The sequence below is a fragment of the Dermabacter sp. p3-SID358 genome, assembly GCF_025147465.1.
Lineage (GTDB): Bacteria > Actinomycetota > Actinomycetes > Actinomycetales > Dermabacteraceae > Dermabacter.
This window is the reverse complement of record NZ_JALXOZ010000001.1, coordinates 57672-114450: the sequence shown is the minus strand read 5'-3', so window position 1 is coordinate 114450 and position 56779 is coordinate 57672. Positions and strand designations below refer to the sequence as shown.

General features: G+C 62.4%; 56 protein-coding genes, 3 tRNA genes and 1 other RNA gene (2 of these 60 only partly in view). 30 read left to right on the top strand and 30 right to left on the bottom strand.

The window, feature by feature from the left end; all coding sequences use genetic code 11:
- The 3 genes from M3B90_RS00580 to sucB form a co-directional block, all read left to right on the top strand.
- Window positions 1–532: the end of a leucyl aminopeptidase gene (locus M3B90_RS00580; protein ID WP_259888108.1), read on the top strand. 938 nt of this gene lie to the left of the window's left edge; 532 of the gene's 1470 nt are visible here — the last part of the coding sequence; its start codon lies off the left edge, out of view; its stop codon occupies window positions 530–532.
- 234 nt (window positions 533–766) lie between these two features.
- Window positions 767–2176, top strand: coding sequence for a dihydrolipoyl dehydrogenase (gene lpdA / locus M3B90_RS00575; RefSeq protein WP_259888107.1), 1410 nt, complete (start codon window positions 767–769; stop codon window positions 2174–2176).
- Window positions 2177–2194: 18 nt separating this feature from the next.
- Entirely contained in the window at window positions 2195–3880 is a 1686-nt protein-coding gene (gene sucB / locus M3B90_RS00570; RefSeq protein ID WP_259888106.1) for a 2-oxoglutarate dehydrogenase, E2 component, dihydrolipoamide succinyltransferase, read from the top strand.
- A 66-nt stretch (window positions 3881–3946) separates the two neighbouring features.
- Here sucB and M3B90_RS00565 read toward each other — a convergent pair whose 3' ends face one another.
- Complete coding sequence (locus M3B90_RS00565) at window positions 3947–5176, bottom strand: aminoglycoside phosphotransferase family protein (protein WP_259888105.1); 1230 nt, start codon at window positions 5174–5176, stop codon at window positions 3947–3949.
- Window positions 5177–5307: 131 nt separating this feature from the next.
- Between M3B90_RS00565 and lipB the strand changes: the two genes are divergently transcribed.
- The 3 genes from lipB to M3B90_RS00550 all read left to right on the top strand — a co-directional run bounded on the left by lipB (window position 5308) and on the right by M3B90_RS00550 (window position 7935).
- Window positions 5308–5997 carry a lipoyl(octanoyl) transferase LipB gene (lipB, locus tag M3B90_RS00560; RefSeq protein WP_259888104.1) on the top strand — a complete coding sequence of 230 codons (690 nt, stop codon included), beginning with the start codon at window positions 5308–5310 and terminating at the stop codon, window positions 5995–5997.
- A 95-nt stretch (window positions 5998–6092) separates the two neighbouring features.
- Window positions 6093–7154, top strand: coding sequence for a lipoyl synthase (lipA, locus tag M3B90_RS00555; protein ID WP_259888103.1), 1062 nt, complete (start codon window positions 6093–6095; stop codon window positions 7152–7154).
- A gap of 67 nt (window positions 7155–7221) precedes the next feature.
- Window positions 7222–7935, top strand: a complete 714-nt coding sequence (locus M3B90_RS00550) for a DUF4191 domain-containing protein (protein ID WP_259888102.1) — start codon at window positions 7222–7224, stop codon at window positions 7933–7935.
- A gap of 57 nt (window positions 7936–7992) precedes the next feature.
- Here the strand turns inward: M3B90_RS00550 and M3B90_RS00545 are convergent, their stop codons facing one another.
- A complete protein-coding gene (locus M3B90_RS00545; RefSeq protein WP_259888101.1) occupies window positions 7993–8421 on the bottom strand; it encodes an RDD family protein in 429 nt (142 codons plus the stop codon).
- Window positions 8422–8534: 113 nt separating this feature from the next.
- Here M3B90_RS00545 and glnA point away from each other — a divergent pair, with 113 nt between their 5' ends.
- Complete coding sequence (gene glnA, locus M3B90_RS00540) at window positions 8535–9959, top strand: type I glutamate--ammonia ligase (protein ID WP_259888100.1); 1425 nt, start codon at window positions 8535–8537, stop codon at window positions 9957–9959.
- Window positions 9960–9985: 26 nt separating this feature from the next.
- On the opposite strand, the gene M3B90_RS00535 is transcribed toward glnA, so the two are convergent.
- Genes M3B90_RS00535 through M3B90_RS00525 form a run of 3 tightly spaced genes read right to left on the bottom strand, consistent with a single transcriptional unit; the run spans window position 9986 to window position 15210 of the window.
- On the bottom strand, window positions 9986–10885 hold the full coding sequence (locus M3B90_RS00535) for a hypothetical protein (RefSeq protein ID WP_259888099.1): 900 nt from the start codon (window positions 10883–10885) through the stop codon (window positions 9986–9988).
- A 12-nt stretch (window positions 10886–10897) separates the two neighbouring features.
- Entirely contained in the window at window positions 10898–13870 is a 2973-nt protein-coding gene (locus M3B90_RS00530; protein ID WP_259888098.1) for a bifunctional [glutamine synthetase] adenylyltransferase/[glutamine synthetase]-adenylyl-L-tyrosine phosphorylase, read from the bottom strand.
- A gap of 8 nt (window positions 13871–13878) precedes the next feature.
- On the bottom strand, window positions 13879–15210 hold the full coding sequence (locus M3B90_RS00525) for a glutamine synthetase family protein (protein ID WP_259888097.1): 1332 nt from the start codon (window positions 15208–15210) through the stop codon (window positions 13879–13881).
- Between the two features lie 103 nt (window positions 15211–15313).
- Between M3B90_RS00525 and panB the strand changes: the two genes are divergently transcribed.
- Entirely contained in the window at window positions 15314–16126 is an 813-nt protein-coding gene (panB, locus tag M3B90_RS00520) for a 3-methyl-2-oxobutanoate hydroxymethyltransferase (protein WP_259888096.1), read from the top strand.
- 23 nt (window positions 16127–16149) lie between these two features.
- Here panB and M3B90_RS00515 read toward each other — a convergent pair whose 3' ends face one another.
- Window positions 16150–16359 (bottom strand): SPOR domain-containing protein, encoded by a 210-nt coding sequence (locus M3B90_RS00515; RefSeq protein ID WP_259888095.1) that lies wholly within the window; start codon window positions 16357–16359, stop codon window positions 16150–16152.
- 52 nt (window positions 16360–16411) lie between these two features.
- On the opposite strand from M3B90_RS00515, the gene map reads away from it, so the two are divergent.
- Window positions 16412–17317, top strand: a complete 906-nt coding sequence (gene map, locus M3B90_RS00510) for a type I methionyl aminopeptidase (protein WP_259888094.1) — start codon at window positions 16412–16414, stop codon at window positions 17315–17317.
- 40 nt (window positions 17318–17357) lie between these two features.
- Window positions 17358–18209 (top strand): polyphosphate--glucose phosphotransferase, encoded by an 852-nt coding sequence (gene ppgK, locus M3B90_RS00505; protein ID WP_259888093.1) that lies wholly within the window; start codon window positions 17358–17360, stop codon window positions 18207–18209.
- Between the two features lie 21 nt (window positions 18210–18230).
- On the opposite strand, the gene rnpB is transcribed toward ppgK, so the two are convergent.
- An RNA gene (rnpB, locus tag M3B90_RS00500) (RNase P RNA component class A) lies at window positions 18231–18566 on the bottom strand.
- A gap of 49 nt (window positions 18567–18615) precedes the next feature.
- On the opposite strand from rnpB, the gene M3B90_RS00495 reads away from it, so the two are divergent.
- A complete protein-coding gene (locus M3B90_RS00495) occupies window positions 18616–19386 on the top strand; it encodes a YaaA family protein (protein ID WP_259888092.1) in 771 nt (256 codons plus the stop codon).
- Between the two features lie 3 nt (window positions 19387–19389).
- Here M3B90_RS00495 and M3B90_RS00490 read toward each other — a convergent pair whose 3' ends face one another.
- From M3B90_RS00490 to M3B90_RS00470, 5 genes are all read right to left on the bottom strand, one after another.
- The gene (locus M3B90_RS00490) at window positions 19390–20436 is read right to left on the bottom strand and encodes a S66 peptidase family protein (protein WP_259888091.1); all 1047 of its coding nucleotides are present in this window, start codon (window positions 20434–20436) and stop codon (window positions 19390–19392) included.
- Entirely contained in the window at window positions 20433–21260 is an 828-nt protein-coding gene (locus tag M3B90_RS00485; protein WP_259888090.1) for a Nif3-like dinuclear metal center hexameric protein, read from the bottom strand. The genes M3B90_RS00490 and M3B90_RS00485 overlap by 4 nt, the downstream gene beginning before the upstream one ends.
- Before the next feature lie 32 nt (window positions 21261–21292).
- On the bottom strand, window positions 21293–21757 hold the full coding sequence (sufU, locus tag M3B90_RS00480) for a Fe-S cluster assembly sulfur transfer protein SufU (RefSeq protein ID WP_259888089.1): 465 nt from the start codon (window positions 21755–21757) through the stop codon (window positions 21293–21295).
- Complete coding sequence (locus M3B90_RS00475; protein WP_259888088.1) at window positions 21754–23046, bottom strand: aminotransferase class V-fold PLP-dependent enzyme; 1293 nt, start codon at window positions 23044–23046, stop codon at window positions 21754–21756. The genes sufU and M3B90_RS00475 overlap by 4 nt, the downstream gene beginning before the upstream one ends.
- A gap of 573 nt (window positions 23047–23619) precedes the next feature.
- Window positions 23620–24141, bottom strand: a complete 522-nt coding sequence (locus M3B90_RS00470) for a TetR/AcrR family transcriptional regulator (protein ID WP_065248736.1) — start codon at window positions 24139–24141, stop codon at window positions 23620–23622.
- A gap of 134 nt (window positions 24142–24275) precedes the next feature.
- Here M3B90_RS00470 and M3B90_RS00465 point away from each other — a divergent pair, with 134 nt between their 5' ends.
- Both M3B90_RS00465 and M3B90_RS00460 read left to right on the top strand, forming a co-directional pair.
- Window positions 24276–25367 carry a GNAT family N-acetyltransferase gene (locus M3B90_RS00465; protein WP_259888087.1) on the top strand — a complete coding sequence of 364 codons (1092 nt, stop codon included), beginning with the start codon at window positions 24276–24278 and terminating at the stop codon, window positions 25365–25367.
- A gap of 38 nt (window positions 25368–25405) precedes the next feature.
- Window positions 25406–25699: a fumarate hydratase C-terminal domain-containing protein gene (locus M3B90_RS00460; RefSeq protein WP_396122422.1), complete on the top strand. Its 294-nt coding sequence runs from the start codon at window positions 25406–25408 to the stop codon at window positions 25697–25699.
- A gap of 11 nt (window positions 25700–25710) precedes the next feature.
- Here the strand turns inward: M3B90_RS00460 and M3B90_RS00455 are convergent, their stop codons facing one another.
- Entirely contained in the window at window positions 25711–26601 is an 891-nt protein-coding gene (locus tag M3B90_RS00455; protein WP_259888086.1) for an NADP-dependent oxidoreductase, read from the bottom strand.
- A gap of 103 nt (window positions 26602–26704) precedes the next feature.
- Here M3B90_RS00455 and M3B90_RS00450 point away from each other — a divergent pair, with 103 nt between their 5' ends.
- A complete protein-coding gene (locus M3B90_RS00450) occupies window positions 26705–27109 on the top strand; it encodes a helix-turn-helix domain-containing protein (protein WP_259888085.1) in 405 nt (134 codons plus the stop codon).
- Between the two features lie 271 nt (window positions 27110–27380).
- A complete protein-coding gene (locus tag M3B90_RS00445; RefSeq protein ID WP_259888084.1) occupies window positions 27381–27911 on the top strand; it encodes a GNAT family N-acetyltransferase in 531 nt (176 codons plus the stop codon).
- Window positions 27912–27998: 87 nt separating this feature from the next.
- Here the strand turns inward: M3B90_RS00445 and M3B90_RS00440 are convergent.
- Both M3B90_RS00440 and M3B90_RS00435 read right to left on the bottom strand, forming a co-directional pair.
- Window positions 27999–28072, bottom strand: a tRNA-Val gene (locus M3B90_RS00440).
- 76 nt (window positions 28073–28148) lie between these two features.
- Window positions 28149–28559: a DUF3052 domain-containing protein gene (locus M3B90_RS00435; protein ID WP_074296849.1), complete on the bottom strand. Its 411-nt coding sequence runs from the start codon at window positions 28557–28559 to the stop codon at window positions 28149–28151.
- 231 nt (window positions 28560–28790) lie between these two features.
- Between M3B90_RS00435 and aceE the strand changes: the two genes are divergently transcribed.
- The 6 genes from aceE (at window position 28791) to M3B90_RS00405 (ending at window position 35683) form a co-directional block, all read left to right on the top strand.
- Complete coding sequence (gene aceE / locus M3B90_RS00430; RefSeq protein ID WP_259888083.1) at window positions 28791–31559, top strand: pyruvate dehydrogenase (acetyl-transferring), homodimeric type; 2769 nt, start codon at window positions 28791–28793, stop codon at window positions 31557–31559.
- 5 nt (window positions 31560–31564) lie between these two features.
- Entirely contained in the window at window positions 31565–31948 is a 384-nt protein-coding gene (locus M3B90_RS00425) for a GntR family transcriptional regulator (RefSeq protein WP_259888082.1), read from the top strand.
- A 20-nt stretch (window positions 31949–31968) separates the two neighbouring features.
- Window positions 31969–32910 (top strand): ACP S-malonyltransferase, encoded by a 942-nt coding sequence (locus M3B90_RS00420; RefSeq protein ID WP_259888081.1) that lies wholly within the window; start codon window positions 31969–31971, stop codon window positions 32908–32910.
- A gap of 5 nt (window positions 32911–32915) precedes the next feature.
- Entirely contained in the window at window positions 32916–33917 is a 1002-nt protein-coding gene (locus M3B90_RS00415) for a beta-ketoacyl-ACP synthase III (RefSeq protein ID WP_259888080.1), read from the top strand.
- A gap of 191 nt (window positions 33918–34108) precedes the next feature.
- Window positions 34109–34357, top strand: coding sequence for an acyl carrier protein (locus M3B90_RS00410; protein WP_055087801.1), 249 nt, complete (start codon window positions 34109–34111; stop codon window positions 34355–34357).
- Window positions 34358–34444: 87 nt separating this feature from the next.
- Window positions 34445–35683: a beta-ketoacyl synthase gene (locus M3B90_RS00405; RefSeq protein ID WP_259888079.1), complete on the top strand. Its 1239-nt coding sequence runs from the start codon at window positions 34445–34447 to the stop codon at window positions 35681–35683.
- Window positions 35684–35762: 79 nt separating this feature from the next.
- On the opposite strand, the gene M3B90_RS00400 is transcribed toward M3B90_RS00405, so the two are convergent.
- Window positions 35763–35836, bottom strand: a tRNA-Ile gene (locus M3B90_RS00400).
- Between the two features lie 151 nt (window positions 35837–35987).
- Between M3B90_RS00400 and M3B90_RS00395 the strand changes: the two genes are divergently transcribed.
- From M3B90_RS00395 to M3B90_RS00380, 4 genes are all read left to right on the top strand, one after another.
- Window positions 35988–36060, top strand: a tRNA-Asn gene (locus M3B90_RS00395).
- 82 nt (window positions 36061–36142) lie between these two features.
- A complete protein-coding gene (locus M3B90_RS00390; protein ID WP_259888078.1) occupies window positions 36143–36631 on the top strand; it encodes an OsmC family protein in 489 nt (162 codons plus the stop codon).
- Window positions 36631–37116, top strand: a complete 486-nt coding sequence (locus tag M3B90_RS00385) for a peptide deformylase (RefSeq protein ID WP_065247748.1) — start codon at window positions 36631–36633, stop codon at window positions 37114–37116. Before M3B90_RS00390 ends, M3B90_RS00385 begins: the two co-directional genes overlap by 1 nt.
- An 85-nt stretch (window positions 37117–37201) precedes the next feature.
- Window positions 37202–37693: a DUF3145 family protein gene (locus M3B90_RS00380; protein WP_065247747.1), complete on the top strand. Its 492-nt coding sequence runs from the start codon at window positions 37202–37204 to the stop codon at window positions 37691–37693.
- 31 nt (window positions 37694–37724) lie between these two features.
- On the opposite strand, the gene dnaG is transcribed toward M3B90_RS00380, so the two are convergent.
- The 4 genes from dnaG to M3B90_RS00360 are packed head-to-tail and all read right to left on the bottom strand — an operon-like array spanning window position 37725 to window position 43626.
- Window positions 37725–39731 carry a DNA primase gene (gene dnaG, locus M3B90_RS00375; protein ID WP_259888077.1) on the bottom strand — a complete coding sequence of 669 codons (2007 nt, stop codon included), beginning with the start codon at window positions 39729–39731 and terminating at the stop codon, window positions 37725–37727.
- An 18-nt stretch (window positions 39732–39749) separates the two neighbouring features.
- Entirely contained in the window at window positions 39750–41060 is a 1311-nt protein-coding gene (locus tag M3B90_RS00370; RefSeq protein ID WP_259888076.1) for a deoxyguanosinetriphosphate triphosphohydrolase, read from the bottom strand.
- 3 nt (window positions 41061–41063) lie between these two features.
- On the bottom strand, window positions 41064–42221 hold the full coding sequence (gene dusB, locus M3B90_RS00365; RefSeq protein ID WP_259888075.1) for a tRNA dihydrouridine synthase DusB: 1158 nt from the start codon (window positions 42219–42221) through the stop codon (window positions 41064–41066).
- A 16-nt stretch (window positions 42222–42237) separates the two neighbouring features.
- A complete protein-coding gene (locus M3B90_RS00360; protein ID WP_259888074.1) occupies window positions 42238–43626 on the bottom strand; it encodes a glycine--tRNA ligase in 1389 nt (462 codons plus the stop codon).
- Between the two features lie 142 nt (window positions 43627–43768).
- Between M3B90_RS00360 and M3B90_RS00355 the strand changes: the two genes are divergently transcribed.
- From M3B90_RS00355 to M3B90_RS00335, 5 genes are read left to right on the top strand one after another with little or no spacing between them, the layout of a single operon-like run.
- Entirely contained in the window at window positions 43769–44854 is a 1086-nt protein-coding gene (locus tag M3B90_RS00355; RefSeq protein ID WP_259888073.1) for a metal ABC transporter substrate-binding protein, read from the top strand.
- Window positions 44851–45633: a metal ABC transporter ATP-binding protein gene (locus tag M3B90_RS00350; protein ID WP_259888072.1), complete on the top strand. Its 783-nt coding sequence runs from the start codon at window positions 44851–44853 to the stop codon at window positions 45631–45633. The genes M3B90_RS00355 and M3B90_RS00350 overlap by 4 nt, the downstream gene beginning before the upstream one ends.
- Window positions 45630–46499, top strand: coding sequence for a metal ABC transporter permease (locus M3B90_RS00345; RefSeq protein WP_259888071.1), 870 nt, complete (start codon window positions 45630–45632; stop codon window positions 46497–46499). The genes M3B90_RS00350 and M3B90_RS00345 overlap by 4 nt, the downstream gene beginning before the upstream one ends.
- 5 nt (window positions 46500–46504) lie before the next feature.
- A complete protein-coding gene (locus M3B90_RS00340) occupies window positions 46505–46912 on the top strand; it encodes a Fur family transcriptional regulator (protein ID WP_311199919.1) in 408 nt (135 codons plus the stop codon).
- Between the two features lie 15 nt (window positions 46913–46927).
- The gene (locus M3B90_RS00335; protein WP_259888069.1) at window positions 46928–47494 is read left to right on the top strand and encodes a DedA family protein; all 567 of its coding nucleotides are present in this window, start codon (window positions 46928–46930) and stop codon (window positions 47492–47494) included.
- Window positions 47495–47500: 6 nt separating this feature from the next.
- Here M3B90_RS00335 and M3B90_RS00330 read toward each other — a convergent pair whose 3' ends face one another.
- The 10 genes from M3B90_RS00330 to dnaJ form a co-directional block, all read right to left on the bottom strand.
- Window positions 47501–48301, bottom strand: coding sequence for an isoprenyl transferase (locus M3B90_RS00330; RefSeq protein ID WP_259888068.1), 801 nt, complete (start codon window positions 48299–48301; stop codon window positions 47501–47503).
- Window positions 48298–49068: a DNA repair protein RecO gene (gene recO, locus M3B90_RS00325; RefSeq protein WP_259888067.1), complete on the bottom strand. Its 771-nt coding sequence runs from the start codon at window positions 49066–49068 to the stop codon at window positions 48298–48300. The genes M3B90_RS00330 and recO overlap by 4 nt, the downstream gene beginning before the upstream one ends.
- A gap of 13 nt (window positions 49069–49081) precedes the next feature.
- On the bottom strand, window positions 49082–50794 hold the full coding sequence (gene leuA / locus M3B90_RS00320; protein ID WP_259888271.1) for a 2-isopropylmalate synthase: 1713 nt from the start codon (window positions 50792–50794) through the stop codon (window positions 49082–49084).
- Between the two features lie 177 nt (window positions 50795–50971).
- Window positions 50972–51910, bottom strand: coding sequence for a GTPase Era (gene era / locus M3B90_RS00315; protein WP_259888066.1), 939 nt, complete (start codon window positions 51908–51910; stop codon window positions 50972–50974).
- 10 nt (window positions 51911–51920) lie between these two features.
- On the bottom strand, window positions 51921–53222 hold the full coding sequence (locus M3B90_RS00310) for a hemolysin family protein (protein WP_259888065.1): 1302 nt from the start codon (window positions 53220–53222) through the stop codon (window positions 51921–51923).
- Window positions 53219–53713, bottom strand: a complete 495-nt coding sequence (gene ybeY, locus M3B90_RS00305) for an rRNA maturation RNase YbeY (protein WP_259888064.1) — start codon at window positions 53711–53713, stop codon at window positions 53219–53221. Before ybeY ends, M3B90_RS00310 begins: the two co-directional genes overlap by 4 nt.
- Window positions 53710–54717, bottom strand: coding sequence for a PhoH family protein (locus M3B90_RS00300; protein WP_259888063.1), 1008 nt, complete (start codon window positions 54715–54717; stop codon window positions 53710–53712). The genes ybeY and M3B90_RS00300 overlap by 4 nt, the downstream gene beginning before the upstream one ends.
- A gap of 2 nt (window positions 54718–54719) precedes the next feature.
- On the bottom strand, window positions 54720–55070 hold the full coding sequence (locus M3B90_RS00295) for an HIT domain-containing protein (protein WP_259888062.1): 351 nt from the start codon (window positions 55068–55070) through the stop codon (window positions 54720–54722).
- A 166-nt stretch (window positions 55071–55236) separates the two neighbouring features.
- Window positions 55237–56028, bottom strand: coding sequence for a 16S rRNA (uracil(1498)-N(3))-methyltransferase (locus M3B90_RS00290; RefSeq protein ID WP_259888061.1), 792 nt, complete (start codon window positions 56026–56028; stop codon window positions 55237–55239).
- Window positions 56025–56779 carry the 3' portion of a molecular chaperone DnaJ gene (dnaJ, locus tag M3B90_RS00285; protein ID WP_259888060.1) on the bottom strand. It continues 397 nt past the right edge of the window, so 755 of the gene's 1152 nt are visible here — the last part of the coding sequence; the start codon falls outside the window, past its right edge; the stop codon is at window positions 56025–56027. The genes M3B90_RS00290 and dnaJ overlap by 4 nt, the downstream gene beginning before the upstream one ends.

Here is a 56779-nt window from a genome sequence, read left to right as displayed (position 1 = left end):
CCCCGGAGGCGGTGCGCAGCGCCCCGGCGACGTTGTCACGATGCGCAACGGCAAGAGCGTCGAGGTGCTCAACACCGATGCCGAGGGCCGCATGGTCATGGCGGATGCCCTCGTCGACGCTTCAGCGCTCGAGCCCGATCTTCTCGTTGACGTTGCGACGCTCACTGGAGCCGCGATCGTCGCCCTCGGTAACCGCACCGCGGGCGTCATGGGTGTCGATGAAGCGCGCGATGAGGTGTGGGAAGCCTCGAAGGCGGCGGGCGAACCCATGTGGCCGTTGCCCTTCCCCGCGGAACTCCGCGAGGGCCTCAACGGCCGCGTTGCCGACCTCAGCAACATCGGCGAGCGCCCCGGTGGCGCGCTGAGCGCTGGCATCTTCCTCAAGGAGTTCGTCGGCGAGACAAAGTGGGCACACGTGGACATCGCGGGGCCTGCATTCACCCAGAAGCCGTTCGGCTACAACAACATCGGTGGGACTGGCATGAGCATGCGCACACTCGTCGAGGTGATTGAGCGCGAAGCCGCTAAGTAACAGTTCTGCGCGATTGTCGCGCGGGCACCGTCGGAAATCCCCCACTTCACCCCTTTGTTACGCGGGCTGAGGTGGGGGCTTTCTCACGCTCATGGCTTGCCTTGCGCGAGCCACGGCAACGTCCAGGCGATTCCCCTACGATAATGGGCGTGCATGCCGCACCGGCTGGCTTTGCGTTCGAGGCCGGGACCTTCGGCGACATGACCCCAATCCTCAACAGTTAGGGAGCTGAACGTGGCGGATACCTCCACAGACCAGAAGTTCGACATCGTGATTCTGGGAGGTGGCAGCGGCGGCTACGCGGCCGCGCTGCGCGCCACCCAGCTCGGCAAGAGCGTTGCCCTCGTCGAAAAGGACAAGCTTGGCGGCACTTGCCTTCACCGCGGCTGCGTGCCCACGAAGGCGCTGCTTCACGTGGGCGAGATTGCCGACACCCCGGCTGAAGCCAAGGCTGTCGGCATCGAGATGACGACCTCCGCGGTTAACACCGAAAAGATGCTCGATTTCAAGAACAAGGTGATCGGCCGCCTCTACAAGGGCCTCCAGGGACTTGTGGGCTCGTCCGGCGCAACCCTCGTGAACGGTTTCGGTCGACTCACGGGCAAAAACACGGTCGAGGTTGAGGCTGAGGACGGCTCGAAGCAGACCCTCACGGGCGAGAACATCATCCTCGCCTCGGGTTCGTTCTCGAAGACTCTTCCCGGTCTCGAGCTTGGCGGCCGCATTATCGACTCCGAGGTGGCGCTCCAGCTTCCTGAAGTACCGAAGAACCCCATCATTCTTGGTGGCGGCGTGATCGGCGTAGAGTTCGCTTCCGTGTGGAAGTCGCTCGGCGCTGAGTCCGTCACGATCATCGAGGGCCTGCCCCATCTCGTCGCAAACGAGGACGAAGCAATTTCAAAGAACCTCGAGCGCGCTTTCAAGAAGCGCAAGATCGCCTACTCGCTCGGTGTGTTCTTCGAGAAGGCGGAGCAGACTGAAACTGGCGTCAAGGTCACTCTCGCGAACGGCGACACCTACGAGGGTGATTACCTCCTCGTCGCTGTCGGCCGCGGCCCGCAGACCCAGGGCCTCGGTTACGAAGAGCAAGGCATCGACATGGATCGCGGTTTCGTACTCGCGAACAAGGAAACCCTTGAAACGAATGTTCCCGGAATCTATGCCGTTGGCGATATCGTTCCGGGCCTCCAGCTTGCTCACCGTGGCTTCCAGCAGGGCATTTTCGTGGCTGAGCAGATTGCGGGCTTGAGCCCCCAGCCCATTGATGAGTCGGGCATTCCGCGCGTGACCTACTGCGAACCGAACATCGGCTCGGTTGGCCTCACGGAGAAGCAGGCCAAGGAGAAGTTCGGCGACGACAACGTCGCCACATACGACTACAACCTCGGCGGTAACGGCAAGTCGCAAATTCTCGGCACTCAAGGCTTCATCAAGCTTGTGCGCGAGAAGAACGGCCCCATCGTCGGTGTCCACATGATCGGTGCACGCCTTTCGGAGCAGATCGGCGAGGCGCAGCTCATCGTCAACTGGGAGGCGGAGCCCGAGGATGTTGCTTCGCTCATCCACGCCCACCCCACCCAGAACGAGGCGATGGGCGAGGCTGCACTCGCTCTCGCTGGCAAGCCCCTCCACGCCCACGCCTGATCACGAGGAGATATTCACATGTCTGAAATCGTCAAAATGCCCGCACTCGGTGAATCCGTCACCGAGGGCACCGTAGTCCGCTGGCTCAAAGAGGTCGGTGAGGAGATCGCCGTTGACGAGCCGCTTCTCGAGGTTTCGACCGACAAGGTCGACACCGAGGTTCCCTCCCCCGTAGCTGGCGTTCTCGAGAAGATTCTCGTAAACGAAGATGAGGACGCCGAGATCGGCGCCGACCTCGCCGTGGTCGGTGACGGCTCGGGTGTCGAGAATGGTTCCGCAGAGCCAAGCGAGGGCGAGAACCTCGCCTCGGATCCGACGGTTGCCCCCTCGACGTCGCAGGAGGCTCCCGTTGGCGAGAGCCAGGCGCCGGCTGACTCGTCGAGCACCTCCGGTAGCGCCGAAGGTGAAGAAGTGAAGATGCCCGCGCTTGGCGAGTCCGTTGATTCGGGCACCGTTGTGCGCTGGCTCAAGGAAGTCGGCGACGAGGTCGAGGCCGATGAGCCGCTTCTCGAGGTTTCGACCGACAAGGTCGACACCGAGGTTCCCTCGCCTATCGCAGGCACGCTCCAGAAGATCCTCGTGCAAGAGGATGAGGAGGCCGAGGTCGGCGCTCCGATCGCCGTGATCGGCTCGGGCGCCCCTGCTGGCGAGGTCCCGGCACCTTCCTCTCCCGCTGCAAAGCCAGCCGAGGCTGCTCCTAAGGCCGAAGAGAGCGCAGCGCCCGCGGCTTCCGCTTCTGAAGCCGTCTCCTCGAGCAGCACCGCGCAAGCCTACGTCACCCCGATCGTGCGAAAGCTCGCATCGGATAACGGCATCGATCTCGGCTCGATCAAGGGCTCCGGCATCGGTGGTCGTATCCGCAAGCAGGACGTGCAGGAGGCCATTGAGGCCAAGAAGAAAGCCGAGGCTCCTGCTCCCGCTGCTGCTCCGGCTCCGGCCGCTGCGGCTCCCGCGAAGAAGGAAGCCCCGAAGGTCGAGGTGTCGCCGCTGCGCGGTACCGAGGAGAAGATGTCTCGCCTGCGCAAGATCGTTGCTTCGCGCATGGTCGAATCGCTCCAGACTCAGGCTCAGCTCACGACTGCGGTCGAGGTCGATATGACCCGCATCGCCGCTCTTCGCGGCCGTGCGAAGAACGACTTCCTCGCACGCGAGGGCGCGAAGCTCACGTTCCTCCCATTCATCATGCAGGCGGCTGTCGAAGCGCTGAAGGCACATCCGAAGCTCAATGCGGAGATCGCGGGCGACATGATCAAGTATCACGGTGTGGAGAACATCGGCATGGCGGCGGACACCGAGCGCGGTCTCGTGGTCCCGGTCATCAAGAACGCTGGCGATCTCAATCTCGCTGGCCTTGCCCGCCAGATTGGTGAGCTCGGCGCCAAGGCGAAGGGCAACAAGCTCACCCCGGACGACCTCCAGGGTGCAACATTCACGATCACGAATACCGGTTCGGGCGGCGCACTGTTCGATACGCCGATCGTTCCGAACCCGCAAGTGGGTATCCTCGGCTGCGGCACGATCGTGAAGCGTCCGGCAGTAGTGAAGGATGCCGACGGCAACGAGACGATCGGGATTCGCTCGATGATGTACCTGTTCCTCAGCTACGATCACCGCCTCGTCGATGGCGGCGACGCTGCTCGTTTCCTCTCGACCATGAAAAAGCGCCTCGAAGATGGCGCATTCGAAGGGGATCTCGGCCTCTAAGGCATTCCCCCCTTGAAGCTGCCCGGGCCGTGCTTTCGCAAGAAGGCGCGGCCCGGACTCTATGTACTAAGCGCTTTCCACGTCTTTTTCGAAGGGCACCGTCGACACAATGCGCCACTGCCCGGCAACTCGTTCGAGCCGGATGTCAACTTCGTAGGGTTCACTTTCGTCGAGCGCTCGAGTTTCGTTCGGAGCGCTAATGCGGGCTCCGGTCTCCTCAACTCGAACACGCACTCGCGCGCCGCTTTCACTCTGTTCAAGGGTGCGGGCCTCGAGAACGCGCATTTCACCGCCTTCAACCATCGTTCCGGCCAGGGCTGCTCGCAGTTGTTTGTCGGCGAGCTCTGCCTCACTTCCCGGCGCGGCGGAAAGGTTGTCGTCGGTCGCCCCTATGAGATAGCTGTGTCGGGCGGCGGCAAGTGACGTCATGATCGCGGCTGGATCCTCGATTCGCGTTTCGGCAATCATGGCGGGTGGCGTGTTCTCGGATGGGGCCGTGAACATGAGGCCTCCTGCCAGAGCTGCGCACAGGAGTACCGCAGGAAGTGCGAGCTTCAACGCCATGGGAGTGAGTATCCACAAGCGGCGCTGACCGCTGCCTTTGGCGCGCCGCTCAGAAGGCGATGGGGCGATCTCCTCTTCGGGTTTCGATCTCCTCCCGTGCGGGTGCTGTGCGGAGGGATCAACCATGCCCCACTCTCGCAAGGAGTACTCCTCGCGCTCCCCCGTGCGACGCTGAGCATAGCGATAGGTGTCAGCACCATTGGTCAGCCGTGCAAGCCATTGCTTATCGGCACGTTTCTTGACGGGCGTCAGCGTGGCCACGTGCGAAAAATCGGTGACGACCACGCGACCGTGCGGTGAAAGCTCGATCCCGCACAGTCCTTGAAGCCCGAGTGCAAGATTGCGCGAGTGAAGCGCGAAGAGAAGCCCCGCAAGATCCGCTGCCACATTCGCCATCTCGGTCTCGCCGGTCGCGACCATCGCGCGCGAGGCCCTCTTACCCTTGGGCGGAGCGAGAGCGCTCGGACCCTCGGCAATCGCGTAGGCCGCCAAACCGCACCATTTGACTGCGGGCACAGCAGTGACACCCGTGGCCCTGAGTTCTCTCAGCAGCGCGATTTCACGCCGCACTCGTTTCACTGCGGGTAGTGAGCGGGCACGGATGAGGACCAGGCGTCGGCCCCTGTGATCCCGCGCCTGCCAGACCTGTCGACCACGGTCCGTGCGGACCATGCGGATGAGTCGGTGACCAGTGCTGAACGCGGAGACCATGCGCGCGATGATGTGGCTCATGTGCCTATTCCAACCGAATCGTGCAGCCGATCCCAGAGGCAATCCGGAATTGTGGATAACTCGAAGGTCACGGGCAGCCGAGGGCGATACACGAACTTTTGCCTCGACACACGGAGCACTAGCATGGTGGGGTGCTCGACATCATCCACCTCGCTTTTTCAGAAGATTCCGGGATCACATCCGCCCACGAAGAGTTCAATCTTCCGCCCGGCCCGGTTGAGTACAACGCAGCGTGGGATGTCCAAAAGAAGATCCACGCGGAGGTCATCGCGGGCGAGCGCCCGAACACACTCCTCCTCCTCGAGCACCAACCTGTCTACACCGCTGGGCGCCGTACGCTCGAGATTGAGCGCCCGCGCGACGGGGCGCCTGTCGTTGATGTCGATCGTGGCGGCAAAATCACGTGGCATGGCCCGGGCCAGCTCGTGGGCTACCCGATCGTGAAGCTCCCCGCCCCTATCGATGTCGTGGGCTTCGTGCGAGGTATCGAACGGGCCATCATGAAGGTGTGCACAAAAGCGGGAGTGAACACCGCTCCAGTTGAGGGGCGCAGTGGCGTGTGGATTCTCGACGAGCTCGGCATGGACCGCAAAGTCTGTGCCATCGGGCTCCGGGTGGCGAAGCGATGCACGATGCACGGCTTCGCCTTGAACTGCGAGAACGACCTCTCGTGGGCAATGAACGTCATTCCCTGTGGCATCGACGACGCAGGCGTGACATCGCTTTCGGTCGAGACCGGTCGTGCCGTGCGCCCGAGGGACGTCCTTGCCGACGTCGAAGAAACCATGAAGGAACTCGAAGCCGAACGCGGCCTCGACTGATCAACAACGCTCGTAAAGATCACACACGTGCTTTACGGGATCGGGCACTCGTGCCCCTACAATCGTGAGAACCCTACTCGCAAGGAGAATGTGACGTGGCAGTTGAACCTCAAGGACGCCGCCTACTCAGGGTTGAGGCGCGCAACGCGGAGACCCCGATTGAACGCAAGCCCAGCTGGATCAAAACCACGGCGAATATGGGGCCTGAGTACACCGATATGAAGAAGCGTGTACATTCACGTGGCTTGCACACGGTGTGCGAGGAGGCCGGTTGCCCGAACATCTTCGAGTGCTGGGAAGATCGCGAGGCGACGTTCTTGATCGGTGGCGATACATGCACTCGTCGTTGCGACTTCTGTGACATCGCGACAGGCAAGCCCCAAGCGATCGATCCCGCAGAACCCTTCAAAGTTGCCACCTCGATTAAGGAAATGGGCCTCAAATACGCGACTGTGACAGGTGTTGCACGCGATGATCTTGCCGACGGCGCGGCAGGTCTCTTTGCCGAGACGTGCAGGCAGATCCACGCGATTAGCCCCGGTACGGGCGTGGAGCTGCTCATCGATGACATCAAGGGCGATTCGGCGGCTATGCAGCAGGTATACGAATCGAAGCCGGAGGTCTTCGGGCATAACCTCGAAACCGTTCCGCGTATCTTCAAAAAGATCCGCCCTGCCTTCCGCTACGAGCGAAGCCTCGGGGTAATCGCCGATGCGAAAGCACACGGCATGATCACGAAGTCGAACCTCATCCTCGGCATGGGCGAGGAAACGAACGAGATCCTCGCGGCCATGCAGGACCTTCGCGACCACGGCTGCGAAATCCTCACCCTTACGCAGTATTTGCGTCCGTCGAAGTTGCACCACCCGATCGATCGCTGGGTGAAGCCCCAGGAATTCCTCGAGCTTTCTGAGGCCGGTTATGAGATGGGTTTTGCGGGCATCATGGCGGGTCCAATGGTTCGCTCGTCGTACCGCGCGGGTCGACTTTGGGCCCAAGCCATGGAGAAGCTCGGCCGCGAGATTCCCGAAGAGCTCTCTCACCTCAATTCCTCGGCGCCTGCCCTTCAAGAGGCAACAAGCGTGGTTGAGCGACAGGAAGCACGTGAAAAGCGCGACAGGAAGCGCGCTGAGCGCAAGGCCGCAGCAAACGCCTAGGAGCGCTCCCCGGTTATGCTTGGGGGTGGTTTTCGGACCGCCCGCATCGCGCTAAGGACAAGGATTAATGGCACGCAAGAACCCCACCGACGACACCGCTAAGGCGAAGAAGCCCGGCCGGATCAGGCAGACCATCGACGTCTTCAAAGAGACGCAGGCGTACGACCGTTCGACCGCGCCGCTCATGATTCTCTCGATCGTGGGCCTCACGGTTCTGCTCGCCCTCGTTTTTGGAGCGTTCGGCCACCCCATCTACGGTGCCTTCATTGGCCTCGGTTTCGGTCTCCTTCTCGCGATGATCATCCTTGGTCGCAGGGCTCAAAAGGCCACGTACGCGAAGATCGAGGATCAGCCCGGCGCCGCGATCGCCGTGATGCAGCAGATCTCGCGTGGCTGGAACGTCGAGCAGGATCCCGCAGCGTTTGATGCTCGGAGCCGCTCGATGCTGTTTCGAGCAAGCGGCCGCAAGGGCATCGCGCTCGTGTCTGAAGGCTCGGGCGGTGGTTCCCGTAAGCTCATGAACAAGGAAGTCAAGCGTATGAACCGCATGTTCCCTAACGTGCCCGTTCACGCGGTGTTCGTGGGCCACGGCGATGATGAGGTGCCGCTTCCGAAGCTCAACCGGCACCTCACCCGCATGAAGAACGAACTTACGAAGGCCGAAGCCGGCGAAATCGGTCGGCGCCTTCACGCCCTGCCGAATCCGGTTCGCCAGGCCATCCCGAAGGGTGTGGATCCCATGCGAGCTAGGCCCAACCGCAAGGCCATGCGCGGACGCTGAGCCGACCGGTTTTTCGCCTTCGCCCCACGCAGTTCATGCCCGTGGGGGCGATGTCTATTAAGCGCGCACGATAGCAACGCCCGCGACGAGGTCGTGAAGGGTTTGGCGGTTGTCGTTCACGACGAAGGCGCTTATAACGCTCAGCATGATGATGCTGCGAACGAGTGCGCGCACGAGCATGGGAGAGCGCCCAGTCACGGGCAGCACGCGAAGGCCCGTGAGAAACTGACCGAGGCTTGCACCGAAGAGGGTTTGCATCACAATGACCTGTGCGAGGAAAAGCCCTAGCGTGGCACCGGGGTCGTAGTGAAAAGCAAAGAACGCCACAGCCGCAGCAGCCGCCCAGTCGAGACACAGCGAGAGAAAACGTTGCGGCAAAGGGGCAACAGAGCGGCTACCGTGTTCGGGAAGGGCTAGGGCCTTGCCGGGATATGCTCCCCCGCCTTGAGTTTCGGCCGGCTCGTCACGACTTATGGGCGGATTCATTCCTGAACCGTACTTTTACGGCCGTACGTGGTGCAAACTCTAGGGGCTTGCGCCGTAAACTGTGAGGAGCAAATGCCCTAAGCAATCGTGCGCACTGCACGGACGGAGGATACGTGTTCAGCAATCCCAGCGAAGCCGTAAAATTTATCGAAGAAGAAGACGTCAAGTTCATTGACATTCGCTTCTGTGATCTTCCCGGTGTGATGCAGCACTTCAACGTTCCCGCGAAGACCTTCGATGAGGAAGCAATTGCCGAGGGCCAGTTGTTTGACGGCTCGTCAATCCGTGGTTTTCAGGCCATTCACGAATCCGATATGAAGCTCGTCCCGGATTTAAGCACCGCTTACGTGGATCCATTCCGAGATCAAAAAACTCTCGTGATCAACTACGCGATCGTCGACCCGTTCACGGATGCGCCCTACAGCCGCGACCCGCGTACCGTCGCGGCGAAGGCCGAGGAGTACCTCCGTTCAACAGGCATCGCCGACACCGCCTTCTTCGCCGCCGAAGCTGAGTTCTACATCTTCGACTCGGTTCGCTACCAGACCGAATCCAGCGGCGCGTTCTACGAGATCGACTCGAACGAAGCCGCATGGAATACAGGCCGCGACGAGGAGTTCGGCAACCAGGGCTACAAGACCGCAATGAAGGGCGGCTACTTCCCCGTCGCACCCGTGGATCAGATGGCTGATCTTCGGGACGAGATGGTGCGTGTTCTCGACGAGGTGGGCCTCGAGGTCGAGCGCGCTCACCACGAGGTTGGCACGGGCGGTCAGCAGGAGATCAACTACCGCTTTTCCACGCTTCTTCAGGCGGCGGACGACGTCATGAAGTTCAAGTACGTGATCAAGAACGTTGCGTGGGAAAACGGGCGTTCGGCGACGTTCATGCCGAAGCCGGTCTTTGGCGACAACGGGTCGGGCATGCACTGCCACCAGTCGCTGTGGAAGAACGGCGAGCCGCTCTTCTACGACGAGAGCGGTTACGGGGGGCTTTCGGATCTCGCGCGCTGGTATATCGGCGGCCTTATCGAACACTCGCCCGCGCTTACGGCTTTCACGAACCCCACCGTGAATTCATTCAAGCGTCTCGTGCCGGGCTTCGAAGCACCCGTCAATATGGTCTATTCGGCCCGTAACCGTTCCGCGGCGATCCGTATCCCCGTGACGGGTAACTCCGCGAAGGCGAAGCGCCTCGAGTTCCGCGCACCGGATCCCTCGGCAAACCCGTACCTTGCCTTTTCCGCACAGCTTATGGCGGGAATCGACGGCATCAGGAACCGCATTGAGCCGCCCGAGCCCATCGATAAGGACCTCTACGAACTTCCGCCTGAGGAGCACGCGGAGATCAAAACTCTCCCGGCTTCTCTTGACGAGGCGCTCGATGAGCTCGAAAGAGATCACGACTTCCTGACCGAGGGCGATGTGTTCCCGGAAGATCTCATCAAGACCTGGATCGCGTACAAGCGCGAAAATGAGGTCGAGCCATTCAGGCTGCGCCCCCACCCCTACGAGTTCGAGCTTTACTACGACCTCTAAATTGGGGCGCTTCGTGGGGCTTCGCGCTAGAGCTTCGCGTTCAAGAGCGTAAGCAGCAGCTCCTTTGGGCTCTGTGCTTCGCCGAGCGCGCAGTCATCGGGCGCGAAGTCCCACGCTTTTCGCAGTGCCTTGAACGTTTCCCACTCGGCCTCGGAGGTACGAAGGGGAACGGCGCTGTACCCTCCCGATTCGGGCAAGTGGATGATGAAAGCGCCAGTGAGTTCGGGCATCTCCCTGAGTGTCCCGTCGTTGTCGAGGAGGTTCTCGGCCCGCATGACGGCCACTCCTTGAAGCGCGTAATCGCCACGCACTTTCTTCGAGGTTTTGATATCGCCCGTGAGAAGGGTATTTCCAATCTTCACGATAGTGTCGGTCGTGCCCGCGTACCCCACGGTGCGGTTGACGACGGTTTGCTCAATTTCGATGAACTCCGGCTGGAACTCGTCGAGGAATCCCCCAAAACCGTCGAGGCGCACGTTTGCTCGCGCCACGAGCTCTGCGAGGTTCGTTTCCATGCTCAGGAGGTCTCCCCCACTACGCATTTCCGTGGCAATCTCGCGCATGTCGGAGTCGGCGGGGCGTTCACCAGAGCGTTCCCATTCCTCGCACAGCGCGTGGACGTAGGTGCCAAAATCGGCGGTCGCTTTCGTGTAGTCGGGCGCGGCTTCGGCGATGCGCTTTTGCGTCGTCCAACTATTGCGGTTCACGCGGCGAATCTCGTCGAAAGCCCGCGAAGGATTTCGGTCGAGGTAGGAAAACATCTCGAGCGCACGCTTCGATGCCATGCGCGCGTACCAGCCGTTGAGGTGATCTTTGGCGCGCATCCCAGCCACGGTCGTGATGGAGGGGTGAACAAGTTTCCCTCCGGGCTCCATGCGATACATGCGCCCACGCGGAGTCTGGGCGCTCAATTCAGGTGAGGTCATAGCCTCCTCAGGCTACTCGCCAAAGATCAGCCGCTCGGCGACTTGACGCGAGTGGCGCGTGACTTTGAGGTATCTCTCCTCGATCGCGCGGGCGTTATCCACGGGCTCGCGCACGAGCGCAGCAATCGCCCGCAGGTCAACGAGATCCGTGGGAAGAGCATCGTTTTCGCGGCCACGCCACAGGAAGAGAGCGCGCCGAAGTTCCCACGCGAGCTGCCAGGCTTCAGAAAGCGCGAGGGCATCGGAGCTTTCCAGGTGTCCGGCCTTTTCCAGCGCGGCAAGGGCGTCGAGGGTTCCGACGATACGCAGGCTTTCATCATCACCCGCGTGCTCGAGAAGGAGTCTCTGCACGCACCACTCCACATCGGTCGTTCCGCCGCGGCCGAGTTTGAGGTGGTGACTCGGCCTCACTCCACGGGGAAGTCGCTCCCCTTCAATGCGAGCTTTCATGCGTGCGAAGTCTCGGCGCTCGCGGGCCTCCATCCCGCCGGGACGGTATCGTTCGCGATCCATAATGAGCGTGACCGTTTCGCTGAGGTCATTTGACCCGGTGATGCATCGCGCGCGAAGGAGGGCTTGGCGTTCCCACCGTTCGGCGTGGTGAGCGTAGTAGTCGTCAAAGCTTGCGAGCGTACGCACGAGCGGGCCCGAGCGCCCTTCGGGCCGCAGATCGGCATTCACACGCATGTTGATTCCGGAGGCCGGGGCGTTGAGGATTGTTTGTACGCGTGCGGCGGCGCGGGTTGCTTCCGCAAGGTCGCCTTCGCACACGAACTGCACATCGGCGTCGGAGGAGTAGCCCATCTCCCCTGCTCCGAATGACCCCATGGCCACGACGCAAAGATTGATCGCAGTATCCTGGCACGTTTTTTCGACGGTGAACGCGAGAATCGCTTCGGCGAGATCGGTGAGAGCACGCGCGAGGTCGGGGAGGTCGAGAAGTCCCGAGAGATGGGCGAGGGATATTCTGACGATTTCTCGCGCACGCACTCCGCGAAGAGCTTCGATCACATCGTCGTCGCTCGACGCTCGACCGGCGATGGAGTTGAGCTCGGCAGTGATCTTCTCGCGCGTAAGCGGCGCCAATTGGGCATCGTTGGAAAGCCAGCGCACGGTATTTGGCTGCCGTTCGAGTTGTTCCCCAACGTACCGCGAGCTCGAGAGTATGCGGGTAAGGCGTTCGGCGGCTACCCCGGAATCGCGGAGCATTCCGAGAAACCAATGGGTCTCCCGGAGCTTCTCGGAGAGTCTGCGGAAGGAAAGAAGACCGAGGTCTGGGTCGACACCGTCCGCAAACCATTCGAGAAAGGCCGGAAGCAAGTGCTTCTGGATGGCGGAGGCGCGGCTAAGTCCCTTGGTGAGCGCTTCGATATGCTGCAGGGCACGCTTCGGGTCTCGATAGCCAATCGCTTCAAGGCGATCGCGCTGGGCATCGGCACTGAGGGCGATTTGCCCGTCGCTGAGGCTCGCAGCGGTCGAGAGAAGCGGGCGGTAGTAGATCTCTTCGTGAAGCTGGCGCACTCGCCTGCGCACTGCATCGATCTCGGCGCGAAGCTTTTCGGGCCGGGTGTCGATCGCTCGTGCAAGACGACGTTCATCGTCTTTCGTTTTCGGCAGTAAGTGGGTACGCCGCAAACGCCACAGTTGGAGCCGATGTTCGCAAAGGCGCAGGTACCGGTATGCTTCGGCGAGTTCCACCGAGTGTTCTCGCCCCACGTAGCCGCCTCGCGTGAGCTTCTCGAGCGCGTGGAGGGTCCCCGCTTCACGGATGCTTTCGTCAGTGCGCCCGTGGACCATTTGGAGCAGCTGAACCGTGAATTCGATGTCGCGGAGTCCGCCGCGACCGAGCTTGATATCGCGTTCGGCATCTGCATGCTCGAGTACCCTCCCGCGCATAGCACGGGTGTCGTCAACGAAGCCCTCGCGTTTCGATGCCTGCCATACGAGAGGAGCGGTGATCTCCTCGAACCTGGCGCCAAGTTCTGCATCTCCCGCACACGCGCGTGCCTTGAGAAGGGCTTGGAACTCCCACGTATGGGCCCACTTTCGGTAATAGCGGCTATAGGACTCGAGTGTGCGAACGAGCTCGCCGTCGCGTCCCTCGGGCCGTAAATTCGCGTCGACCTGCCATAGGCTGCCGTCAGCTGTTCGTTCCTCGCACGCCCTCGCCACTTCACGCGCGAGTGCGCTTCCCACGCGGGTCGCATCTTCTTCACCTATGCCGTCATGCGCTGCCTCGGCGACGTACATGACATCAACGTCCGAGACGTAGTTAAGTTCGCGCGCCCCTGTTTTCCCCATCGCGATGATCGCGAGTCGCACGATCTCGTGGTCCTTCGTCGCGGCGCGGGCGAGCGCGAGCGCTCCTTCTAGGGCGGAATCGGCCAGGTCGGTGAGGAGCGCAGAGATCTCCTCCTGATGGTCGGCGGGCGCCTCTTGGCACACGTCACGCGCCGCGATCTGGGCAAGAAGAAAGTAGTAGGCGCGGCGGAAGGCTCGGCGCGGTTCGGGACCGGGGGCTGCAACGGGCAACTCGGCTTGGGGATCGCATCCGACGGCTGCCAGGATCACCTCGCGGAAGCGCGTTCGGGTCGGGCCGGCAAGCGTCGGACATCCAAGGATTTCCTCAAGCACCTCCACCTGTCGCGCGAGAGCATCTCCCAGCGCAACCGAACTGCCGAGAAGCAAAACCAGGGTTCGCCCGAGAATCTCGTCGTGAACGACTCTGACGAACTGACTGTGTTCCCCGGCCTCGGTCGCGGCATCGGCAAGTCGTGCAAGCCCAAGAAGTGCCTCGTCAGGATCTGCAGCTTTCCCCATCGCACGAACAAGCTGGGGCGGAACGCACGCAAGTGCGTCGCTCGCGAGGAGCGCTGCGCTCCGCTCCGTTTGAACGAAACCAAGGCGTGCGAGATCGAAGTGGGTGAACTCCCCACCGGGGTTTCCTGATTGAAGCGCCTCAATCGCGCCGGTTTCAAGCCTCATGCAGTTCCTCAGATGTCGAAGGTTGCGCGAAGCTCTGCCTCGGTCACCTGGCGGCGATAGCCTTCCCACTCTCGCCGCTTGTCTCGGAGGATGTACTCGAAGACTTGCTCGCCAAGAATGTCCGCCATGAGTTCTGAATGTTCGAAGCTCTCGATCGCCCGCACGAGGTCTGAGGGAAGTGGCTCGATCCCCATCGCCTGACGCTCGCGCTCGGTAAGCTCCCACACCGTGTCTTCCGCACCCTCGGGAAGCGGGTACTCCTCCTCGATGCCCTTAAGACCTGCGCCGAGAAGCGCTGCGAAAGCGAGGTAGGGATTCGCCGCCGAATCGAGACCGCGAAACTCCACGCGCGAGCTCGTGCCCTTCGTGGGTTTATGGAATGGCACGCGAACGAGGGCACTTCGATTGTTGTGACCCCACACGATGTAGCTTGGGGCTTCTTGCTCGCCCCACAGGCGCTTGTAGGAATTCACGAACTGGTTCGTGAGGATCGAGTACTCGCGCGCGTGCACGAGGAGTCCCGCGATGAAGTGCCGCGCGGTACGTGAAAGTCCATACTCGGCTCCCGGTTCGTGGAAAATGTTCGTGCCGTTCTGGAAGAGGGAAAGATGAGTGTGCATACCGTTGCCTGGATGTTCGATCATGGGCTTCGGCATGAAACTCGCAAACTTGCCCTCGGCAAGGGCGATTCCCTTGACGACGGCGCGCAAGGTGAGCAGGTTGTCGGCGGTCGTGAGCGCGTCCGCGTAGCGAAGGTCGATCTCGTTCTGCCCCGGGCCGCCCTCGTGATGGGAGTACTCGACGTGAATGTTCATGCGCTCGAGTTCCTGCATCGCCTCGCGGCGAAAACGGCTGCCGTCGACTCGCTGGACGTAGTCGAAATAGCCGCCCTCGTCGACGGGCTCGAGGGGAACGCCCGGTTCGTAACGTCGATCGAAAAGGTAAAACTCCACCTCCGGATGGGTGAGAAACTCCAGTCCTTTCGCCTCAGCACGCGCGAGGGCGTCGCGAAGCACGCGACGCGGGTCCGATGCCGCCGGCTCAGAGTCGGGGGTGTACACGTCGCAGATCATCACTCCGGTCTCCCCGCCACGGGGCGCACCCATGACGCGGAATGTCGCCGGATCGGGGCGAAGGAGCATATCGGATTCGTACGAGCGCGTGAGCCCTTCAATCGCGCTTCCATCGATGCCGATGCCCTCGTCAAACGCCTTGTCGAGATCATGCGGTGAAATCACCACCGATTTGAGGCGTCCCACAACATCGCTAAACCACAGGCGGATGTAGTCAATCCCCTGCTCTTCGACCTGCCTGAGCACTGAATCCTGGTGGCGTTCCATACACCAATTGTGCCCCACGCTCGCCATACCCCTGAAGTCCCCCGCAAGGCCCGATACGCTGGAAGCGCACGCGCCGCACTTGGCACGCATGAAAGGAATCCCCGTGAGCGAGAGCGCAACTCCGCGCAAGGTCCGTACCCACACCCTTCGCGACTTCAAAGAGGAGGGGCGGGCAATTACGATGCTCACGAGCTACGACACGTTGAGCGCCCGCATCTTCGACGAGGCGGGGATCGACGTGCTTCTCGTGGGCGATTCGGCGGGTAACACCGTGCTCGGCTACGACTCCACCGTGTACACGAAACACGAGGACATCGTGCGCTTCACGGGCGCCGTCGCTCGCTCATGTGAGCGTCCGCTTGTGCTCGCCGATCTCGCGTTCGGCACCTATCAGGTGAGCGCCGAGGACGCGGTGCGCCACGGCGTCGAGCTCATGCAAGCAGGCGCGCATGCGGTCAAGCTCGAAGGGGGCCGTGAGATTCTTCCTCAGGTGGAAGCTCTCGTGCGCGCGGGCATTCCCGTGTGCGGGCACCTGGGGTTCACGCCGCAATCGGTCAACCAGCTCGGTGGCTTCAAAGTTCAAGGACGCGGGGAGAAGGCCGACGCTCTCTTCGCCGACGCCGTCGCTCTGCAAAACGCGGGCGCCTTCGCCGTCGTGCTTGAGCTCGTCCCCGCCCCACTCGCCGCTCGCGTGACGGAGGCGCTCGAAATTCCTACGATCGGCATTGGTGCGGGCGTGGAATGCGACGGGCAGGTACTCGTGTGGCAGGACATGGCAGGGCTCAGCGGCTTCGAGCCTCGCTTCGTGAAGGCTTTTGCCGACCTCCGCTCGGAGCTCACGCGAGCGGCAAGCGCCTACGGCGATGCTGTTCGCGCGCGCGAGTTTCCGGCCCGCGAGCACACATTCGAGAAGTAGTGAGGTAGGCGATCGAGCGCTACCTACGCCTCGTCGCCTTCAAGCTCGTCGTCTCTGTAGTACTCGTTCCACTCCTCGGTCGCTTCATCCCATTGCTCGTTGCGCGCCTCAGCGTTGTCGAGCGCGTTTTGTGCCTCGGCTCGCGTGGCAAAGGGGCCCATGAGTTCGATCGCGGGGCTCTGGTTGCCCTCTTCGACCTGGCCCGTTCTGGTGTTGTAGTAGAACTCGCTCATGGCGCGGCCTTTCGTTACTCGATTTCCAGAAGAACCTGCGAGACTGGTAGTCATGACTGTAGACCAATGGCTTCGCCCCGAAAACCGTGCCGTGCTTGAGCCCGGCACAATCAGCCCGCTTCGAGAGGTCCCCTCGTCGATTGAGAGGCCCGAGTACGCCTTCAAAGATGAAGCGAAATCCGATAATTGCGGGCCTTTCGTCCAAACACCCGACGTGATCGAGCGCGTGCGCCGCGCCTCAAAGATTGCCGCCATTGCACTTCGTGAAGCTGGCAAGGCAGCGAAGCCCGGTGTCACGACCGACGAGATTGACGCCCTCGTCCATGAGGTCATCCTCGATCACGGCGCGTACCCCTCGACTCTTGGGTACTTGAGCTTTCCGAAGTCATGCTGCACAAGCCTGAACGAGGTCGTGTGCCACGGCATCCCCGATTCAACCGTCATGGAGGAGGGCGACATTCTCAACGTCGATGTGACCGCCTATCTCGACGGCGTTCACGGCGACACGAACGCGACGTTCCCGATCGGCGAGGTGGCCCCGGAGGCCGCCGAGCTCATCGAGCGTACAGAAGAGGCGATGTTCCGCGGGATCCGCGCCGCGAAGGTGGGCCGCGAGGTCAATGTTGTGGGCCGCGTCATCGAGAAGTTCGTGGGGCGCTTTGGGTATGACTCGGTCCGCGACTTTACGGGGCACGGCGTTGCTGAAGGATTTCACAACGGTCTCATCATCCCGCACTACGATTCTGCGCCCCACTACGACGACATCATTGAACCCAACATGATTTTCACGGTCGAACCGATGGTGACGCTTGGAACCCGCGCGTGGGACCAATGGGACGATGGTTGGACGATCACGACTCGCGATAAGGGCTATACGGCACAGTTTGAGCACACGTTCCTCATCACGGAGGACGGATACGAGACCCTCACCGATCCGGACGCCGACATTTCCGCGTAGAATAAACGACGTTGTCACTCGCAAGGAGAAGCATTTCACCATGGCTAAGGAAGCATTCGGAATCGACATCGGCGGAAGCGGCATCAAAGGCGCTCCCGTCAACCTTAAGAAGGGTGAACTCGCGGCCAAGCGCGTGCGCATTCCCACGCCGCAGCCCGCGACCCCGGAAGCGGTCGCCAAGACCGTCAAGGATCTCATCGATTCCTTCGATGTTCCCGCCGACATGCCCGTGGGAGTCACGTTCCCCGCGATCATCCAACACGGCGTCGCACAATCGGCAGCTAACGTGGATGATTCGTGGATTGGCGTGAACGTGGACGAGCTTCTCACGGAAGCCACCGGCCATTCGGTTTTCGTGGTGAATGACGCTGATGCCGCAGGTATCGCCGAAATGGAGTTCGGCACCGGTAAGGATAAGTCGGGCCTCGTCATCATGACCACGCTCGGCACGGGCATTGGTTCGGCAATGTTTATTGACGGCAAGCTCATCCCGAACTCGGAGCTCGGGCACCTCAACCACGAGGGCGAAAGCATTGAGAAGTTCGCCGCGAGTTCAGTGTTTGAAAAGCTCGGCATCAGCTACGAAGAGTGGGCGAAGGAACGTCTCCAAGTGTTTTATTCGCACGTAGAGTTCCTCTTCTCCCCCGATCTCTTCATCGTGGGTGGTGGCGTGTCGAAGGATTCGAAGAAGTTCTTGCACTTCCTCGATCTCAACACCGAGATCGTGCCCGCAAAACTTCGCAATGAAGCCGGCATTATCGGTGCCGCTGCTCTTGCCCACGCCGAGCGCAAGCTCGAGGTAAAGAAAGACAAGGGCGAAAAGAAGGCCAAGAAGGATAAGAAGAATGGTTCGGCAGCCGATCTCGCTGCCGAGTCAGTCGAAGAGGCCTGATCCTGAGGGGCGCCACGGGCGCGGACCAGCCAGCCTATAAGCCGGGTTCTGTTTCGACAGTCATCTATCTAGGATCACCGTTACCGGTGACCTCGAGCGGCCTACCCGGAGACTTGGCCTGGCAGCCTTGACGCCTCCTGCATGACCTTGCTCCCGGTGGGGTTTACCGTGCCGCCCCCATCACTGGGGCCGCGGTGGTCTCTTACACCACCCTTTCACCCTTACCTGCCATAGCAGGCGGTTTGCTTTCTGTGGCACTGGCCCGCGGATCACTCCGGGTGGGTGTTACCCACCACCGTGCCAGGAGGAGCCCGGACTTTCCTCGAGGGCTAACCTCGCGACTGTCCGGCTGACTGGTCCAACGCCCGATTTTACTCCACTGCCGATCGATAGGAGCGCGCGCAAGATGTTAATCCTCTTACCACCTTCTGAAACAAAAACGCGTCCGCTCGATCGTGAGGCGCCGTCGGTTGAGCTTTCGTCGATGGCGTTTCCCGAACTGACGAGTGCTCGTCGAACGCTGATCGAGGCGGCTTCCCGAACAGCCCGGGGCGAACACGCCATGGGGAAGCTCAAGATTCCCGCTTCGCAGCCGGAGCTTCGCGAGCGCATGGCACAGATCATGAGCGAACCTGTCGCGCCTCCGCTTGAGGTGTACTCCGGGGTGCTTTTCGATGCGCTCGGGAAGGTTAAGGCTTCCGACGGTTGCAGGCTCCTCATTGCCTCCGCGCTTTTTGGGCTCGTTGACAGCCAGGCTGATCTGATTCCGGCATACAGGCTTTCGGCGGGAAGCGAAGTCGATGGCCTTGGAAAGGTCGCACCGTGGTGGAAGCCACACCTCAAGAGCATCGCCCGCGACATCGAGCGAAGCGGTGAGGTCGTTGTTGATTGTCGCTCTGGCGCGTATCGCACGATGATGCCGCTCAAGGGCTCCCAGGTGCTCGAGGTCTCCCCCGTGGCGGTGCGCGACGGTAAGCGACGCGTGATTAGCCATGATGCGAAGCGTTACCGGGGGCTCGTGGCTCATGCCCTCGGCGAGGCGAGTGCTCCCGCTGAGACCGCCCGTGATGTGCTCGCCATCCTCGAAGAATCGCTCGGGGACTCCCTCGGCTTTGAACTCACCTCGGGGAAGTCCCGTTCGGTCCTCACCGTGATCGACGATTGGGAACGCCGCTAGGCCCTACGAGCCGTAGTGGCCTGTAATGGTCTCGCGCTCGGTGTCGAGCGTGATCTCGCCGCCATAGGGGATCACGTACTGAGGGCGAGTGTGGCCGAAGGGAAGGCCAAAACACACGGGCATGTCGGGGGCGTAGCGTGTGAGTTCGGCGAGCACATAGTCACGTTGGGCCGCGCGGCGGGCCGCGCGCACATTCTCAGGTGCGGGATTGTCGCGATCGTCAACGAGAGGTCGAGCCACGAGTACGCCTGCGGCAGCCTCAAGGTAGCCCCTCTCCCCCATACCGCGGATCCAGCGGCCCACGATATCGGCGGGAGGAAGAAATTCTGAGGTTTCGAAGATGAGAATTGCGTCTTCGAGATCGACGGGATCCGGCAAGCGATGAGCCCAGGCGAGCTGGTCGAGTACCTCGAGGCAGCCACCCCACGTGCGGCCACGCACTCGGGTCTTTCGGCCGTAAAACTCGAACGGAACCGCCGCTTCACGAGGGGAGGCTTCCGTGAGGGCACGGTCCTCACTCCAGTCGTACCCGTAGTCTTGGCTATCCGCCGGGAGCGCATACGTCATATCCCCCGTGCCCGTGAGCGCCGCGCGAAGTGAGGTGACGTGTTCGGAATCCACCGTCGGACCACTTCCGAGATGCACCATGCTCGAGCCGCCATAGAAGCTTGCAAGCCCGTGCGCGAAAAGCCACGAGTGGAGATTGGTGTTATCGCTATAGCCGAAAAAGGGCTTTGGATCGGCGAGAGGAAGATCTGGATCGAGGTAACGGAGAATCCGTATCTGGTCGTCACCGCCGATCGTCGACATGAGCGCGCGAATCTCGGGATCGGCGAGAGCCGCGTTCACGTCGCGTGCACGCTCCTCGGGGCTTGCCCCAAGCGCGCGAGTCGTGGGGTACTCGACGACTTCGACATGGAAGAACTCTTCGAGCCTGCGCATGGCCTGCTCGTGGATGGCCGGGAAATACGCGGGCGCGGCCCACGCGGGAGAGAGCACGGCGATCTTATCGCCCTCGCGCACGGGCATCGGCTTGACGAGAGGTTTCATCGCGCAGCTCCCGTGAACGGGTCGCTCGAGATTTCAGATACCTCAACCTCGAGCTCGGGGAACTCTTCCCGGAGAATTTCCCCGAGATGCGGCAGGTAGAGCGATTCGCTTGCATAATGCGGGAGATCGATGAGCGCGGGTACGCGGGCGTGATCGGCTTTCGATTCGAGGTGCTCGAGCGCCGGGTGGTGGCGAAGATCGGACGTGATATAGAGGTCCGCGTTGGCTTGCGTTGCGGTCTCGAGGAACGAGTCTCCCGCCCCGGGGCACACGGCAATTCGCCCTACCTCGCGCGCGGCTTCGCCCGTGTGAAGCACGCCTTGCGCTGTCGCGGGCACTGCTCGAGCAATGAGGCGCGCAACCTCGCCAACCGTCGAGGGCTCACGAAGTTCGCCGACGGCGCCAAGCCCAAAGAAGGACTCGCCTTCCTGAGGCTCGCCGGGAGCGAGAGGCTTCGCCCCTTGTAGACCGAGAAGCTCGATCCACGCGCCCACCGTTCCGTTGCGGGACCGATCGCTGTTCGTGTGCCCGCACCAGAGGCCGCCCTGCGAGCGAAGAAGCGCTGTTGCGACCGCACCTTTGCCGCTCGTTGCGGGAAGAAAGTTCGCGCCTCTGAGCAGCAGCGGGTGGTGGGTGATGAGAAGGGTCCCCGGATTCTTCGCAGTCTCGTGGGCTTCGGCAACCGTCGGATCTACGGCGAGGCGAAGCCGAGCGACGTCCCAGGTGGGGTCGCCGAGTACGAGACCCACGCGATCCCAATCCTCTGCCCACTCAAGCGGGTAGAGGCCTTCGAGGAAAGAGGTAACCTCGGCGATGTTTGTCATGGGAGCCTCCCGATAGGTTGTGGGTGTGAGCGTCAGTTGCCCTTCGCACGCGACACTTGAGCCTCGGCAAGTGCCGCCTGGTAGGCCTTCCACGCCATGAGCACGCACTTGACGCGACCGGGAAACTTCGCAGCTCCAACGAGCGCGATGCCGTCGCCGATGATCTCCTCATCGCCCTCGTTCTTGCCACGCGAGTGCATAACCTCATCGAAATGCGCGTAGGTTTTCTGCGCGTCCTCGAGGCTTTCCCCGATGAGCAAATCGCTCATGATCGAGGCGGAGGCGCGGCTCATCGCGCATCCCGTCGCGTCGTAGGAGAGGTCTTTGATGGTCGGATTGTCGGCATCACCCTCGAGTTCGATCCGCAGCGTGATCTCGTCACCGCACGAGGGGTTGACGTGGTGGACCTCCGCCTGGAACGGCTCGCGCAGCCCAAAGTTTTGAGGCCGCTTATCGTGCTCAAAGATGAGCTCGGAGTACATCGCATTGAGGTTCATCGATCAAATCCTTTGAAGTATGAGATGGCTTCCTCGAGCGCGGAGGCGAGGCGATCGACCTCGTCGAGCGTGTTATACACGCTGAAGCTTGCGCGCGTCGTTCCGTGAACACCATATCGACGATGAAGTGGCCACGCGCAATGGTGCCCCACGCGCACTTCAACGCCGAGCGTGTCGAGGACTTGCCCAATGTCGTGGGGGTGGCGGCCTTCAACGCTGAACGCGACGGCGCCCGCGCGCCCTTCGCCCGGGCCCTTGCCGATGATGCGCACGTCATCAATCTCCGCGAGGTTCGTGAGGGCACGCTCGGTGAGGGCAGCTTCGTGGGCAGCGACGTTCTCCATCCCGAGGTTCTGGAGATATCCGACGGCTGCCTCAAGCCCAATCGCTTGCGAAATCATGGGAGTGCCGGCTTCAAAGCGCGCGGGTGGCTCCGCATAGGTCGTGCGGTCCATGTGCACGATCTCGATCATCGAGCCGCCAAGCAGAAACGGCGGCAACTCCGCGAGAAGTTCGTATCGCCCCCACAGCGCGCCGATGCCCGTGGGGCCCAGCATCTTGTGTCCTGAGAAGGCGAGGAAGTCGACACCGAGGTCGGTCACGTCGATCGGCATGTGAGGCGTCGATTGGCACGCGTCAAGCACCGTGAGCGCACCGACTTCTCGGGCGCGCCGCGCGAACTCACGGACGGGGTTGATCGTGCCGAGCACATTCGACTGGTGAGCGAAAGCGAAAACCTTCGTCCGTTCGCTCAAAAGAGAATCGAGGTACGTGAGGTCGAGCTCGAAGTCGTCCGTGAGCGGAATGTAGCGAAGTGTCGCGCCCGTGCGGCGAGCGAGTTCCTGCCACGGCACAAGGTTCGAGTGGTGTTCCATCTCGGTCACGAGAATCTCATCGCCCTCGCGCACGCGCACATGTTCAGGGGTTGAGACATCGCCGTTGCCGAGAGCGTAGGCGACGAGGTTGAGAGCCTCCGTCGCGTTCTTCGTGAAAGCGAGTTCCCGCGCGTCGGTGGCTCCTATGAACGTCGCGATCGATTCGCGAGCACCCTCGTAGCGATCCGTTGCGGCTTCGGCAAGCTGGTGCGCACCACGTTTGACCGCGGCATTGTGCAAAGTCAGGAACTCGATCTCAGCATCGATGACGCTTTGCGGGCGCTGACTCGTCGCCCCCGAGTCCAGATACACCAGCGGTCTTTCATCCGCGAGGTTCTGATGGAGAATCGGGAAGTCGCGGCGGATAGCCTCGACGTCGAGCCCGGGATGCTGCGCGGACACTTCAGGTGTCATGGATGAATGCTCCTTGTCGACCGTTCGAGCGTGCGACCTCCAGTATAGGAATTTTGCAAAACCGAAAGCGCAAATCTGTGGGGAATATGTCAGAGCCTCACACGAGCCGTTCGGGCCACGGGCCCCGCCCTTCGTCCGGAGCGAAGATACAAGGGCTGCGCCCGCATTGTCGACACGCCGTGCGCTCACCGCGACTGAGCAACCAGAACACAACGTCACAACACCCTCACTCTTCGCGAAGAGTGAGGGTGGCGATGATGGACCTAGCAGAAAGCTTGTAGAAACTCGCCCCACCGGTGGGTTCCATGAGATCACTGCACCGAACGATCCGCAGTCGCGCGGGGCGGCCTACCCAACGTGAGCCAGAACCGGTAAGTCCGCACCGCAGCATCGGTAGCGAGGCAGTCGACTCTCTGGAACGGCGGTATCACGATAGCGAGGCGCTCCGCGCGATCGCGAACGATGTCGGGATCAGCCCGTCCGACTATCGGCGCACTGCGAAGGGGCGCACTCTCACGGAGACCAGTCCGTGGCCATTAGCGACGCAGGGCGGCCCCGAATCAAAAGGCCCCCTCACGACAGGAGTGCCGTGAGGCCGTCGGAGAGAATCTCGCGTGGGCTGACGTGGTGCGTCGCGTGGAGCCGCGCATAGGTAGGAGCTTGGTCAGGGTCAATGGCGACGCGCTTCTCGTCAGACGCCATGGGTGCGGTCAGCGAGGCGCCAATCACCAGGTTGGACAATCGGTAGGCAGTTCCCAGCGGATCCGGGGTACCCGCTTGTTCGAGCAGGACGCACATCCGCTCGGAAAGGGCCAGGTACGCCGGGCCCCTGGGAGCGCGCATACCGATGACCTGACCGGCCCACCGGTGGGTCGTGAGGTGCGCGAAGAAGGCGTGCATCAGGGCAGACAGGTCGGCGTTGCGGATCGACTCGGACATCACGGGATCGTCTGCAAGCGCTGTGTCGAGGGCGAGGTCGAACAGGTCGTCGACGGATTCGACGCGGGAGTACAGGCTGGCTGGAGCGACACCCACCTGTTGCGCCACAGATCGCAGGGTGAGGGCCCTCAACCCGCCTTCGTCCAGCAGCCTCACCGATGCCCTCGCAACCTCCCCGATGTCCACCGCGCGGAGGCGTCGCACAGGTCTGCGATGTTCCCAGTAGCTCACCCCACCAGCCTAACCAAACACGCTTCAGTTAGCTATCCATTCTATGTTAGGTTTAGCGCATGCTGGATGCCACCACCCTCCCGATCACCTTCGAGAACACTCGCCTACGCCCCTTCTCTGAGCTGGACGCAGACGCGTATGCCGCCGGCACCAAGGATGAAGCTGTGCGGCGCTTCGGCCACCTGCCCGAGTCCGACTACACCCCCGAGTCCGTGCGACGGATGATCCGTGACGAGGTTGCTGAGGGTCTGTCGTCCGGCACGCTGGCAGTCCTCGCACTTGCCGACGCCGAGACGGACCGGTTTGCGGGCTCCTTGGTGCTCTTCGACGTCAGCTCCGAGGCTGCCGAGGTCGGGTTCTGGATTCATCCGGATGCGCGGGGAGCAGGGCACGCTCGTCGGGGCCTGGAGTTGGCATCGCGCTTCGCACGCAACAGTGGACTGCGAACCTTGACAGCACGCACGCTCCTGGAGAACAAGGCCTCCCAGCGGTGCTTGACGAACGCAGGGTTCCATGAGGTCGAGCGAGCCGTCGGAACCACGCCCGCAGGACAGCGCGAGGAACTATTCCATTACCGGCGCGATCTCAAGCCCACCGCCCAGTGGCCGTTGGCGACGGAGCGGCTCCGGCTCCGTCCACATAACGCCGACGATGCCGAATGGCTTCACGAGCTGTACTCGCGACCTGACGTTGCCCGCTACCTGCTGGACGAGCCATGGACCGCGGAAGTCACCCGCGACAAGCTCGCCGAGCGCCTGAGCAAGACCGGCCTTGATGGCGAGACTAGCGCGCTTGCGCTGGTCATCGAGCATGACGGCGTCCCGATCGGAGACGTCGCGTTGTGGCTCACCGATCACGAGCACCGTCAAGGCGAGATCGGGTGGGTTCTCGACCCAGCGCACGGTGGGCAAGGTTTCGCCAGCGAAGCCGTCCGAGCAGTGCTCGCCCTCGGGTTTGACCACTACAAGCTCCACCGCATCACCGCGCAGATGGATGCTCGCAACCACGCCTCGGCAGCCCTTGCCAGCCGCGTCGGGATGCGACTCGAAGCACATCACGTCCAAGATTGGTTCAGTAAGGACGAATGGACCGACACCCTCATCTATGCGCTGCTTGCTTCCGAGAACAAGCAGCAACCATCTAGCCACTGACTTCGGCGGAGTCGCGCACAACAGCCCACGGTGTCTTCATGTCGACGCCTCATGACAGTGATGCCGAGCAATTCCAGCAGGATTGCATCAAGAGGGTCGAGGTCGTCGAATACGAAAAGCTCGGCATGGATGCGGTGTGGAAGATCGAGGTCGAAGACTTCCCGGCCTTCATCGTCGTCGACGACAAGGGCAGCGACTTCTTCGCCGATGTCAACAGGCCCATCGCTCTGACGATCTCGCGGCGTCCCGACCTCGACTCGGTCCCGGGGGGAGTGCTCTCGGCCGCCGGGATCGGGCCCCAGCCAGGCCCCGGCGGCCGCGTCCATCCCTGAGGTCAGCCTGCTCAGAAGGTCAGGACGACCCGACCGCGCAGGCCACCCTGCCCGACCAGCGCGTACGCCCGGTCGAACTCGGAGAAGGGCACTTCCTCGGCGATGCGTACGGCAAGGTCGCCCGTGTGGCCACGACGAAGCAGCTCGGCCAGGCGTACGCCATCGGCTTGGACGAAGATGTCGGTCGGTTCGATGCCGCGCTGCGCAGCGACCGGGGCGATGGGGAGGACGCCAACGAATGCACCTCCGTCCACCACAGCATCGATGGCGGCGGCCTGGAGCCCGGCGGCGTCGGCGACCGCGTCGTAGGCGCGGGGCTCGATCTCGGTGACCAGGTCTGCTCCGGTGGTGGTGACGAACTCTCGGTCGGTGGTCCGGGCCAGGCCGGTGACTCGCCATCCCGCCTCGCGCGCGAGCGGAAGGACGTAGCCGCCCACGGCACCCGCCGCCCCGGTGACCAGCAGCGAGCGCCCGGCCCCCGCGCCCAGAACATCGACGAGCATCGCCGCAGTCGGGGCATTGAGGGCGACGGAGGCGGCCGCCGCGTCGGACATGCCCTCGGGGATCGGCGCAACAGAACCGGCCGGCACCGTCACCAGTTCGGCGTGCGCGCGCAGCGGATCGGCGGGGTTGCCGGTCATTGCGGCGACGCGTTGTCCCACCGAGACCCCGGTGACGTCGTCGCTCACCGCCTTGACGATGCCGGAGAAGTCCCAGCCGAGGCCGACATCGCCCGTCAGGCCGAAGGCCTCGCGCACCTCGCCGTCGGCGATGCGGACATCGATGGGGTTGACGGTGGCGGCGGTGGTGGCGATGACCACCTCGCCAGGGCCCGGATGGGGATCGGGGACGTCGACGAGGACGGGGAGTGGGGAGCCGGCACGGCCGACGAGTGCTCGCATGGGAGTTCCTTTCCTTGGGTGGTTGACGTCGTCCACTGTGACGGTCAAACTCTCCATAAGGAAGTAGGCACCGAAAGGTCGGGTACGCACCCGGAGGAGAGTCATGGCCACCATGTCCGCCGCCCAGCGAGCCGAGCAGTCGCGACGCGAGTTCGACGCCTTCATGGCCGGGTGCGCCAGCCGTCAACTCCTCGACCGGATCGCCGACAAGTGGGTGACGCTGGTGTTGGCCGCCCTGGGCGAGAGCGAGGACGGCCTGCGCTATTCCGAGCTCTCGCGTCGACTGGCCGGGGTCAGTCAGAAGATGCTCACTCAGACGTTGCGGGCGCTCGAGCGGGACGGGCTCGTGGCGCGGGAGGTGACGGCGTCGGTGCCGGTGCGGGTCGACTACCGGCTGACTGCTCTTGGCCGGTCGCTGCTGGTGCCGGTGATGCAGCTCAAGGCCTGGGCCGAGATCCACATGACGGAGGTGCTGGCGGCGCGGGAGGCGTACGACGCCCGCGGGTGACGCCCGATGTGCTGCTATTCAGCTCTCTTGTCCCAAGGCTGGACGGTATGGGTGACACCGATCGGAAACGTCGCCCTCGGGTTCGACCACTACCCGCTCCACCGCATCACCGCGCAGATGGATACGCGCAACAGCGACAGGTGTCTTCATGTCGACACCTCCTAGCTGCGATGCCCAGCAACTCCAGCGGACCGCCACGCACTGAAGTCCTATGCTGATGCCGGGTCGGCCAGCCCAGCCCACTCGGATCCGGACCACATCGGAGAACACCATGACGCAGTTCGCCATCGACCTCGGCAACAACGACAAACTCGTCCTCCGAGAAATGTGGACAGTTCCAGCACTCCACGCCCTCATCGAGAAGAACCTCGACCGACTCCGCCAATGGGAGCACTGGGCCAAAGGACCGCAGACCGAGGAGGGGCTCGCCGCATTCACCACTCACCAGATGCACCAGTGGGTCGACGGCCAAGCCCTGCCCGCCGCCATCGTCAGCCAAGGACACGTGGTCGGCTCCATCGGTGCCCGGATCGATTCCTACATCGGCGTCGCCGATCTCGGCTACTGGATCGACGCGGACGCCGAAGGCCGCGGCTTGGTCACCCGCGCCGCACGCACCCTAATCGATCATCTCCACCAAGACCGAGGCATCCGCCGAATCGAGATTCGCACCGCCACCGAGAACGTTCGCAGCCGCGCGGTCGCCGAACGTCTGGGATTCACACACGAAGGCACTCTCACCGCCGCACATATCGCTGGCGACCGCGTCCACGACACCGCCCTCTACGGCCTCATCCCCTGACCCCGAACTGTCACCGCAGAAACCAAACTGCCCCCGCCATCAAGCGGGGCAGATCGATCTTCACATCGTGAGTTGAGTCATCGTGAGTGGGTCTTGAGGGACTCGAACCCCCGACATCCACGGTGTAAACGTGGCGCTCTAACCAACTGAGCTAAAGACCCGCGCGGGCAATCATCCCACGATGCGCCCGAATCGGCAAAACGGGAACGGCGCGGGTAAAAACCCGCACCGAAAAGCCTAGGATCGAGAGGCGAGGCGCGTACCTGACCAGTCCGGTGCGAGCGACACGGCGTTCATGCCACGAAGCCCCGCGGTATTCGCCGCCTCCTGAATGTCTGCGGGATCCACGTGACCTGGGCGCCCGGGCTTCGGCGTAAGAAGCCACACGGGGCCACCGGCAACGAGACTCGAGAGGCAATCGACGAGACCATCGGTGAGATCCCCGTCGCCATCGCGCCACCACATGATCACGCCATCAACGATCTCGCGAGAGTACTCATCTTCGAGGTCGGCATCAATGAGGTCCTCGATGGCGTCGCGGAGGTCGAGGTCTACATCGTCGTCGTACCCGAACTCCTGCACAAGCTGGCCTTCGTGGAACTCAAAAACTTCGGCAAGGTTGTCGCTCGAAGCTGCAACCGGTGACAAGGGGCGACTCCTTTGGAGATCGGGAAGTGAGATGGGGCATCTCCGGACGTTCCAACTGTACCGAAGGTCGATGGCGGTGTCACTCACAAAAAACTATGCGAGAAGTGGCCCGGGCAGGTGAGAGTCACGGCACCTTTCTCGCCCTCGCGCTCACCTCCCTTTCGGGCGCACGCTATACGCTAGATGCGCACAATGGCGGGCCCTAAGGCACAGCCCTTTTTCACTCACACCATGAGGGAGAACACAAGCGTGAACTCGAACGACATCACCGGGCGTCAAGGAATCGGTCTTCCCAGCCACGCAAACGACGTGGATCCCGAAGAGACGAGGGAGTGGATCGACTCTCTCGACGCGGTCGTGGCGAATGGCGGGCCTGAGCGCGCCTCACACATCGTCGGAAACCTCCTTACTCACGCGCGTGCACGGGACCTTGACGTCCCGAGTGTGGAGAACACCGACTACGTGAACACGATCGCTGCGAAGGACGAGCCCGAGTACCCGGGTGATCTCGACATCGAGAAGTCGATTCGCCGAGCTGTGCGCTGGAACGCCGCGATGCAGGTGCACCGCGCCCAGCGCCCCGAGATCGGTGTGGGTGGTCACCTTTCGAGCTACGCCTCCATTTCAACCGTGTATGAAGTGGGCTTCAATCACTTCTTCCGTGGCCGCGAGCACCGCGGTGGCGGCGACCAGGTGTTTTTCCAGGGGCACGCTTCCCCCGGAATTTACTCCCGCGCCTTCCTCATGGGCCGCTTGAGCGAAAAAGACCTCGACGGCTTCCGCCAGGAAAAGTCGAACCCACACGGCATCCCGAGCTACCCGCACCCGCGCGCGATGCCGGAGTTCTGGCAGTTCCCGACCGTCTCCATGGGCATCGGCCCGGTCAACGCGATCGAGCAGGCCTCAATCAACCGCTACCTTCACAGCCGCGGTCTCAAGGACACGAGCGAACAGCACGTGTGGGCGTTCCTCGGGGACGGTGAGATGGACGAGGTCGAGTCGCGAGGTGCACTGCACATTGCCGCGAACGAGCAGCTCGATAACCTCACGTTCGTCGTCAACTGCAACCTTCAGCGGCTCGATGGGCCCGTGCGTGGTAACGGCAAGATCATTCAGGAGCTCGAAGCGCAGTTCCGCGGTGCCGGCTGGAACGTCGTCAAGGTCGTGTGGGGCGAGGGCTGGGACAAGCTCTTCGCCGAAGACACCGACGGTGCGCTCGTGGACCTCATGAACACGACGCCCGATGGTGACTTCCAGACCTTCCGGGCCGAGTCCGGCGGCTTCATTCGAGACAACTTCTTTGGCCGCGATCCGCGCACGAAGGCACTTGTCGAGAACATGAGCGACGCCGATATTTGGTGGGGCCTCAAGCGCGGCGGCCACGATCCGAAGAAGATCTACGCGGCGTTCAAGCACGCCATGACCGTGAAGAATGGCAAGCCGACCGTGATCCTCGTGCACACCATTAAGGGCTACGTTCTTGGCAAGAAGTTCGCGGGCCGCAACGCGACCCACCAGATGAAGAAGTTCACGATCGAGGATCTCAAGCAGCTGCGCGACACGCTGCACATTCCGTTCACCGATCAGCAGCTCGAAGCGGATCTCTACGACCAGCCGTACTACATGCCGGCGGAGGACTCCCCCGAGATGCAGTACATGCGCGATCGCCGGGCCGAGCTCGGCGGGGTTGTTCCCGATAACCGCCACAAGAAGGCCACGTTCACCGTGCCCGGTGAAAAGACGTGGGCCGTTGCGAAGCGTGGCTCGGGCAAGCAGGAAGTCGCGACGACCATGGCACTCGTTCGGCTGCTCAAGGACCTCATGCGCGATAAGGAGACCGGCAAGTACTGGGTTCCGATCATCCCCGATGAGGCACGCACGTTCGGTCTCGATGCGATGTTCCCGACCGCGAAGATCTACAACCCGAAGGGGCAGAATTACCTCTCGGTGGATCGCGACCTTCTCCTTGCCTACAAGGAATCGGCGCAGGGCCAGATCAAGCACATGGGCATCAACGAGATCAGCTCGACGAGTGCCTTCACTGCCGCGGGTACCGCGTATTCGACGCACGAGGTGCCGCTCGTCCCCTTCTACATCTTCTACTCCATGTTCGGCTTTCAGCGCACGGGCGATTTCTTCTACGCCGCGGGTGACCAGATGGCCAAGGGCTTCGTCATCGGCGCGACCGCCGGTAAAACCACCCTTGCCGGCGAGGGACTCCAGCACATGGACGGTCACTCGCCGCTCCTCGCCTACACGAATCCGGCGGCGGTCATCTACGACCCGGCTTACGGTTACGAGATCGGCCACATCGTGCGCGATGGTCTGCAGCGCATGTACGGCGATAACGAGGAGCGCCTCCAGGAGGTCTTCTACTACCTGACCGTCTACAACGAGCCGATTCACCAGCCCGCCGAGCCTGAGAATGTCGATGTCGAAGGCATCATCAAGGGCATGTACAGGGTCGACGAGGTCCAGGAGGGCGATGGCCCGGTCGCACAGCTCATGGCTTCGGGTGTCGCTGTGCCGTGGACTCGCGAGGCGCGCGACCTTCTTTACAAGGACTGGGGCGTGCGCTCTGCCGTATGGTCGGTGACGTCGTGGAGCGAGATGCGTAATGACGCTCTTGCGGCCGACAAGCACAACTTCCTCCACCCCGAGGAGGAGCCGAAGACTCCGTGGATGGTCGAGAAGCTCAAGGACGCCGAAGGACCGTTCATCGCGACGACGGACTTCGACTACCTCGTTCCCGACATGATCCGCCCGTGGATCCCGAACGACTATGCGGTTCTCGGTGCCGAGGGTTGGGGCTTCTCTGATACTCGCGCTGCCGGGCGTCGCTACCTTCACATCGATCGCGAGTCTCTCGTTGTACGCGCGCTCAAGTCCCTCGCCGACCAGGGAAAGATCGATCCTTCGGTCGTCAAGCAAGCCATCGATAAGTACGACCTGCTCAACGTCAACGCCGGAACCTCCGGCGGTGCGGGTGGGGACGCCTGACCGCCGTGAACGCCGAACTGCCGTGGTTGCGCATCGACGCGTCTGCGCCGAATGCGGCCGCGCAACTCCACGATGCGATAGCGAACGCTGCGGCGGAGGGCACTCTCGCTCCCGGTGAGAAGCTGCCCTCCGTGCGGGCGCTCGCCGAGGCCTTGAGCGTTGCACCGAATACAGCGGCGAAGGCCATCAAGTCGCTTGCGGCGGCGGGTATTGTGGAAACGGATGGCCGACGCGGCACACGCGTGAAGCCCTGGGGCGAGGTGGAACGCTCGCTTCAGGCGGCTCTCGCGCACGCCGCGCACCTGGCAATTTCCTCGGGGGTGGGGTCCGACGCCTCCCTCGCAATGTTTGAGGCCGCGCTTCGCACGGAAGCGGCCTCCTCTCGATAGACACGTGAAAGGACAGTGGCGTGCTCGTCATTGCATCGCCCGGACAGGGCGCCCAGAAGCCGGGGTTCCTCGCCCCGTGGCTCGAGATCGATAGTGTCGCTGAATACGCGGGCTCCCTCGGTGAAGCTGCGGGCGTGGATATCGTGAAGCACGGGACCGAGTCGGATGCCGACACGATCCGCGACACGGCTGTTGCTCAGCCACTTCTCGTCGCGTCGAGCCTCATCGTGCACAGTGTTCTCTTTGGCGCCCTCGATGTTCCCCGCCCCGATTTCTATGTCGGCCACTCGGTGGGTGAGGTAGCTTCCGCGGGCCTGAGTGGAGCGCTTACGGAGACCGACGCCATGGAGTTCGTTCGTGATCGCTCGAGGGCCATGGCCGATGCCGCTGCTGCGGAGGAGACAGGCATGGCCGCGGTCGTAGGTGGCGTACGCGAAGAGGTGCTTGCGAAGATCGAGGCAGCCGGTGCCGTTCCCGCGAACATCAACGGAGCTGCACAGGTCGTAGCCGCAGGTTCACTCGCGCAGCTTGAGGCTCTCAAGGAGAATCCGCCAGCTAAGGCGCGCGTGATCCCGCTTCAGGTTGCCGGTGCGTTCCATTCGCCGTTCATGGCGAGTGCCCGTGAGGTGCTTGCCGCGCGCGTGAGCGACTATTCGGTACGTCAGCCGCAGATTCCCGTGATTTCGAACGCCGACGGTGCCGTGGTTCGCGACGGCCAGGCTTTCCTCAACTCGATCGTCACCCAAGTGGCGAACACCGTTGATTGGCTTTCGTGCATGCGCGCGTTCGAAGCCGAGGGCGTTACGGGCCTGCTTGAACTTGCGCCTGCGGGCACGCTCACTGGCCTCGTCAAGCGCGACGCTAAGTCCCTTGCGCGATTTGACCTCAATACTCCCGATCAGCTTGACGCCGCGCGAGACTTCGTGCGCGAGCACGCCGGCCAAGCTCCGAAGGAGGCGTAGTTTCAGTGGTCAATCTTCGCCCTTCGAAGCCCGTTGCGGGCTCGAAAATTCTTTCTTACGGAGCTGCGCGCGGCGACCTGGTTGTCACGAACGACGACATCGCCGGGCCCATCGACTCCTCAGATGAATGGATTCGCCGCCGCACGGGCATCGTGACCCGTAAGCGCGCGAGCGAAGGCATTCACATGATCGACCTCGCCGAGACTGCCTCGCGGGAAGCAATCGAGAAGTCAGGGCTTAAAGCTGCCGACATCGACACGGTGATCGTCTCGACGATTTCCTTCGAGTATCAGACGCCGTCGGCGGCAACCCTGCTTGCCGCACGCCTCGGCATCGAGGACGCCGTCGCGTACGATATCTCGGCGGCGTGCGCGGGCTTCTGCTACGCGGTAGGTCAGGCCGATGCCCTTGTACGCTCGAGCGCCGCGAAGAACGTCTTGATCGTCGGTGCCGAGAAACTGTCGGACCTCATCTCCCCCACTGACCGCTCGATCTCCTTCCTCCTCGGCGACGGGGCGGGCGCCGCAATCGTCTCCACAAGTGACGAGCCGAAGATCGGCCCGACGATCTGGGGAAGCGACGGCGAACACTGGGAAACCATCCGTATGACGCACTCGCTTCTCGAGTACCGCGACAAGCCGGAGCTCGGCTTCCCGACACTCGAGCAGGATGGCCGCACCGTGTTCCGTTGGGCTGTGTGGCACACCGCCGAAATCGTCCGCAAAGCGCTCGACGAAGCGGGGCTCACCGTCGGCGACATCGACGTGTTCGTCCCCCACCAGGCGAACATGCGCATCATCGATGAGCTTGCTAAGCAGCTCAAGCTTCCCGAGAGCGTCGTGATCGGCCGCGACATCGCCGATACGGGCAACACCTCCGCGGCTTCCGTTCCACTCGCTGTGCATCGCCTCCTCGACGAGGGACAGGCGAAGTCCGGTGACGTGTGCGTGCAGATCGGCTTCGGCGCCGGTCTCGCATACGCGTGCCAGATCGTCGTTTTGCCGTAACGCGTGCCCCGTATTGTTTGGTCGAAGCCGTGCCCAAAGAAAAGGTTCCTTGAAAAAGAACACGGGGCAGGAAGCGACCGGCAGTAGCGAGACACGCGTCAAACTTGCAGCCGTCGGAACCTGAACCTTCAGGTTTTGCACTGTAGGCTAATGCCGCTGATTTAATTCGTAAAGCACAAAGGAGAGCCTCCATGGCACACACCGAAAACGAAATCCTCGCCGGCCTCGCCGAGATCGTGAACGAGGAGACCGGTGTTGAGACCGCTGACGTTCAGCTCGACAAGTCGTTCACCGACGACCTCGACATCGACTCGATCTCGATGATGACCATCGTCGTGAACGCCGAAGAGAAGTTCGACGTTCGCATCCCCGATGAAGAAGTCAAGAACCTCGTCACCGTCGGCGACGCAGTGAAGTTCATCGAGAACGCTCAGGCCTGATTTTTTGCTAGTGCGCGCTCGCCCGTTTGTGGTGGGCGCGCACTGTAGTCTTTTCGCCCTTTTCCCTCACGCCTGCAAGGAGAACCCATGAGCGAGAGCCCTCGCGTAGTTGTCACTGGCCTCGGCACGTTCAACCCGCTTGGAGTCGACATCGAGAGCTCCTGGGAAGCCGCCCTTGCGGGAACCTCGAGCGCTCATACGCTCGAGAACGACTGGGCCGAGCGCTACGGGCTCGCTGTGAACTTCGCGTGCAGGGTTGCGGGCGATCCGCTCGATCACCTTTCAAAACCCGAGGCGAAGAAGCTCGATCCGAACGGCCAATACGCGATGATCGCTGCCCGCGAAGCTTGGAAGGACGCGGGTAGCCCCGAGGTCGATCCGCTTCGCCTGGGAGTCGTAGTTGGCACCGGCATCGGTGGTGTATGGACGATCCTTGACCAGTGGGACACCGTGAAAGAACGCGGTGCGCGCCGCGTCAACCCGTTCACCGTCCCCATGCTCATGGCGAACTCCGCGGCCGCGCACATCGAGATCGAGTTCGGAGCGAAGGCCGGTGCCCATACCCCCGTTTCGGCGTGCGCCTCGGGCGCCGAGGCTCTTGCACACGGCCTCGACTTCGTGCGCAGTGGCCGCGCCGATATCGCCATTGTTGGTGGCACCGAAGGCTGCGTGCACCCGCTCCCCCTCGCGGGCTTCGCGAACATCCGCGCTCTCTCGACTCGCAACGATTCGCCCGAGACCGCTTCTCGCCCGTACGACCGTGATCGCGACGGCTTCGTGCTCGGTGAAGGCGCCGGAATCATGGTCATCGAGACCGAGGAACACGCGAAAGCACGCGGTGCGCATATCTACGCCTACCTCGCGGGCCGCGGCATGGCGTCGGACGCCCACCACATTTCCGCACCGAGCACCGAAGGCCAGGCGCGTGCGATCCGCGAATCCCTCACCGATGCCGGCCTTGCCGCACGCGACGTCGTTCACGTCAACGCGCACGGCACCTCCACCCCGCTCGGCGACCTCAACGAACTCGAGTCCATCTCGATCGCCCTCGAAGGCCAAACCGACCAGGTCGTCGTCACCTCCACCAAGTCGATGACGGGCCACCTCCTCGGCGGCGCGGGCGCCGTGGAATCAATCTTCACCATCCTCGCCCTCCACAATCGGGTGGCGCCGCCCACGATCAACATCGAGAACCTCGACGAGGGCGTCACGATGGACGTCGCTAACGGCAAGCCGCGCGAGCTCCCAAGCGGCGACATCGCCGCGATCAACAACGCCTTCGGCTTCGGCGGCCACGACATGTCGGTCGTGTTCGCAAGCGCGTAACTCGCGCACTTTATGCACACACAAAAACGGGGTCCGACGGTTGTCGGGCCCCGCTTGTGCTGCATGTGAGGGACGTAAGTAGGCCCGGCGGGGCTTGAACCCGCGACCGACGGATTATGAGTCCGGTGCTCTAACCAACTGAGCTACGGGCCCGTATGCGCACTCCATTATCGCCACTCGTGAGCCTCCTTGGAAAATTCGGCGCGCGCGAAGTGCAGTTGCGTGTCCTTTGGCACATCGCGGCCGGATCCGGCGCTTGAATTGGCGATCTGATCCCGGTCGCTGCTAATGTATTTCGAGTCGATCCCCCATAGCTCAATCGGCAGAGCATTCGACTGTTAATCGAAGGGTTATTGGTTCAAGTCCAATTGGGGGAGCAAGAGAAGGCCTCGGGAAGACCCGGGGCCTTCGTTTTTCTCGTGTGCAGAAGCACCAGCCGTGACCGGAGAGGAAGAATCCATGAGCGTTCACTCACCCGAATCGTTTGAACGCCCCGCGGGCTTCGGCCCGGGAAGCGTATGGGTCGATAGGGTCGCGACGCGCCAGTTCGTCGGCCACACTCAAAGCGGGGTAGAAATCCCAATCGGACTCGAGGACGGGCGTGTGAGCCCCGGCGAGCTCTTGAAGCTCGCGCTCGTCGGCTGTGCTGGAATGTCGATGGATCACGCGGTCGCGCGGCGCCTCGGCGAAGATTTTGCAGCCCGTCTCTACGCACACGGCACGTCTGACGAGAAGGACGACCGCTACCATGAGATCGACGAGTCGATCCAGCTGGACCTTTCGGGGCTTGACGAGCGTGAGCGAGAAAAGCTCGCTTCCGTGATTGACCGCGTCATCGACGCTGCGTGCACGATTCAGCGCACTGTCGTTCCGGGTGCTGAGGTGCGCCACGCAATTAGCGACGCAGGCGGCTCGGTAGGTACTGCGTCTCACGAGGAGGAGAAGTAATGGCGAAACGCGATATCCGCGTCGTTGGCGATCCGGTTCTGCGCACCGAATGCGATCCGATTAAGGAGATCACGCCCGGCGTGCGTGCCCTCGTGGATGATCTCCTCGAAAACGTCAACGAGGAGGGCCGCGCCGGCCTCGCCGCCAATCAGATTGGCGTGAGCCTCAGGGCCTTCTCATGGAATATCGATGGCGAGCTCGGATACATCCTCAATCCCGTCATCACGTACCTTTCGGACGAGAAGCAAGGCGGCGACGAGGGCTGCCTCTCCGTGCCTGGGCTTTGGTTCGAACGTGAGCGTTCGGCGAAAGCCGCGTGCGAGGGCATCGACCTTGACGGCAAGAAGGTCACGCTCGAAGGCGAAGGCATCGTCGCGCGCCTCATTCAGCACGAGGTTGGTCACCTCGATGGCGCCCTCTACATCGATGGCCTCGAGAAGAGCGAAAAGAAGAAGGCATTGCGGGCAATCCGCGAAACCCTCTAGACTGTTCAGAGGCCCGAGCCAGGCCGCAACAGGTATCAACGCGAATCGTGGGGAAGACGTTTCGATTGATACGAAAGGTAAGCCCATGGCTCGTGGAACCCTCACAATCCACTCCGTGTCGCGTGCCCTTGCACCTCACCTTGAATGGGCCGTCAGCGGAGTTCTTGGCGTGCCCGTGCGCGTCAAGTGGCATCGCCACGAAGGCGACCCCTCGCAGCTGCGCATGGGGATCAACTGGACCGGCCCCGAAGGAACGGGCGCACGCCTCGCGACTGCGCTTCGAGGGTGGGACGGCGTGCGCTTCGAAGTCACGCAAGAACCGAGCGTCGGGGAAGAAGGCTCGCGCTGGATGTACACGCCTTCGCTCGGCATTCACCACGCAGCAATCGACGCCGCGGGCAACGTCACCCTCACCGAGGATCGCATCCGCTATTGCCTCGCGGCAGGGTCTGGCGACGCCGCCCGCATCGACCATGAGATCGGTAAGGCCCTCGGCGAGGCCTGGGATCATGAACTGGAGAGCTTCCGCGCCGCCGCAAGCGGTGAGGAGCCTCGCCGCCTCCACCTCGTCGGCTAGTTGTGAGTTGGCCGACGACTGCGCGTCTCCCCTACTCCTTGAGCGCCCGGAGCCGTTGCTGCGCTACTTGTAGCGCGGTCATCGTCGCGCGGAATTCCTCGGCATCCCGATCGGGTGTAAGCCTGCCGAGTTTCCGGCGAAGCTCCGAGATCTCGTGCGTGTAGCTCAATTGCTGGAGACGCCGCATGAGCGCGGGACCGAGGCGATTGAGCTGTTGCTCGTCGCGCGCGGGAAGCGGGTATGAGGCAAGATCACCGATGAGGGGCCTGAGCGGCTCCCCTGCGATTTCCATAACTGCCTCGACGAATGCGCGAACGCTCACCTTGTTCTCGGCTGCGTCGTCAAAGAGACCGGTCGCAATCACGCAATCCCACACACTTTGAAGCGTCACGGTGCGAAAAGGCTCATCGGGAAGAGCATGGACGTCTTCAATGCTGACAGCCCAGGGTGCTTGGAGCATGAGCGCGAGCGCCTGCACCTCGGCCGCCTCGATCGGGTCGCGCGTTTGCGTGATATCCCGCAGGCGAATGGGCGACAGTAACGGTTCAGACTCCTCGGGTGCGTGGGGAGCGTCGGAACTGCCGTGACCCGGGCCTTCCGGGGCGTTTTCCGACGCCTGCTGCGCAATCCGGCGTTGTTCATAGACCGCCTTGCCCGCGTCTTGAACCGCTCGTTGCACCGTCCTCTCGTCGAGGCCAAGCCAGCCCGAAAGTCTGCGGGCGTATTCGGGCCGAAGCGCGTGATCACGGATCTGTGCCACGACCGGCGCGGCCATGCGCAGCCCCGCGATCTGCCCCTCGGCTGTATCGAGGTCCACGCTTCGCAGCGCCGCTCGGATCGCGAATTCGAACATGGGAATGCGCGCAGCGATCACGTCTTTGAGCGCTTCTTCCCCTCGCTTGACGCGAATATCGCACGGATCCATTCCTTGGGGGTCCACGGCGACATAGGTCTGGGCAACAAAGCGTTGGTCCTCGCGGAATGCCTTGAGGGCGGCGTTCTGGCCCGCTTCATCTCCGTCGAAGGTGAAGATCACCTCTCCCCCAGCACCGGCAAAAGCACTGCCCGCGCCGCTCGCGAGGTTCAGCGAGCTCAGCGCCGACGTATCTCCCATGATGCGGCGCACGAGCGTGACGTGCTCGGAACCAAACGCGGTGCCGCACGAGGCGACGGCCGTGTCGATTCCGGCCGCATGCGCCGCCATCACGTCGGTGTAGCCTTCCATGACGACCACCTGGCGCTTTGAGGAAATGTTCTTTCGCGCGAGGTCGAGACCGTAGAGGACCTGCGACTTCTTGTAGATCGGGGTCTCGGGGGTGTTGAGGTACTTCGGGCCCTTGTCGTCGTCAAAAAGGCGGCGCGCTCCAAAGCCGATCGTTTTGCCCGTCACATCGCGGATCGGCCAGATCAGGCGGCCGCGAAAACGGTCATACACGCCGCGCTGCCCCTCAGAGACGAGCCCGCTCAGAGTTAGTTCCTTTTCCGTAAATCCGCGCCCACGCAAATGTTTCGTGAGATTGTCCCAGCCCTGAGGAGCGAAGCCGATGCCAAAGTGCGCGGCGGCGCGAGGGCCGAAGTCACGTTCGGCGAGGAACCGGCGGCCGATCTCCGCCTCGGGGCTCGTGAGATTCTCGCGGAAGAATTGCTCCGCGACCTCGTGCGCGGCGAGCAAACGTTGGCGAGTGCCGAAATCGGTACGCGGCCCGGAATCGCGGTCAGCGCGGGAAGAGGATTCTTCATATCGCAAATGGATACCGTAGCGCGACGCCAAGTATTCGACCGCTTCGGTGAAGCTCATGTGGTTGATTTTCTGGACGAATTCGATCACGTCTCCGCCCTCGCCGCAGCCGAAGCAGTGGTAGCGGCCGATCGCGGGGCGAATGTTGAACGAGGGTGTTTTTTCATCGTGGAAGGGGCACAGCCCCTTCATGGAGCCTAGGCCCGCGCTCCTGAGCGTCACGTGCTCCGATACGATCTCCTCGAGGTTCGCGCGCTCGCGCACGGCAACGATGTCCTCGCGCTTGATGAGGCCTTTCACGCGAACTTTCCTCGCTCTCTATAACGGGATCTCGGGGCCGAACCCTGGAAGCGGCACATCGCCCGCTAGCGCGTCTGAGTAGGCGCCCGAGAAGAACTCGGAGTGAAGGCGCACCGCAGAGACGTCGGTGAGTGAAGCGATCTGATCAACGATAACCCGCTCGCGTTCCTCGAGAGTTTTCGCCCGCTCGTAGAGAACGGTAAAAATCGGGTCGAGATGCGCGGGACCCGTGCGGCGAAAGAGTGCGAAAAGGTCAGTGAGGATCTGCTCCTGCAGGGCGTACACTCCCTGCTGCGCCCTGCTCGACATGACGTACGCGGCAGCGAGCCCCTTGAGCACCGCAATCTCACGCTCGGTATCCTCTGGCACCACAACGCTTCCTTCAAAGCGGGCAAGGGCGTGCGAGCCGTGTGCTTCTCGGGTCGCCTCGACGACCGAACCGACGAAACGGCCGATCAGCTGCGAGCACATGTCTTTGAGAGCTGCCGCGGAGAATGGATCGCCCGAATATTCCCACTGCCACACCGTCTCCTTCTCGAGGCGACTGAGGGCAACATCGAGTTCTTCGAGTGAAAGATGCGGCGCATACCAGTCCTGCACAACAAAGAGTGCAGCCGCGCGCTCTTGTGGATCCTTCAGTGCACTGAGCGTGATCGAGCCGCCCGTGATGGCATCCTCAATATCGTGGACCGAATAGGCGATGTCGTCGGAGATATCCATGACCTGAGCCTCGAGGCATTTGCGGTGCTCGGGTGAGCCCTCGCGTGCCCACTCATACACGGGCAAGTCGTCCTCGTACACCCCAAACTTGGGGGAATCGGGGTTCGGGCCCTCGCCCCGGCGCCACGGGTACTTGACAGCGGCATCGAGAGCGGCGCGCGTGAGGTTGAGTCCATAGCTCTTTTCGCCCCCGAGCACCTTCGGCTCGAGCCTTGCGAGCAAGCGCAGAGTTTGCGCGTTTCCTTCGAACCCGCCGATATCGCCCGCAAGGTCGTTGAGAACGCGCTCACCGTTGTGGCCGAACGGCGGGTGGCCAAGATCGTGCGAGAGGCACGCGGCATCCACAATGTCCGGGTCGCATCCAAGTTCGTGCGCGATATCGCGCCCCACCTGCGCGACTTCGAGCGAGTGCGTGAGGCGCGTGCGCGAGAAGTCGTTCGAGCCGGCACCGAGCACCTGTGTCTTTGCGCCTAGGCGCCGAAGCGCCGACGAGTGCAAAATGCGGGCGCGGTCGCGTTGGAACGGAGTGCGCGCTTGCGACTTCGGCGGTTCAGTGTAAAACCGCTCGATATCGCGTGAATGGTAAGGGGCGGGAATGTGCGGCGGCATGACTCACCCTCCAGAGACGGACAACTCCGCCTCGTGCAAACGGGCGCGATGTTCATCGGAGATCTCGCGGGAGTCGAGCCAGCCGTCGGGCATATGCGTGCGCTTCGGGTGGCCCGCGCGCCCGCGTGGCCCCTCGACCGGCTCCCCTGGATACGGGGCATCCCAATCGAGCACGGCAAGCTTTTCCTTGAGGTCGTCGAGAGAGGCCATCGTCGCAAGGGCATGTCGAGCCTTGCCGCCCACCGGATATCCCTTGAAGTACCAGCCGACGTGCTTGCGAAGATCCCGCACACCGCGGCCCTCGTCTTCGAAGAAATCGATGAGAAGCTCCGCGTGGCGAATGAGCACTTGGGCAACCTCGCCGAGCGTGGGTTTCACCCTGTCTGGCTTGCCGGCGAATCCTGCCGCGAGGTCGGCGAAGAGCCACGGGCGCCCCTGGCAGCCGCGGCCAACGACGACCCCATCGCATCCGGTTTCCTCAACCATTCGCAGGGCATCCTCTGCGCTCCAGATATCGCCGTTGCCAAGCACGGGGATGCTCGTCACGGCCTGCTTGAGCTTCGCGATTGCCTCCCAGCGGGCATGCCCGGAGTAGTGCTGGTTCGCGGTGCGGCCGTGAAGAGCGATCGCGGCAGCACCCGCTTCTTCCGCGATGCGGCCTGCGTCCAGGTAGGTGAGGTGCGAATCATCGACCCCCATGCGAGTCTTGACCGTCACGGGTACATCCTCGGCTGCTTTCACTGCCTCGGTCACGATGCGGGTGAACAGTTCCGTTTTCCACGGAAGCACAGCACCGCCACCCTTGCGAGTGACTTTGGGAACGGGGCAGCCGAAATTGAGGTCCACGTGATCAACGAGGTCGAGCTCGCGAAGTACGCGAATGGAGGCAGCGATCGTCGCGGGGTCCACCCCGTAGAGTTGGATTGAGCGCGGCGTTTCGCGCGGCCCCATCGTCACGAGACGCATCGTCTCCGGGTGCCGCTCCACAATCGCGCGGCTTGTCACCATTTCGGAAACGAAAAAACCACCGTCATTCGCCGAATGGCGCGCACCAAACTCGCGGCACAAAAGTCGAAACGGCATGTTCGTGACCCCCGCCATCGGGGCGAGAACGACGGGGGTGTCGCTCGTGTGGGGGCCGATCGTGAGGGAACGATTCATACGTGAAGGGCGTTCCTTAGCAGCCTGCGAGGCGTTCGGCGAGGTAGCCCTTGATCTGAGAAAGTGCCACACGCTCCTGCGCCATCGTGTCGCGGTCGCGCACTGTCACGGCCTGATCCTCGAGCGTGTCGAAGTCCACCGTGACGCAATAGGGAGTGCCGATTTCGTCTTGACGGCGGTAGCGGCGGCCAATCGCGCCCGAGAGATCCATCTCGATGTTCCACAGCCCGCGAAGTTCCGTGGCGAGCTTGTGCGCGGTGGGCTGAAGATCCTCGCTCTTGGAGAGCGGAAGCACGGCAACCTTGACCGGCGCGAGACGCGGATCGAGCTTGAGCACGGTGCGCTTGTCCACGCCGCCCTTCGTGTTGGGGGCTTCGTCTTCTTCGTACGCGTCGATCAGGAAGGCCATCATCGAACGAGTAAGGCCAAAGGACGGCTCAATGACGTAGGGCGTGTAGCGTTCGCCACTTGCCTGGTCAAAGTACTGCATCTTCGTGCCCGAAGCCTCGGTGTGGCTTGCGAGGTCGAAGTCAGTGCGGTTAGCGACGCCCATGAGCTCACCCCATTCGCTGCCCTGAAAACCAAACCGGTACTCGAGGTCGATGGTGGCATCCGAATAGTGGGCACGCTCCTCTTCCGGAACGTCAAAGCGGCGAATGTTTTCCGGTTTGATACCGAGATCGAAAAACCATTTCTCACACGCCTCGACCCATTCGTCGAAAAACTCGCCGGCACGTTCGGGCTGCGTGAAGAACTCGATTTCCATCTGTTCGAATTCGCGCGTGCGGAAAATAAAGTTGCCGGGGGTGATCTCGTTGCGGAAAGATTTGCCCACCTGGCCGATGCCGAACGGCGGCTTTACGCGCGCGGCATTAACGACGTTGAGGAAGTTCACGAAGATGCCCTGCGCGGTCTCGGGTCGAAGGTAGTGCAGGCCCTCTTCGTTATCCACAGCGCCGAGGTAGGTCTTCATGAGGCCCGAGAACTGCTGCGGTTCGGTGAATTCACCCTTTGTGCCGCAATTCGGGCACGGGATCTCGCTCATGCCCTCAGCTTTGCGGCCCTTGCGTTCTTCGAACTCTTCAATGAGGTGATCCTCGCGGAAGCGATTGTGGCAACTGCGGCACTCAATGAGCGGATCGGTAAAGGTTTTTACGTGGCCAGAGGCCTCCCACACGCGCGTGGGCAAGATGATCGAGGAGTCGAGCCCCACCATGTCGGCGCGCGAGGTCACGAACGTGCGCCACCACTGGCGCTTGATGTTTTCCTTGAGCTCCACGCCAAGCGGGCCATAGTCCCACGCCGAGCGCGTGCCGCCGTAGATATCGCCGGCGGGGAATACGAATCCACGCTTCTTTGCGAGGGCGATGACGTTATCGAGCTTCGACGGTTGGGGCTTCGCCACGAGATCTCCTTGAAACGCTTGGCGCACATGGCTTGCGCGCTTTCTTCCACCCTAACCAGAAACCACCGAATCGTTGCTCCTTCTTTCACATGCACGGCCTCAGATTTGCCGCATCCCACAACCATCATTGATAATAGTTCTCATGAGTACTTCACGTTCTTCTCACGGCCTTTCCACACCGGTCTCGCGTCGCGCTTTCGCGCTCGGCGGCGGACTCACCTTCGCCGCCCTCCTTGCGGGCTGCGGCGGCACCTCGGGCGGGGGCAAGGATTCCGACGGTAGCTCGGGATCCGGCGATGTCTCGGTCATGATCACGTGCTACCCCACCCAGTACCTCGCCGAGAAGATTGGCGGAAAGCACGTCTCCATCATCAACCCGGTCAAGCCGGGCATCGACCCGCATGGCCTTGAGCTCTCGGTGCAGCAGGTTGCGCAGATGGCCGACGCCGATCTCGTGGTGCAGATCGAGCACTACCAGAACGCGGTTGACGACGCGATCAAGGCACACAAGCCGAAGAACCTTGTGAACCTCAACGATTTCGTGGACATCCTTCCCGCGAGCGGCGACGAGCATGAGCACGAGCACGAACATGAGCACGAACATGAACATGGCGCAAGCGATGCCGGTGGCGATGAGCACGACCATGAGCACGGCGAAGATCACGCTCACGAGCACGACGATCACGGCCACGAGGGACACGACCACGATCACGGCGGCATCGATCCTCACTTCTGGCAGGATCCCCACCGCATGATCAAGGCAGCAAAGGCACTCGCCGATTCTCTGTCTGAGATCGATGCCGACCACGCCGAGGACTACGCCAAGAACTACGAGGCACTCGAGAAGGAACTCACGGAACTCGACGAGGAGCTTCACACGAAGTACGAGTCGGTGAAGCGCGAGAAGTCGTTCATCACGAGCCACACTGCTTTCGCCTACCTCGCCGACACCTACGACCTGCACCAGATCGGTATCGCGGGCATCGACCCCGAGAATGAACCGTCGACGGAGCGCCTGCTCGAGCTCGCAGACCTCGTGAAGAAGGAAAAGCTCACGACCGTGTTCTTCGAGACATCCGCGACTCCCGCGGTAGCGGAGGCACTCGCGAGCCGCACGGGTGCAAAGGCCGAGGAGCTCGACAATCTTGAGACGCAGCTCGATGCGAAGAAAGATTATGCTCAGGTCATGCGAGAAAATGCCGACAAGCTCGTTGCCTCCTGGCAGTGAGCACCGCTACTACTCACGACGCCGCCGCGTTTGAGGTTCGCCATGTGAACCTCGTGCGCGGCGGTTCCGTCGTGCTCAAAGACGTCACGACTCGCATTAGCGAGGGCGAGGTCGTCGCGATCCTCGGCCCAAACGGCTCGGGCAAATCGACTTTGCTCAAGGCGATGATCGGGGTTCTTCCCATGGCGAGCGGGAGCGCGCAGATTCTCGGGCGGCCATCGTCGACTCGAGGCGTCCACGATGCGATCGGCTACGTCCCGCAGATGGCGGCGTTTAGCGGCAACATCGCTGCGAGCGCCTATGAAACTGTGTCGAGCGGCCTCCTCACGAGCAGTCGACTTTTCGCGAGGGCTTCGAAACAGAAGGTTGAACGTGCTCTCGACTTCGTGGGGCTCGCGGATCTCAGCTCCCGGGCCGTGACGGAAATGTCCGGGGGCCAGCGCCAGCGCGTCATGATTGCCCGCGCCCTTGCGCGCGAACCGCGCATCCTCGTCCTCGACGAGCCGTTCACTGGTGTCGATTCCGCTACCCAGGAAAACATCTCGAGTCTCATCGCAAAGCTCCACGAGCGCGGCACAACTGTCGTTGTGGTTCTCCACGACCTCGACCCCCTGCGGGACCTCGTCACGCGGGCGATCGTCATGGAAGAGGGGCGTATCGTTCACGACGGGCCGCTGCCCCATGACGATCCTCACGCCTCTGCGAGTGAGAGCGAAGATGGCAAGCATCACGTGAATGCGACCATCGACCAGTGCCTAGGGAATGAGATTCACCCGTGAGCCCTATCGACCTTCTCCTTTCACCGATCGTCCGTTACCCGCTCATCATCGCGGTTCTTGTGGGCCTCACCGCCCCCGTCGTTGGGACATACCTCGTGCAAAAGCGTCTCTCGCTTCTCGGCGACGGGCTCGGTCACGTCGCACTCACGGGAGTTGCCCTTGGATGGCTCGCGGGTTCAATCTTCCAGCTTTCGAGCAGCGATGCACTCGCGATCCCAGGCGCGCTCCTTGCAAGCGTTATTGGTGCGGTCCTCATCGAATACGTGCGCGAAGTGGGGCACACGAGCAGGGATACCGCTCTCGCGATTCTCTTTTATGGCGGTATCGCCGGAGGGGTCGTGATCATCCAGCTCGCGGGCGGCACCTCGCAGAGCCTCATGGCGTACCTCTTCGGTTCGCTTGCGACCGTGACGCACTCCGATCTATGGGTGGCTCTCGCGCTCGCCCTCGCGATTCTCGTGATTGGCGTGGGGGCACGCCCTCTCCTGTTCGCTGTCACTAGCGACGAGGAACATGCACGTGCGATCGGGCTTCCCGTGCGTGCCGTGAACGTGCTCATCGCGATCATGGCAGCGCTGACCGTCACGCTTGCGATGCGAATCGTGGGCGCGCTCATGGTTTCCGCCCTCATGATCGTTCCCGTCGCCGCCTCACAGCAGGTCGTTCGTGGCTTCGCCCGCACGATGCGCGTGAGCATGCTCCTCGGTGTGGTGTGTGCCGTCAGCGGTCTACTTCTCACCGTGTACGTCGACCTTCCGCCCGGCGGAGTCATCGTGCTGATTGCAATTGCGTTCTATATCCTGGGGGTTCTCGCGCAAACGTTTCTTGGCCGCGCGCGAGTCTCACATGAACCGAAGGGCACGTGATTGACGTGGCGAAACCACTCCGCACCACAAAGCAACGCACCGCGATTCTGCGGGCGCTCGAATCGGCACAAGATTTCATGACGGCGCAGCAACTTCACGATCTCTTGAGGGCCGACGGCGAGTCGGTGGGCCTCGCGACCGTGTACCGCAACATGCAGCCACTCGTTGACGCCGGTCTCGTGGACGTGATCATCACCGATTCCGGCGAGGCGATCTATCGCCAATGCACCACGGAATCGCACCACCATCACCTCGTATGCCGCGCTTGTGGCAAAACCGTCGAGTTTCTGCCGCCCGAACTTGAGGAATGGGCGAACACGATTGCCCACGAGAATGGCTTCACCGAAATCGAGCACACAATGGAGATCTTTGGGCTTTGCCCCGAATGCTCGGCCGCTGGCACATCACAGTAGGCGCGCCCCGTTCGAATGCTTGATTGGATTAACTCTCTCCCCCTCATCCCCGCGATCGCGTTTCTCCTCGTCGTGATCTATTGCCGCGCCGGAGGAACCTACCTATTAGGCCGTCTCGCCTACAAGCTTGCCGACCGCGGGCGCTTCCACGCCATCCTCACGAGCCCACGTGTGGAAAGTGCTGCCGAGAAAGTCAATAGATGGGGTGCACCGATCGTTGCCCTGAGCTTCCTCACAGTCGGGTTCCAAACAGCCGCCAATCTCGCCGCGGGTATCACCCGTATGCCTCTTACGCGCTACATCCCCGCGCTCATCGTCGGTGGATTCGCGTGGGCCGTCATCTACGCGACAGTGGGCCTCGCCGCCTTCGCCCTGTGGTGGGAGGTGGCCCTCACCAATCCCTACGTTGCGGCGGCGATTGCCGTGGCAGCCGTCGGACTCCTCACCTTCTATATTCTTCGCAAGCGTGCCGAGCGGAACCGGGCCACACGTGAGCTCGCGCGCACACGCAATATCACGGGGGAAAAGGCTCCCCTTCTCCCAGATGGTCGTGCGCACGAGGTCGAGACACGCGAAAACTAGCGCACCCTACGCATCGCTTTCAGCGGAACTCGCGACCTTATCGACCGCGCCGCCGAATCGGCGGTCGCGCTTCGCGTAGTCGAGGATCGCGCGCCAGAGCGTTCGCCTATCGACATCGGGCCACAGCTCGGGAACGAAAAGCAATTCGGCATACGCTGCCTCCCACAGGAGGAAGTTGGAGGTGCGTTGCTCTCCCGAGGTGCGGATAAAAAGGTCGACGTCGGGCATGTCCGGATCGTATAGGTGCGCGCGGATGGTCTTCTCATTCACGCGCGAGGGCGAAAGCTTGCCGCTCTTGACCTTCGCGGCGATCTCGCGCACCGCATCCGCAAGTTCTGCCTGGCCTCCGTAGTTCACGCACATGTAGAGCGTGAGACCTGTGTTGTGCTTCGTCAGCTCCTCGGCTTCACGCAACTCCTTGATGACACTCGGCCACAGACGCTTGGATTGGCCGATCCATTTGATGCGCACGCCCCACGAATTAAGCGTGTCGCGCTGCCGGCGTAGAACGCTGCGCGAAAACCCCATGAGGAAGCGCACTTCGCTTGGCGACCGCGACCAGTTTTCCGTCGAAAATGCGTAGGCGCTCAGGTGGGTGACGCCCACCTGGATCGCACCCGCGACAACGTCGAGCAGCGCGGCCTCACCTGCGGCGTGCCCCTCGGTTCGCGGCAAGCCGCGCCTATTCGCCCAGCGTCCGTTGCCGTCCATGACAACTGCGACATGCCTCGGGATAAAACGATCCTCGAGACGCGGGGCGATCTCCCCCGAGGGATGCTCAGGGGGCTTCACATACGAGGAATTCACGCGTGCTCCTTCAGCGCCGCGGCGCTCTCAATGGATCGATCCACCAAGTCTAGGGCAGCAAGCGGCCGCTCCAGGTGATAGGCGAGGATACGCGCAATGAGTCTACCCGCTTCGCCTTGGGCGGCGAGATCGGTCGCGAGAGCCTCGTCCCAATCGCCTGCGAGGAGGAAAATCATGTGCTCGGTCACGCTCGGGCGCGCGGCAACGGCGCCGGGACGCCGGCACTCGCGGCATACCACTCCCCCTTGGCTCACATCGAACGCCTGGTGAGGGCCTTCGGCACCGCACACGGCACAGCGTCGAAGCTCCGGCCGCCAGCCCGCCATCGCGATCGTCCGAAGGAGGAAGGCATCGAGGATTAGCACGGGTGGGTGCTCCGAATGCACGAGCGCATGGAGCGCGCCCACGAGCATCATGTAGTGCGCGCTCGTGGGATCAAACCCTTCGTTCGTGAGGCGATCGACGGCCTCTCCCATCGCCGCAGCGGCCGTATAGCGCGCATAGTCGCCAGCGATGTGCTCGGCATAAGCCGTGATCGTCACGACCTGGGAGACGGTATCGAGCGAGCGGCCGCGGTGGAACTGCACGTCGACGCGCTGGAAAGGCTCGAGCCTCGCCCCGAAGCGCGAGGATGTTTTCCGTACGCCCTTCGCGACGGCACGGATCTTTCCGTGGTTCTTCGAATAGAGGGTAACGATGCGATCGGCTTCCCCCAAATCCTGGGTGCGAAGAACGATCGCATCATCTCGGTAAAGTCTCGAGGCCACCTGCCCCGAACCCCTAGAGAATCCCGGCTCGCGCGGCGCGGTTGAGCGCCGAGACGAGCGCCTGAAGCGAGGCACGGGTGATCGAACCATCGACGCCAACGCCCCAATAGATCGATTCACCGATTTCCGCCTCGATGTACGCTGCCGCGAGCGAATCATCGCCCTCGCTGAGTGCATGCTCGGCGTAGTCGAGGATCCTTACCTTCACCCCTCGCGAAGCGAGTGCTTTCACGAACGCGTCGATGGGGCCGTTGCCGAGGCCTTCGATCGTGCTCTCATGGTCCTCGACGCGCAGCTGCACGGCGATCCGGTCAGCACCGTCGCCCTCCGAATGCTGGGTAACGCCGCGGAAGCCATAGCGGCCCCATCGCTTCGCCGTATCCGGGTGCGGCAGGTACTCGTCGACGAACGTCTCCCACAGCTCGGCCGGAGTGACCTCGCCGCCCGCGGTATCGGTGCGATGCTGCACGATGCTCGAGAACTCGATCTGCAAGCGGCGCGGGAGGTCCAGTCCGTGCTCGGTACGCAAGAGGTAGGCCATGCCGCCCTTGCCGGACTGCGAATTGACTCGAATGACGGCCTCGTAGCTACGGCCGATGTCCTTCGGGTCGACGGGCAAGTACGGTACGCGCCAAGTCGCATCGCTCACCTCGACGCCTGCCTTCGCGGCGTCGGCATCCATGCGCTCGAGGCCCTTCTTGATCGCGTCCTGGTGCGAGCCCGAGAACGCCGTGAACACGAGGTCGCCGCCGTACGGGTGACGCTCGTGCACGCCGATCTGGTTGCAGTGCTCAACGGTACGGCGGATCTCGGGGACGTTCGAGAAGTCAATCTGGGGGTCGACCCCCTGGGTCGCGAGGTTGAGGCCGAGTGTCACGAGATCCACGTTGCCCGTGCGCTCACCGTTGCCGAAAAGGCACCCCTCAATGCGGTCAGCGCCGGCGAGGTAGCCGAGCTCCGCGGCCGCAACGCCCGTGCCGCGGTCGTTGTGCGGGTGAAGCGAGAGCACGACGCTTTCTCGAGAATGAAGGTTCCTGTCCATCCACTCAACCGAGTCGGCGTACACGTTCGGGGTCGCCATCTCCACGGTCGCGGGGAGGTTGATGATGATCTTCTTCTCGGGGGTGGGCTTGATGATGTCGATGACCGCGTTGCACACGCGCGCCGCGTACTCGACTTCCGTTCCCGTAAACGACTCGGGCGAGTACTCGTACGTGATGTCGCAGCCATCGAGCGATTCCTCATACTTCTTCGCGAGAAGTGCGCCTTGCACGGCGATGTCGAGCACCTCGTCTTCACTCGCGCGGAACACGACATCGCGCTGCACGATCGAGGTGGAGTTGTAGAAGTGCACGATCGCGCGCTTCGCGCCCTGGAGCGCCTCGTACGTGCGCTCGATGAGATGCTCGCGGCACTGGACGAGAACCTGGATCGTCACGTCATCGGGGATGAGATCCTGCTCGATGAGCGTGCGGCAAAAGTCGAAATCCGTTTGCGAGGCCGAAGGGAAACCGATCTCGATCTCCTTGTAGCCCATGTCGACGAGCAGATTAAACATTCGGAGCTTGCGCTCGGTGTTCATGGGATCGATGAGGGCCTGGTTGCCATCGCGAAGATCCACCGCACACCAGCGCGGTGCTCGCGTCGCCACGCGGTTCGGCCACTGGCGATCCTCAAGCGTGAACGGGATCTGCTCATGGAAGGGCGTGTAGCGCCCCACGGGCATCCTGGAAGGCTTCTGAGGGGCATCGCCATGCTGCCCGACGACGGGCGTGCTGGGATCTTCGGTCGCGGAGACTGTACGAGCGTGACGGTTCATGGCCGTCACCATACACCGGCGGCCTCAGACCCGAGGGAGGCTACCGTCGGACTTTCGAACTGTGAGACGAACCCACCCACATTGCTAAAAGCCCAGGCGGCCGAGCTGCTTCGGATCACGCTGCCAGTCCTTCGCGACCTTCACACGGATATCGAGATGCACGGGGCGCCCCATGAGGTCGCGGATGCCGCGGCGCGCTCTCGTACCAACCTGCTTGAGTCGCTTGCCGCCCCTGCCGATGACGATGCCTTTTTGCGAATCGCGCTCCACGAAGAGCGACACCCGAACGACGAGCCGCCCCTCCCCCGGCGCGACCTCCGCGAACGGATCACCGTCGAGAGACTCCTCAACAATCTCTTCGACCACGACGGCAAGCGAGTGCGGCAGCTCATCCCGTACGCCCTCGAGGGCAGCCTCGCGCACGAGTTCGGCAATGCGATCACTCACGCTCTCCTCGGTGAGTTGATCGTCGGGGTAAAGCGCGGGTCCCTCGGGAAGATGCGCCGCGATCACGTCCATGAGCACGTCGATCTGCTCTCCCTCGCGCGCGGAGATCGGCACGATATCTTCGGCCTGAACAAACTGCTCGACCTCCATGAGGTGCGCGGCGAGTTCGTCGCGGCTCACGAGATCAGCTTTCGTCACGATCGCCACGATCGCGGGGCTCCGACGGTTGCCGCGCAATTGTCGAAGATCCTCCGCAATAAAGCGGTCGCCCGGCCCAATGTTCTGGTCCGCAGGCAAGCAAAAGCCCACGACGTCGACTTCGGCGAGAGTCTCGCGAACGAGGTCGTTGAGGCGCTTGCCGAGGAGGGTCCGCGGGCGGTGCACACCCGGGGTATCGACGATGATGATCTGTTCGTTTTCGCGGCTCACAATCCCTCGGATCGCGCGCCTCGTCGTCTGCGGCTTCGAACTCGTGATGGCGACCTTATCGCCCACCATAGCGTTCGTGAGGGTTGATTTGCCGACGTTCGGCCTACCCACAAGCGCGACGAAGCCACTTCGATGCACACTTACCACTCTTGCTCTCCTAGTCGTCGCTCTCGCCCGTGTCGTTCTCGGCCGTGCGCGGTGTGCGGCTCACGAGAATCGTCGAGACCTGCTTGCGCCGCCCGCTCGTGCGATCTGCTTCCATGTGAATGCCGTGTGCGTCGCCTTCGGCCCCGATAATCGGCACTCGCCCGATGGTCTTTGCGAGGAGGCCGCCGATCGTGTCGACGTCTTCGTCTTCAATCTCAAGGTCGAAGAGTTCGCCAACCTCAACGACCGTCATGCGCGAAGATACGCGATATTCGCCTTCGGAGAGTTTTTCGGCTTCCTGCTCGCGCCGATCGTGCTCGTCGGCGATCTCTCCTACGATCTCTTCGAGAATATCCTCGATCGTGACGATCCCGGCGACGCCGCCGTACTCGTCGACGGGAATGCCAACATGCACGCGTGAGGTGCGCATTTCCTCCATCACGCGGTCCGCGGTGAGGAATTCGGGGTAAAACTTCACGGGACGCATGATCTCGGTAACGGGCCTGTCCCCACCGGGATTCCACGGCGAGTGGATCGCCCGCATGACGTCCTTGAAGTAGAGCATGCCCTTCAAGTCGTCGACTCCCTCTTCGCCAATCACGGGAATGCGACTGTAGCCCGAGCGCACGAACAGGCGCATGGCCTTATTCGCGGTTGCGTCCGCGTCGATCGTCACCATGTCGGTTCGCGGCACCATGACCTCGCGAATCATCGTATCGTCGAGGTCGAACACGCCCTTGATCATGTTGCGCTCATCATCCTCGAGCGCTTCGGTTTCGCTTGCGCGATCCACGAAGTGACGCAGTTCCTCTTCGGTCGCGAAGGGGCCGCCCGCAACCTTGCCTCCGGGGGTGAAAGCATTCGAGATGTGAATGAGAACCTTGGAAGGCACGGCAAGCACGATGCGAGCGAAGCGCACAAGGGGAGCAAGGAACGAGATTGTCTTCTCGGGGGCACGGCGCCCCAGCGTTCGAGGTGAGACCGAGGCGCCCATGAAGGACACGAGGAACGTCACGATGATCGCGAGAAGCAGTGGCAGCCAGAGGCCCTCGAGGCTCTCGAACATGCATGCCGTAATCATCACGGCGTAGGTTGCTTCGGCGAGCACGCGCCCGAGCGCAATCGTCGCGAACGTCGTGTGCGTGTCGTCGTGCATCGTGAGGATGCGCTCGCGTTTGTTGTCGTCATCCTCAAAGTAGCGCTCGATACTGTGGCGCGAAAGCGTGCTGAGGGCAGCATCCGCTGCCGAAAAACACACCGCGAGGACGATCGCGACAATCGCGAGGGGAACGAGAACAGCGATGGTGTTCAAGCGCGGGACCCTCCGGTGTCGGAAATACCCACGTGCGAACCGCGGTTCGCGAGGAAGGTGAGAAGCAGCTTTCGCTGAAGGGTGAACATCACGCGCTCCTCTTCAGGCTCGACGTGATCATAGCCGAGGAGGTGAAGGATGCCGTGCGTGAGAAGGAGGAGCATCTCTTCCTCAGCGCTATGTCCAGCGATACGCGCCTGTTGCGCAGCAACGATGGGGCACATGACGATGTCGCCAAGGAGCCCCTCGGGAGCGAGTTCGCCCTCACGACCCTCGCGGAGTTCATCCATGGGGAAACTCATGACGTCGGTGGGGCCCTCAAGATCCATCCATTCCTTGTGAAGGTCACTCATGGCCGCTTCGTCGACAAAGGTGATAGACAGCTCTGTGGCGGGATGCAGGAACATCGCATCGAAAACGTAGCGCGCGAGATCCACGAATTCGCGCGCATCGATCTTCGCGGTCGTTTCGTTATTGACGTCGATGCTCATCGCGCACCCTTCTTTTTGGGAGAGAATTCGGCGAGATCCCACCGCGAATAGGCGTCAACGATGTCGCTCACGAGGCGGTGACGCACGACATCCTTCGAACTCAAGTGGCAAAAAGCGATGTCGTCGACGTTACCGAGGATTCGCTCGACAACCTTGAGCCCACTCTTTGTTCCGCCTGGAAGGTCGACCTGAGTTGCATCACCGGTAATGACCATCGTCGAGTTGAAACCGAGACGCGTGAGGAACATTTTCATTTGCTCGGCTGTCGTGTTTTGTGCCTCGTCGAGAATGATGAAGGCATCGTTGAGAGTGCGACCGCGCATGTACGCAAGAGGGGCAACCTCGATTGTCCCTGCCCCCATGAGACGCGGGATCGACTCGGGATCGAGCATGTCGTGAAGAGCGTCGTAGAGCGGGCGAAGGTACGGATCGATCTTTTCGTTGAGCGTGCCGGGGAGAAAACCAAGCCGCTCTCCCGCTTCGACCGCGGGGCGAGTGAGGATGATCCGGTTGATCTGCTTATTGAGCAGGGCCCTGACCGCTTTGGCCACCGCGAGATAGGTTTTGCCGGTGCCTGCGGGCCCGATGCCAAAGACGATCGTGTTCTCGTCGATCGCGTCCACGTACTCTTTTTGCCCGACCGTCTTCGGGCGAATCGTGCGGCCGCGCGTGGAAAGCACAGCCTGACTGAGAATCTGCGATACGTGCTGGTCGCGGCGCCGATCATCGCCATAAAGTTCCGCGGCGCGGTGCACCGCCTCCCCCGTCACGGTTTCGCCACTCGCGGCGATTTCGATGAGGGAGTTCATGATCGCGGCAGCACGGCCGAGCGAGCCTTCGGGCCCCCGCAGCGTGATCTGGTGCCCGCGCATCGACACGTCGATGTCCGGCATGATCTTTTCGATGACATTCAGAGCTTGATCGTTCGCGCCGAGGACGGCAACGGGGCGCAAATGGTCGGGAATCGCGACGTAGCGCTCGAGGATTTCGGTGGTCTCCTGCACGGTTAGAAGAGCTCTCCTTCTGACTGGGGCGTGCCGGCGAGAATGTGTCCGTGCACGTGGAAAACGCTTTGGCCCGCGCTTTCACCGGTGTTGAAAATGAAGCGAAATTCGCCTTTGGCCTGCTCTTTCGCCACGGCACCCGCGGCCTTCACGACCGCGGCGAGCATGTCCTTATTGGCGGAAAGTTCCACGATGTTCTCGTAGTGTTCTTTCGGGACGGCAAGCACGTGCACGGGCGCTTTGGGCTCGAGGTCCTTGAAGCACACGACGTCGGCATCTTCGTAGACCTTGGTCGACGGGATCTCTCCGGCAACGATCTTGCAGAAAATACAGTTCGGGTCGGTGGTGGTCATCGGCTCCTCCTCGGTGGTGCCGCCTTGACGTGTGAACGGGGCGTGAAGGGCGGCTCGGGTGCATTAGCCCTCTGGCTCCACCAGTCTAGTGGTCGGCCGGGGTGCACGTGTGCGGGTCCGACGCTTGCCAGCATGAACGTGCTGCCACAGGAGTCAATGCTCGCCCCTACTGCCATCGGCCGAGTGCTGCGCACAACGCAGCAAGGGCCGCGGGCCCCGCACTCGAGGCGCGAAGGATCTCCTTGCCGAGCACGAGAGGGATTGCGCCGGAATCGGTGAACTGAGCAATCTCCTCGCCGGTTATTCCACCTTCCGGCCCCACGATGATCCACACGTCCTTCGGCGTTTCAGCGGCTTGTTCGGCCCTCGTGGCAAGGTCACGAACGATGGGACCGAGTCTTTCATGCGCATTCTCGTGCAGGACGAGCACTCTCGCACCTGAGGAGACCGCGCTCTCAATAAGTAAGGCAAGCTCCGCACTCGTCACGGCCCTCTCAAGTTCGGGGATTCGAGCGCGGCGCGATTGTTTCACCGCCGCGTTGATGCGTGCCCGCCACTTTTCGAGGCCCTTGTTCTCCTTCGCCCCCTTCCACTGCACAACGCTTCTCTCCGCTTGCCACGGAACGAGGCGGTCCGCGCCGAGCTCAGTTGCCATTTCGATGGCTGACTCGTCTCGGCCACCCTTCGCGAGGGCCTGGACGAGGACGAGCTGAGTCGCGGGTTCTTCTTCGTGCCGCGGCGCTTCACTGAGTTCGATGTCAAAGCCCGATTTCGACACGCTCACGACCGAGGCCTCTGCCTGGTGCCCGCATGCGTCGGTGACGAGGATTCGCTCGCCCGCACGTAGGCGCATGACGCGCGCACCGTGGTGGCCCTCGTCCCCGCCAATCGAAAACTCTGCCCCGGCGCTGGCTCCTGCAAGGGTGCCCTCAAAGAGAAGGAAGTTTTTCAGGCTCACAGGTCGCGGAACTTTTCGCGGATCTTAGCGAAAACTCCGCCGTCGCTGTGCTGGGCGTTCTTCGCACCTTCGCGCAGATCCGGTTCGCCGCGCATCTCGCCAAACTGTGCGAGGAGGTCCCGCTCAGAACCGGAAAGCTTCTTCGGGATCTCGACGCCCACTTCGATGAGGATGTCGCCACGCGAATCGCCGCGAAGCGAGGTCACACCGAGGTTCCGCATGCGAATCACATCGCCCGGCTGAGTGCCCGGCTTGATTTCGACCTCGCGCTCACCGTCAAAGGTCGTGAGCGTGGCCTTCGTGCCGAGCGCCGCGGCGACCATCGAGATCGTGAGGCGCGCGAGCAGATCGTTGCCCTCGCGGTGGAAGATTTCATGCTCTTTGACGCGAACCTCGACGAACAGATCGCCGGCGGGGCCGCCGGCCTCGCCCGCTTCGCCTTCGCCACGAAGCTGAATGCGGCGGCCGGTATCGATACCTGCGGGCACGCGAAGCGTGATCGTGCGCTCTTCCTGCACACGGCCGTGGCCCTGGCATTCGGCGCAGGGGTTTTCGATCGTCGTGCCGTGCCCCTGGCATGCCGAGCAGGGCGCGAGTTGCACCATCTGCCCAAGGAGCGAGTTCACGGTGCGTTGCACGTGGCCGCTCCCGCTACACACCGAGCACTTCTTCGTTCCCGTGCCCGGCTCGCAGCAGTTGCCGTGGCAGCGTTCGCACGTGACAGCCGTCGGGAACGTGATCTCCTTCTCGG

What these genes read in the sequence shown, in the direction of transcription:
- sucB (WP_259888106.1), top strand. Translation starts at nt 2,195, where the DNA reads ATGTCTGAAATCGTCAAAATGCCCGCACTCGGTGAATCCGTCACCGAG.
- M3B90_RS00565 (WP_259888105.1), bottom strand. Translation starts at nt 5,176, where the DNA reads ATGAGCCACATCATCGCGCGCATGGTCTCCGCGTTCAGCACTGGTCAC.
- M3B90_RS00550 (WP_259888102.1), top strand. Translation starts at nt 7,222, where the DNA reads ATGGCACGCAAGAACCCCACCGACGACACCGCTAAGGCGAAGAAGCCC.
- M3B90_RS00545 (WP_259888101.1), bottom strand. Translation starts at nt 8,421, where the DNA reads ATGAATCCGCCCATAAGTCGTGACGAGCCGGCCGAAACTCAAGGCGGG.
- M3B90_RS00535 (WP_259888099.1), bottom strand. Translation starts at nt 10,885, where the DNA reads ATGACCTCACCTGAATTGAGCGCCCAGACTCCGCGTGGGCGCATGTAT.
- M3B90_RS00530 (WP_259888098.1), bottom strand. Translation starts at nt 13,870, where the DNA reads ATGAGGCTTGAAACCGGCGCGATTGAGGCGCTTCAATCAGGAAACCCC.
- M3B90_RS00525 (WP_259888097.1), bottom strand. Translation starts at nt 15,210, where the DNA reads ATGGAACGCCACCAGGATTCAGTGCTCAGGCAGGTCGAAGAGCAGGGG.
- M3B90_RS00515 (WP_259888095.1), bottom strand. Translation starts at nt 16,359, where the DNA reads ATGAGCGAGTTCTACTACAACACCAGAACGGGCCAGGTCGAAGAGGGC.
- map (WP_259888094.1), top strand. Translation starts at nt 16,412, where the DNA reads ATGACTGTAGACCAATGGCTTCGCCCCGAAAACCGTGCCGTGCTTGAG.
- ppgK (WP_259888093.1), top strand. Translation starts at nt 17,358, where the DNA reads ATGGCTAAGGAAGCATTCGGAATCGACATCGGCGGAAGCGGCATCAAA.
- M3B90_RS00495 (WP_259888092.1), top strand. Translation starts at nt 18,616, where the DNA reads ATGTTAATCCTCTTACCACCTTCTGAAACAAAAACGCGTCCGCTCGAT.
- M3B90_RS00490 (WP_259888091.1), bottom strand. Translation starts at nt 20,436, where the DNA reads ATGAAACCTCTCGTCAAGCCGATGCCCGTGCGCGAGGGCGATAAGATC.
- M3B90_RS00485 (WP_259888090.1), bottom strand. Translation starts at nt 21,260, where the DNA reads ATGACAAACATCGCCGAGGTTACCTCTTTCCTCGAAGGCCTCTACCCG.
- sufU (WP_259888089.1), bottom strand. Translation starts at nt 21,757, where the DNA reads ATGAACCTCAATGCGATGTACTCCGAGCTCATCTTTGAGCACGATAAG.
- M3B90_RS00475 (WP_259888088.1), bottom strand. Translation starts at nt 23,046, where the DNA reads ATGACACCTGAAGTGTCCGCGCAGCATCCCGGGCTCGACGTCGAGGCT.
- M3B90_RS00465 (WP_259888087.1), top strand. Translation starts at nt 24,276, where the DNA reads ATGCTGGATGCCACCACCCTCCCGATCACCTTCGAGAACACTCGCCTA.
- M3B90_RS00460 (WP_396122422.1), top strand. Translation starts at nt 25,406, where the DNA reads ATGTCGACGCCTCATGACAGTGATGCCGAGCAATTCCAGCAGGATTGC.
- M3B90_RS00455 (WP_259888086.1), bottom strand. Translation starts at nt 26,601, where the DNA reads ATGCGAGCACTCGTCGGCCGTGCCGGCTCCCCACTCCCCGTCCTCGTC.
- M3B90_RS00450 (WP_259888085.1), top strand. Translation starts at nt 26,705, where the DNA reads ATGGCCACCATGTCCGCCGCCCAGCGAGCCGAGCAGTCGCGACGCGAG.
- M3B90_RS00445 (WP_259888084.1), top strand. Translation starts at nt 27,381, where the DNA reads ATGACGCAGTTCGCCATCGACCTCGGCAACAACGACAAACTCGTCCTC.
- aceE (WP_259888083.1), top strand. Translation starts at nt 28,791, where the DNA reads ATGAGGGAGAACACAAGCGTGAACTCGAACGACATCACCGGGCGTCAA.
- M3B90_RS00410 (WP_055087801.1), top strand. Translation starts at nt 34,109, where the DNA reads ATGGCACACACCGAAAACGAAATCCTCGCCGGCCTCGCCGAGATCGTG.
- M3B90_RS00405 (WP_259888079.1), top strand. Translation starts at nt 34,445, where the DNA reads ATGAGCGAGAGCCCTCGCGTAGTTGTCACTGGCCTCGGCACGTTCAAC.
- M3B90_RS00390 (WP_259888078.1), top strand. Translation starts at nt 36,143, where the DNA reads ATGAGCGTTCACTCACCCGAATCGTTTGAACGCCCCGCGGGCTTCGGC.
- M3B90_RS00385 (WP_065247748.1), top strand. Translation starts at nt 36,631, where the DNA reads ATGGCGAAACGCGATATCCGCGTCGTTGGCGATCCGGTTCTGCGCACC.
- M3B90_RS00380 (WP_065247747.1), top strand. Translation starts at nt 37,202, where the DNA reads ATGGCTCGTGGAACCCTCACAATCCACTCCGTGTCGCGTGCCCTTGCA.
- M3B90_RS00370 (WP_259888076.1), bottom strand. Translation starts at nt 41,060, where the DNA reads ATGCCGCCGCACATTCCCGCCCCTTACCATTCACGCGATATCGAGCGG.
- dusB (WP_259888075.1), bottom strand. Translation starts at nt 42,221, where the DNA reads ATGAATCGTTCCCTCACGATCGGCCCCCACACGAGCGACACCCCCGTC.
- M3B90_RS00355 (WP_259888073.1), top strand. Translation starts at nt 43,769, where the DNA reads ATGAGTACTTCACGTTCTTCTCACGGCCTTTCCACACCGGTCTCGCGT.
- M3B90_RS00335 (WP_259888069.1), top strand. Translation starts at nt 46,928, where the DNA reads ATGCTTGATTGGATTAACTCTCTCCCCCTCATCCCCGCGATCGCGTTT.
- leuA (WP_259888271.1), bottom strand. Translation starts at nt 50,794, where the DNA reads ATGCCCGTGGGGCGCTACACGCCCTTCCATGAGCAGATCCCGTTCACG.
- ybeY (WP_259888064.1), bottom strand. Translation starts at nt 53,713, where the DNA reads ATGAGCATCGACGTCAATAACGAAACGACCGCGAAGATCGATGCGCGC.
- M3B90_RS00295 (WP_259888062.1), bottom strand. Translation starts at nt 55,070, where the DNA reads ATGACCACCACCGACCCGAACTGTATTTTCTGCAAGATCGTTGCCGGA.